General features: G+C 55.6%; 62 protein-coding genes, 4 tRNA genes and 2 rRNA genes (2 of these 68 cut by a window edge). 59 read left to right on the top strand and 9 right to left on the bottom strand.

Annotated elements, in window-relative coordinates:
• From B195_RS02405 to bfr, 51 genes are all read left to right on the top strand, one after another.
• Positions 1–1,944 (top strand): 23S ribosomal RNA (locus B195_RS02405); it begins 955 nt to the left of the window's first position.
• Between the two features lie 155 nt (positions 1,945–2,099).
• Positions 2,100–2,215: ribosomal RNA gene (gene rrf / locus B195_RS02410) — 5S ribosomal RNA — on the top strand.
• Between the two features lie 188 nt (positions 2,216–2,403).
• Positions 2,404–3,351: a bifunctional biotin--[acetyl-CoA-carboxylase] ligase/biotin operon repressor BirA gene (gene birA / locus B195_RS02415; protein WP_003444404.1), complete on the top strand. Its 948-nt coding sequence runs from the start codon at positions 2,404–2,406 to the stop codon at positions 3,349–3,351.
• Positions 3,341–4,084 carry a pantothenate kinase gene (locus B195_RS02420; protein WP_003444403.1) on the top strand — a complete coding sequence of 248 codons (744 nt, stop codon included), beginning with the start codon at positions 3,341–3,343 and terminating at the stop codon, positions 4,082–4,084. The genes birA and B195_RS02420 overlap by 11 nt, the downstream gene beginning before the upstream one ends.
• 7 nt (positions 4,085–4,091) lie before the next feature.
• On the top strand, positions 4,092–4,535 hold the full coding sequence (locus tag B195_RS02425; RefSeq protein ID WP_003444401.1) for a hypothetical protein: 444 nt from the start codon (positions 4,092–4,094) through the stop codon (positions 4,533–4,535).
• Positions 4,536–4,678: 143 nt separating this feature from the next.
• A tRNA-Tyr gene (locus B195_RS02430) sits at positions 4,679–4,763 on the top strand.
• Between the two features lie 25 nt (positions 4,764–4,788).
• Positions 4,789–4,862 (top strand) — tRNA-Gly (locus B195_RS02435).
• Positions 4,863–4,888: 26 nt separating this feature from the next.
• A tRNA-Thr gene (locus B195_RS02440) sits at positions 4,889–4,964 on the top strand.
• A 249-nt stretch (positions 4,965–5,213) separates the two neighbouring features.
• Positions 5,214–5,289, top strand: a tRNA-Trp gene (locus B195_RS02445).
• Between the two features lie 45 nt (positions 5,290–5,334).
• Positions 5,335–5,703, top strand: coding sequence for a preprotein translocase subunit SecE (gene secE, locus B195_RS02450; protein WP_003444399.1), 369 nt, complete (start codon positions 5,335–5,337; stop codon positions 5,701–5,703).
• Positions 5,704–5,712: 9 nt separating this feature from the next.
• Positions 5,713–6,246 (top strand): transcription termination/antitermination protein NusG, encoded by a 534-nt coding sequence (gene nusG / locus B195_RS02455; protein ID WP_003444397.1) that lies wholly within the window; start codon positions 5,713–5,715, stop codon positions 6,244–6,246.
• 116 nt (positions 6,247–6,362) lie between these two features.
• Positions 6,363–6,794, top strand: coding sequence for a 50S ribosomal protein L11 (gene rplK / locus B195_RS02460; protein WP_003444395.1), 432 nt, complete (start codon positions 6,363–6,365; stop codon positions 6,792–6,794).
• Positions 6,794–7,489 carry a 50S ribosomal protein L1 gene (gene rplA / locus B195_RS02465; RefSeq protein WP_003444394.1) on the top strand — a complete coding sequence of 232 codons (696 nt, stop codon included), beginning with the start codon at positions 6,794–6,796 and terminating at the stop codon, positions 7,487–7,489. Before rplK ends, rplA begins: the two co-directional genes overlap by 1 nt.
• 195 nt (positions 7,490–7,684) lie before the next feature.
• A complete protein-coding gene (rplJ, locus tag B195_RS02470; protein WP_003444392.1) occupies positions 7,685–8,185 on the top strand; it encodes a 50S ribosomal protein L10 in 501 nt (166 codons plus the stop codon).
• A gap of 80 nt (positions 8,186–8,265) precedes the next feature.
• Positions 8,266–8,631, top strand: coding sequence for a 50S ribosomal protein L7/L12 (gene rplL / locus B195_RS02475; RefSeq protein ID WP_003444390.1), 366 nt, complete (start codon positions 8,266–8,268; stop codon positions 8,629–8,631).
• A gap of 220 nt (positions 8,632–8,851) precedes the next feature.
• On the top strand, positions 8,852–12,925 hold the full coding sequence (gene rpoB / locus B195_RS02480; RefSeq protein ID WP_003444388.1) for a DNA-directed RNA polymerase subunit beta: 4,074 nt from the start codon (positions 8,852–8,854) through the stop codon (positions 12,923–12,925).
• A 64-nt stretch (positions 12,926–12,989) separates the two neighbouring features.
• On the top strand, positions 12,990–17,189 hold the full coding sequence (gene rpoC / locus B195_RS02485; protein WP_003444386.1) for a DNA-directed RNA polymerase subunit beta': 4,200 nt from the start codon (positions 12,990–12,992) through the stop codon (positions 17,187–17,189).
• 216 nt (positions 17,190–17,405) lie between these two features.
• Positions 17,406–17,777 carry a 30S ribosomal protein S12 gene (rpsL, locus tag B195_RS02490; protein WP_002555494.1) on the top strand — a complete coding sequence of 124 codons (372 nt, stop codon included), beginning with the start codon at positions 17,406–17,408 and terminating at the stop codon, positions 17,775–17,777.
• Positions 17,778–17,900: 123 nt separating this feature from the next.
• Positions 17,901–18,371: a 30S ribosomal protein S7 gene (gene rpsG, locus B195_RS02495; RefSeq protein ID WP_003444383.1), complete on the top strand. Its 471-nt coding sequence runs from the start codon at positions 17,901–17,903 to the stop codon at positions 18,369–18,371.
• Between the two features lie 30 nt (positions 18,372–18,401).
• Positions 18,402–20,507, top strand: a complete 2,106-nt coding sequence (fusA, locus tag B195_RS02500; protein ID WP_003444381.1) for an elongation factor G — start codon at positions 18,402–18,404, stop codon at positions 20,505–20,507.
• A 35-nt stretch (positions 20,508–20,542) separates the two neighbouring features.
• Positions 20,543–21,736 (top strand): elongation factor Tu, encoded by a 1,194-nt coding sequence (gene tuf, locus B195_RS02505; protein ID WP_003444379.1) that lies wholly within the window; start codon positions 20,543–20,545, stop codon positions 21,734–21,736.
• A 143-nt stretch (positions 21,737–21,879) separates the two neighbouring features.
• Positions 21,880–22,191: a 30S ribosomal protein S10 gene (gene rpsJ / locus B195_RS02510; protein WP_003186070.1), complete on the top strand. Its 312-nt coding sequence runs from the start codon at positions 21,880–21,882 to the stop codon at positions 22,189–22,191.
• 81 nt (positions 22,192–22,272) lie between these two features.
• Entirely contained in the window at positions 22,273–22,908 is a 636-nt protein-coding gene (rplC, locus tag B195_RS02515) for a 50S ribosomal protein L3 (protein WP_003444377.1), read from the top strand.
• A gap of 12 nt (positions 22,909–22,920) precedes the next feature.
• The gene (gene rplD / locus B195_RS02520) at positions 22,921–23,523 is read left to right on the top strand and encodes a 50S ribosomal protein L4 (protein WP_003444376.1); all 603 of its coding nucleotides are present in this window, start codon (positions 22,921–22,923) and stop codon (positions 23,521–23,523) included.
• Positions 23,520–23,819: a 50S ribosomal protein L23 gene (gene rplW, locus B195_RS02525; RefSeq protein WP_003444375.1), complete on the top strand. Its 300-nt coding sequence runs from the start codon at positions 23,520–23,522 to the stop codon at positions 23,817–23,819. Before rplD ends, rplW begins: the two co-directional genes overlap by 4 nt.
• A gap of 14 nt (positions 23,820–23,833) precedes the next feature.
• A complete protein-coding gene (gene rplB, locus B195_RS02530) occupies positions 23,834–24,658 on the top strand; it encodes a 50S ribosomal protein L2 (RefSeq protein ID WP_003444374.1) in 825 nt (274 codons plus the stop codon).
• A 16-nt stretch (positions 24,659–24,674) separates the two neighbouring features.
• Positions 24,675–24,950 (top strand): 30S ribosomal protein S19, encoded by a 276-nt coding sequence (gene rpsS, locus B195_RS02535; protein WP_003232420.1) that lies wholly within the window; start codon positions 24,675–24,677, stop codon positions 24,948–24,950.
• A gap of 13 nt (positions 24,951–24,963) precedes the next feature.
• Complete coding sequence (gene rplV / locus B195_RS02540) at positions 24,964–25,296, top strand: 50S ribosomal protein L22 (RefSeq protein ID WP_003444373.1); 333 nt, start codon at positions 24,964–24,966, stop codon at positions 25,294–25,296.
• Positions 25,297–25,309: 13 nt separating this feature from the next.
• The gene (rpsC, locus tag B195_RS02545; RefSeq protein ID WP_003176422.1) at positions 25,310–25,996 is read left to right on the top strand and encodes a 30S ribosomal protein S3; all 687 of its coding nucleotides are present in this window, start codon (positions 25,310–25,312) and stop codon (positions 25,994–25,996) included.
• Between the two features lie 12 nt (positions 25,997–26,008).
• The gene (gene rplP / locus B195_RS02550; RefSeq protein ID WP_003444372.1) at positions 26,009–26,422 is read left to right on the top strand and encodes a 50S ribosomal protein L16; all 414 of its coding nucleotides are present in this window, start codon (positions 26,009–26,011) and stop codon (positions 26,420–26,422) included.
• Positions 26,422–26,613, top strand: coding sequence for a 50S ribosomal protein L29 (gene rpmC / locus B195_RS02555; RefSeq protein ID WP_003444371.1), 192 nt, complete (start codon positions 26,422–26,424; stop codon positions 26,611–26,613). Before rplP ends, rpmC begins: the two co-directional genes overlap by 1 nt.
• A 2-nt stretch (positions 26,614–26,615) precedes the next feature.
• On the top strand, positions 26,616–26,882 hold the full coding sequence (gene rpsQ / locus B195_RS02560; RefSeq protein ID WP_003444370.1) for a 30S ribosomal protein S17: 267 nt from the start codon (positions 26,616–26,618) through the stop codon (positions 26,880–26,882).
• A gap of 23 nt (positions 26,883–26,905) precedes the next feature.
• On the top strand, positions 26,906–27,274 hold the full coding sequence (gene rplN / locus B195_RS02565) for a 50S ribosomal protein L14 (RefSeq protein ID WP_002555479.1): 369 nt from the start codon (positions 26,906–26,908) through the stop codon (positions 27,272–27,274).
• An 11-nt stretch (positions 27,275–27,285) separates the two neighbouring features.
• On the top strand, positions 27,286–27,600 hold the full coding sequence (gene rplX, locus B195_RS02570; RefSeq protein WP_003444369.1) for a 50S ribosomal protein L24: 315 nt from the start codon (positions 27,286–27,288) through the stop codon (positions 27,598–27,600).
• Positions 27,601–27,622: 22 nt separating this feature from the next.
• A complete protein-coding gene (gene rplE / locus B195_RS02575) occupies positions 27,623–28,162 on the top strand; it encodes a 50S ribosomal protein L5 (RefSeq protein WP_003444368.1) in 540 nt (179 codons plus the stop codon).
• A gap of 13 nt (positions 28,163–28,175) precedes the next feature.
• Positions 28,176–28,481, top strand: a complete 306-nt coding sequence (gene rpsN, locus B195_RS02580) for a 30S ribosomal protein S14 (protein ID WP_003444367.1) — start codon at positions 28,176–28,178, stop codon at positions 28,479–28,481.
• Positions 28,482–28,693: 212 nt separating this feature from the next.
• The gene (gene rpsH / locus B195_RS02585; RefSeq protein ID WP_003444366.1) at positions 28,694–29,086 is read left to right on the top strand and encodes a 30S ribosomal protein S8; all 393 of its coding nucleotides are present in this window, start codon (positions 28,694–28,696) and stop codon (positions 29,084–29,086) included.
• Positions 29,087–29,098: 12 nt separating this feature from the next.
• Positions 29,099–29,632 carry a 50S ribosomal protein L6 gene (gene rplF / locus B195_RS02590; RefSeq protein ID WP_003444365.1) on the top strand — a complete coding sequence of 178 codons (534 nt, stop codon included), beginning with the start codon at positions 29,099–29,101 and terminating at the stop codon, positions 29,630–29,632.
• Positions 29,633–29,642: 10 nt separating this feature from the next.
• On the top strand, positions 29,643–29,993 hold the full coding sequence (gene rplR, locus B195_RS02595) for a 50S ribosomal protein L18 (protein ID WP_003444364.1): 351 nt from the start codon (positions 29,643–29,645) through the stop codon (positions 29,991–29,993).
• Positions 29,994–29,996: 3 nt separating this feature from the next.
• Positions 29,997–30,497, top strand: a complete 501-nt coding sequence (gene rpsE, locus B195_RS02600; RefSeq protein WP_003186035.1) for a 30S ribosomal protein S5 — start codon at positions 29,997–29,999, stop codon at positions 30,495–30,497.
• Between the two features lie 2 nt (positions 30,498–30,499).
• Positions 30,500–30,676 carry a 50S ribosomal protein L30 gene (gene rpmD, locus B195_RS02605; RefSeq protein WP_003444363.1) on the top strand — a complete coding sequence of 59 codons (177 nt, stop codon included), beginning with the start codon at positions 30,500–30,502 and terminating at the stop codon, positions 30,674–30,676.
• 3 nt (positions 30,677–30,679) lie between these two features.
• Positions 30,680–31,117 (top strand): 50S ribosomal protein L15, encoded by a 438-nt coding sequence (rplO, locus tag B195_RS02610; RefSeq protein WP_003444362.1) that lies wholly within the window; start codon positions 30,680–30,682, stop codon positions 31,115–31,117.
• Positions 31,118–32,446, top strand: a complete 1,329-nt coding sequence (secY, locus tag B195_RS02615) for a preprotein translocase subunit SecY (RefSeq protein WP_003444361.1) — start codon at positions 31,118–31,120, stop codon at positions 32,444–32,446.
• 28 nt (positions 32,447–32,474) lie between these two features.
• Complete coding sequence (rpmJ, locus tag B195_RS02620) at positions 32,475–32,591, top strand: 50S ribosomal protein L36 (protein ID WP_002555468.1); 117 nt, start codon at positions 32,475–32,477, stop codon at positions 32,589–32,591.
• Between the two features lie 129 nt (positions 32,592–32,720).
• Complete coding sequence (gene rpsM, locus B195_RS02625; RefSeq protein WP_003444360.1) at positions 32,721–33,077, top strand: 30S ribosomal protein S13; 357 nt, start codon at positions 32,721–32,723, stop codon at positions 33,075–33,077.
• A 30-nt stretch (positions 33,078–33,107) separates the two neighbouring features.
• Positions 33,108–33,497: a 30S ribosomal protein S11 gene (gene rpsK, locus B195_RS02630; protein ID WP_002555466.1), complete on the top strand. Its 390-nt coding sequence runs from the start codon at positions 33,108–33,110 to the stop codon at positions 33,495–33,497.
• Between the two features lie 18 nt (positions 33,498–33,515).
• Entirely contained in the window at positions 33,516–34,136 is a 621-nt protein-coding gene (gene rpsD / locus B195_RS02635; RefSeq protein ID WP_003444359.1) for a 30S ribosomal protein S4, read from the top strand.
• A gap of 22 nt (positions 34,137–34,158) precedes the next feature.
• Positions 34,159–35,160: a DNA-directed RNA polymerase subunit alpha gene (gene rpoA / locus B195_RS02640; RefSeq protein ID WP_003176403.1), complete on the top strand. Its 1,002-nt coding sequence runs from the start codon at positions 34,159–34,161 to the stop codon at positions 35,158–35,160.
• Between the two features lie 42 nt (positions 35,161–35,202).
• Positions 35,203–35,589: a 50S ribosomal protein L17 gene (gene rplQ, locus B195_RS02645; RefSeq protein WP_003444357.1), complete on the top strand. Its 387-nt coding sequence runs from the start codon at positions 35,203–35,205 to the stop codon at positions 35,587–35,589.
• Between the two features lie 173 nt (positions 35,590–35,762).
• Entirely contained in the window at positions 35,763–37,211 is a 1,449-nt protein-coding gene (locus tag B195_RS02650; RefSeq protein WP_003444355.1) for a catalase, read from the top strand.
• Positions 37,212–37,366: 155 nt separating this feature from the next.
• Positions 37,367–37,831, top strand: a complete 465-nt coding sequence (bfr, locus tag B195_RS02655) for a bacterioferritin (RefSeq protein ID WP_003444336.1) — start codon at positions 37,367–37,369, stop codon at positions 37,829–37,831.
• A gap of 121 nt (positions 37,832–37,952) precedes the next feature.
• Here bfr and uvrA read toward each other — a convergent pair whose 3' ends face one another.
• On the bottom strand, positions 37,953–40,787 hold the full coding sequence (gene uvrA / locus B195_RS02660) for an excinuclease ABC subunit UvrA (protein WP_003444334.1): 2,835 nt from the start codon (positions 40,785–40,787) through the stop codon (positions 37,953–37,955).
• A 197-nt stretch (positions 40,788–40,984) separates the two neighbouring features.
• Here uvrA and B195_RS02665 point away from each other — a divergent pair, with 197 nt between their 5' ends.
• The 5 genes from B195_RS02665 (at position 40,985) to B195_RS02685 (ending at position 47,280) form a co-directional block, all read left to right on the top strand.
• On the top strand, positions 40,985–42,376 hold the full coding sequence (locus B195_RS02665) for an MFS transporter (protein WP_003444333.1): 1,392 nt from the start codon (positions 40,985–40,987) through the stop codon (positions 42,374–42,376).
• Positions 42,377–42,385: 9 nt separating this feature from the next.
• Positions 42,386–42,922: a single-stranded DNA-binding protein gene (locus B195_RS02670; protein WP_003444330.1), complete on the top strand. Its 537-nt coding sequence runs from the start codon at positions 42,386–42,388 to the stop codon at positions 42,920–42,922.
• Positions 42,923–43,214: 292 nt separating this feature from the next.
• Complete coding sequence (locus tag B195_RS02675) at positions 43,215–45,323, top strand: mechanosensitive ion channel family protein (protein ID WP_003444328.1); 2,109 nt, start codon at positions 43,215–43,217, stop codon at positions 45,321–45,323.
• Positions 45,324–45,473: 150 nt separating this feature from the next.
• Positions 45,474–46,358, top strand: a complete 885-nt coding sequence (locus B195_RS02680) for a sugar nucleotide-binding protein (protein WP_003444326.1) — start codon at positions 45,474–45,476, stop codon at positions 46,356–46,358.
• The gene (locus B195_RS02685; RefSeq protein ID WP_003444324.1) at positions 46,351–47,280 is read left to right on the top strand and encodes an NAD-dependent epimerase/dehydratase family protein; all 930 of its coding nucleotides are present in this window, start codon (positions 46,351–46,353) and stop codon (positions 47,278–47,280) included. Before B195_RS02680 ends, B195_RS02685 begins: the two co-directional genes overlap by 8 nt.
• Positions 47,281–47,340: 60 nt before the next feature.
• Here B195_RS02685 and B195_RS02690 read toward each other — a convergent pair whose 3' ends face one another.
• From B195_RS02690 to B195_RS02710, 5 genes are all read right to left on the bottom strand, one after another.
• Complete coding sequence (locus B195_RS02690) at positions 47,341–48,039, bottom strand: OmpW family protein (protein WP_003444322.1); 699 nt, start codon at positions 48,037–48,039, stop codon at positions 47,341–47,343.
• Between the two features lie 149 nt (positions 48,040–48,188).
• On the bottom strand, positions 48,189–48,707 hold the full coding sequence (locus tag B195_RS02695) for a DUF3299 domain-containing protein (protein ID WP_003444320.1): 519 nt from the start codon (positions 48,705–48,707) through the stop codon (positions 48,189–48,191).
• 16 nt (positions 48,708–48,723) lie between these two features.
• Positions 48,724–49,989: an ABC transporter permease gene (locus B195_RS02700; protein ID WP_003444300.1), complete on the bottom strand. Its 1,266-nt coding sequence runs from the start codon at positions 49,987–49,989 to the stop codon at positions 48,724–48,726.
• Between the two features lies 1 nt (position 49,990).
• Entirely contained in the window at positions 49,991–50,701 is a 711-nt protein-coding gene (locus tag B195_RS02705; RefSeq protein ID WP_003444297.1) for an ABC transporter ATP-binding protein, read from the bottom strand.
• 83 nt (positions 50,702–50,784) lie between these two features.
• Positions 50,785–51,348 (bottom strand): DUF2796 domain-containing protein, encoded by a 564-nt coding sequence (locus B195_RS02710; protein ID WP_003444294.1) that lies wholly within the window; start codon positions 51,346–51,348, stop codon positions 50,785–50,787.
• A 136-nt stretch (positions 51,349–51,484) separates the two neighbouring features.
• Between B195_RS02710 and B195_RS02715 the strand changes: the two genes are divergently transcribed.
• Positions 51,485–51,826, top strand: coding sequence for a hypothetical protein (locus B195_RS02715; protein WP_003444291.1), 342 nt, complete (start codon positions 51,485–51,487; stop codon positions 51,824–51,826).
• 66 nt (positions 51,827–51,892) lie between these two features.
• Here the strand turns inward: B195_RS02715 and B195_RS02720 are convergent, their stop codons facing one another.
• The 3 genes from B195_RS02720 to B195_RS02730 are packed head-to-tail and all read right to left on the bottom strand — an operon-like array spanning position 51,893 to position 53,938.
• Entirely contained in the window at positions 51,893–52,771 is an 879-nt protein-coding gene (locus tag B195_RS02720) for a co-chaperone YbbN (RefSeq protein ID WP_003444289.1), read from the bottom strand.
• 31 nt (positions 52,772–52,802) lie between these two features.
• On the bottom strand, positions 52,803–53,492 hold the full coding sequence (locus B195_RS02725; RefSeq protein WP_003444287.1) for a methyltransferase: 690 nt from the start codon (positions 53,490–53,492) through the stop codon (positions 52,803–52,805).
• Positions 53,489–53,938, bottom strand: coding sequence for a YbaY family lipoprotein (locus B195_RS02730; RefSeq protein ID WP_003444285.1), 450 nt, complete (start codon positions 53,936–53,938; stop codon positions 53,489–53,491). The genes B195_RS02725 and B195_RS02730 overlap by 4 nt, the downstream gene beginning before the upstream one ends.
• Before the next feature lie 138 nt (positions 53,939–54,076).
• Here B195_RS02730 and nrdR point away from each other — a divergent pair, with 138 nt between their 5' ends.
• Together nrdR and ribD are read left to right on the top strand one after the other, a co-directional pair.
• Positions 54,077–54,541, top strand: coding sequence for a transcriptional regulator NrdR (gene nrdR, locus B195_RS02735; RefSeq protein ID WP_003444283.1), 465 nt, complete (start codon positions 54,077–54,079; stop codon positions 54,539–54,541).
• Positions 54,538–55,290, top strand: the 5' portion of a protein-coding gene (gene ribD, locus B195_RS02740) for a bifunctional diaminohydroxyphosphoribosylaminopyrimidine deaminase/5-amino-6-(5-phosphoribosylamino)uracil reductase RibD (RefSeq protein ID WP_029612150.1). 381 nt of this gene lie beyond the right edge of the window; only the first 753 of its 1,134 coding nucleotides appear in the window; the start codon lies at positions 54,538–54,540; the stop codon falls past the right edge of the window. The genes nrdR and ribD overlap by 4 nt, the downstream gene beginning before the upstream one ends.

Below are 55,290 nucleotides of genomic sequence, written 5' to 3' on the forward strand. Positions count from 1 at the left end.
CGTCCGTCGTGAAAAGGGAAACAACCCAGACCGTCAGCTAAGGTCCCAAAGTTATGGTTAAGTGGGAAACGATGTGGGAAGGCTTAGACAGCTAGGAGGTTGGCTTAGAAGCAGCCACCCTTTAAAGAAAGCGTAATAGCTCACTAGTCGAGTCGGCCTGCGCGGAAGATTTAACGGGGCTCAAACCATACACCGAAGCTACGGGTATCATCTTAGGATGATGCGGTAGAGGAGCGTTCTGTAAGCCTGTGAAGGTGAGTTGAGAAGCTTGCTGGAGGTATCAGAAGTGCGAATGCTGACATGAGTAACGATAATGGGTGTGAAAAACACCCACGCCGAAAGACCAAGGTTTCCTGCGCAACGTTAATCGACGCAGGGTTAGTCGGTCCCTAAGGCGAGGCTGAAAAGCGTAGTCGATGGAAAACAGGTTAATATTCCTGTACTTCTGGTTATTGCGATGGAGGGACGGAGAAGGCTAGGCCAGCTTGGCGTTGGTTGTCCAAGTTTAAGGTGGTAGGCTGGAATCTTAGGTAAATCCGGGATTCTAAGGCCGAGAGCTGATGACGAGTTAACTTTTAGTTAACGAAGTGGTTGATGCCATGCTTCCAAGAAAAGCTTCTAAGCTTCAGGTAACCAGGAACCGTACCCCAAACCGACACAGGTGGTTGGGTAGAGAATACCAAGGCGCTTGAGAGAACTCGGGTGAAGGAACTAGGCAAAATGGCACCGTAACTTCGGGAGAAGGTGCGCCGGTGAGGGTGAAGCATTTACTGCGTAAGCCCACGCCGGTCGAAGATACCAGGCCGCTGCGACTGTTTATTAAAAACACAGCACTCTGCAAACACGAAAGTGGACGTATAGGGTGTGACGCCTGCCCGGTGCCGGAAGGTTAATTGATGGGGTTAGCTAACGCGAAGCTCTTGATCGAAGCCCCGGTAAACGGCGGCCGTAACTATAACGGTCCTAAGGTAGCGAAATTCCTTGTCGGGTAAGTTCCGACCTGCACGAATGGCGTAACGATGGCGGCGCTGTCTCCACCCGAGACTCAGTGAAATTGAAATCGCTGTGAAGATGCAGTGTATCCGCGGCTAGACGGAAAGACCCCGTGAACCTTTACTATAGCTTTGCACTGGACTTTGAATTTGCTTGTGTAGGATAGGTGGGAGGCTTTGAAGTGTGGACGCCAGTCTGCATGGAGCCAACCTTGAAATACCACCCTGGCAACTTTGAGGTTCTAACTCAGGTCCGTTATCCGGATCGAGGACAGTGTATGGTGGGTAGTTTGACTGGGGCGGTCTCCTCCTAAAGAGTAACGGAGGAGTACGAAGGTGCGCTCAGACCCGGTCGGAAATCGGTCGTAGAGTATAAAGGCAAAAGCGCGCTTGACTGCGAGACAGACACGTCGAGCAGGTACGAAAGTAGGTCTTAGTGATCCGGTGGTTCTGTATGGAAGGGCCATCGCTCAACGGATAAAAGGTACTCCGGGGATAACAGGCTGATACCGCCCAAGAGTTCATATCGACGGCGGTGTTTGGCACCTCGATGTCGGCTCATCACATCCTGGGGCTGAAGCCGGTCCCAAGGGTATGGCTGTTCGCCATTTAAAGTGGTACGCGAGCTGGGTTTAGAACGTCGTGAGACAGTTCGGTCCCTATCTGCCGTGGACGTTTGAGATTTGAGAGGGGCTGCTCCTAGTACGAGAGGACCGGAGTGGACGAACCTCTGGTGTTCCGGTTGTCACGCCAGTGGCATTGCCGGGTAGCTATGTTCGGGAAAGATAACCGCTGAAAGCATCTAAGCGGGAAACTTGCCTCAAGATGAGATCTCACTGGAACCTTGAGTTCCCTAAAGGGCCGTCGAAGACTACGACGTTGATAGGTTGGGTGTGTAAGCGCTGTGAGGCGTTGAGCTAACCAATACTAATTGCCCGTGAGGCTTGACCATAACACCCAAGCAATTTGCGTTCTTGGTTGCAAGAACAGACAAGTTGCGGTGTGTGAAGACGATACAAACCGAAAGTTTGCACAACACACAAATCTATTACATACCCATTCGCTGGAACGTTGACCGCAAGGTAAAACGCGCTGGCTACCGAATTTCTTGACGACCATAGAGCATTGGAACCACCTGATCCCATCCCGAACTCAGAAGTGAAACGATGCATCGCCGATGGTAGTGTGGGGTTTCCCCATGTGAGAGTAGGTCATCGTCAAGATTAAATTCCAAACCCCCTGTCTGCTCACGCAGACAGGGGGTTTGTTTTTGTGCCGAAAAAAACATCGGTGCAACGCCTGCACAAAGCGTTTCTACAGGTGGATTTTGGCTTGCGACAACTCTCGGGCTTTCTATGCAATAGCGCTGCTCATGGCTATTATGCGTGCCTGATTGTGAGGCGGTACTTGCATGCTGACGTTGTTGAAACTACTCAAAGATGGTCGATTTCATTCAGGGCAGGCGCTGGGAGCTGCGCTCGGCGTCAGCCGTAGTGCTGTGTGGAAACAGCTTCAGCACCTGGAGTCAGAATTGAACTTGTCGATTCACAAGGTTCGTGGTCGTGGCTACCAGCTGGCAGCTCCTCTCGAGCTGCTCGAGCACGAACAAATGGCTGCCGGTCCCTGGCCAGTCTCTATCCATGAATCCCTTGACTCAACGAATGCCGAGTCCTTGCGCGCCATTGATCGCGGTCAGACTGCTCCCTTCGTCATTCTGGCTGAGCGTCAACTTGCTGGACGGGGACGTAGGGGGCGCAAGTGGGTCAGCCCTTTCGCAGAGAATATTTATTACAGTCTGGTTCTGCGGATGGACGGCGGCATGCGCCAGCTAGAAGGCCTCAGCCTGGTGGTCGGCTTGGCAGTTTTGAGTGCTCTTCGAGAAATGGGTATCGAGAGGGCGGGGCTCAAGTGGCCAAATGACGTGTTGGTCGGTAATAAAAAGATCGCCGGAATTTTGCTTGAGCTGGTGGGTGATCCTGCCGATGTCTGTCACCTGGTGATTGGTATTGGTATCAATGCCAATATGCGGATCGCCAGTGAGGTGGATCAGGCATGGACCTCGGTTTTTCTGGAGTCTGGCAAAGCCATAAACCGTAATTCGCTGGTGTCCAGCCTTAATCAGAGTTTGCTCACATACCTTAAGCGCCATGAGTCGTCCGGGTTTGCAGCGATCCAGGCAGAGTGGGAGAGCAATCATTTGTGGCAAGGGCGTGAAGTGTCGTTGATTGCTGGAGTGCATCAGGTGGATGGGACGGTCATGGGCATTGATCAGCAGGGTGCGCTTCGCTTGCGCGTAGAGGGCGAGGAGAAGGTGTTTAGCGGTGGCGAGCTTAGCCTGAGGTTGCGCCATGATTCTTGAACTGGACTGCGGCAACAGCTTTATAAAGTGGCGTGTGCTCGATGGTGGCAGAGTCGCTGGTGGAGGGGTCGTAGATTCCGATATCGGTCTGATAGCTTCGGTGCGAGCTGTTCCTGCATTGAATGTCGTCCAGTGTCGACTGGTCAGCGTGCGTACCGATGAAGAGACCGCCAGCCTGGTAGCTGGCATAGCCTCGGCTTTCGGGGTCGGGGTTGCATGCGCCATGCCGGCCAGGAGCGTTTCGGGTGTGAGCAATGGTTACGAAGATTTTTCCCGCTTGGGGCTGGATCGTTGGCTTGCTCTCGTCGGTGGATATGAGTTGGCAAAGGGTGCGTGTCTGGTCCTGGATTTTGGCACCGCTGTAACGGCAGATTTTGTCGCGCCAGATGGCAGCCATTTAGGTGGCTTTATTTGCCCGGGAATGCCCTTGATGCGCGATCAGCTGCGCACGCACACGCGACGAATCAGATATGACGATTTTTCTGCCGAGCAGGCACTGCTTTTACGGGCTCCTGGTCGTACAACGGCTGAGGCCGTAGAGCGTGGATGCTTGTTGATGATGCGGGGATTTGTCTTGACCCAGTTGGAATTGGCGCGTGATTACTGGGGGCAAGAGTTTGAGGTTTTTCTCACGGGAGGTGACGCTAGCCTGGTGAGCGATATGGTCCCGGGCGCCCGATTGGTGCCGGATCTTGTATTTGTCGGCTTGGCTGTAGCTTGTCCCTTCTCCTGAGGTTCTTATGCGTTGGCTGTTTCTGTTGCTGGTTGTTCTGAATGTTTTCTATTACATATGGCATCAGCAAGAGGCGCCTGTCAGGGCCAAGGAGGTTGTTTCATTGTCGTTGTACAAGGGGAGTCAGCAGGGTATCAGTCTGCTCAGCGAGGCTCGCCCCTCGTTAGCCGTCGCTGAGCCCCAGGCTGCACCTGGGGCGGGTGCGGAGTGTATCTACCTGGGGAATATCTCCAGTGAGGATCAGCTGGACAGGGTCCAGCGCAGGCTCGCCGATATGGATATCCGTACGCAAAGAGCTGATGTCGCTGCGGGGGATTTGGCTGGATATGCTATTCAAATCAATCCCGAGAGCAGCGCCAGGGTCAATGAAATGCTGTTGCAGAACCTTGCTAATGAATTCAATGAGTTAAAACTCAAAAAAATGCACTGTGAGGGCTTGCAGCTACCCTGATCTTTGCATAGAATGGCGCCCGCTCCACAGTGAACGCCAAACAGGCTTTGAAGTGTGAAGTGAGTCAAGTTGCTAACTTCCTGAATTGCTTGAAGAAAGTGCTTGACAGAAGGGTAGAATGATGTAGAATTCTGCCTCGCTTAGGAGGGGTTCCCGAGCGGCCAAAGGGATCAGACTGTAAATCTGACGTCTACGACTTCGAAGGTTCGAATCCTTCCCCCTCCACCATATTTAAGCTCGAATAGCAAGATTTGCGGGTGTAGTTTAGTGGTAGAACCTCAGCCTTCCAAGCTGATGATGCGGGTTCGATTCCCGCCACCCGCTCCAGTCTTGCTGTTTTTGCGATGTGTTTTGCTCTTGTAGCTCAGTTGGTAGAGCACACCCTTGGTAAGGGTGAGGTCAGCGGTTCAAATCCGCTCAAGAGCTCCATATAACAAGGCAGATATGAAAATATCTGCCTTTGTTTTAACAGGTGCATAGCCTGTCCGGAGTGTTTGCCGGTGGTGCCAGGTGTTTTGGGTGTCGCTGCTCTGGTTGGTGTTACTGTTGTGATCAGCTCGCATTCTGCTGTTCGCAGGGTCGAAAGTTTGGTGTTGCCAGGCTTGAGGCAAAAGTAATTGCATTGGTTGTTGAAAAGTCTCTCTCGTGCCTGCATAATTCGCGGCTCGATAATGTTTTAGGTCAGTAGCTCAATTGGCAGAGCGACGGTCTCCAAAACCGTAGGTTGGGGGTTCGATTCCCTCCTGACCTGCCAGATTCGCTCATTGCGTCTGGCTTTCTTTTCACAGGATCCTCTTAGATGACTCCCAAGGCTGAAGTTCAAGGCTCTCGCTTCGATCTCCTCAAGTGGCTTGTAGTGGTTGCTCTTGTGGTGGTTGGCGTTGTTGGGAATCAGTATTATTCTGGTTCGCCGATCCTGTATCGTGTCATTGCACTTCTTGTGATTGCTGCTGTTGCTGCCTATGTGGGCTTGCAGACGGCAAAAGGCAAGTCGTTCTCTGTCTTGGTGAAGGAAGCTCGTACTGAGATTCGTAAAGTCGTATGGCCAACTCGCCAAGAAACTACGCAGACCACGTTGATCGTGGTGGCTGTTGTTCTAGTTATGGCGTTGCTGTTGTGGGGTTTAGATTCCCTGCTCGGCTGGCTCGTTTCCTTGATTGTTGGCTAAGGGTGTCCCGTGGCTAAGCGTTGGTACGTAGTGCATGCTTATTCGGGTTACGAAAAGCATGTTATGCGCTCTTTGATTGAGCGTATTAAGCTGGCAGGCATGGAAGAAGGCTTCGGCGAAATTCTGGTTCCCACTGAAGAAGTGGTTGAAATGCGTAATGGCCAGAAACGCAAAAGCGAACGCAAGTTCTTCCCTGGCTATGTGCTGGTACAAATGGACATGAGCGAAGGGACTTGGCACTTGGTCAAGGATACCCCTCGCGTAATGGGCTTCATTGGTGGTACCGCCGATAAACCGGCGCCAATCACCGATAAAGAGGCAGAAGCAATTCTGCGTCGTGTTGCTGATGGTAGCGACAAGCCCAAGCCGAAAACACTGTTCGAGCCAGGTGAAGTTGTTCGTGTCACCGATGGCCCGTTCGCTGATTTCAATGGCACCGTCGAAGAAGTTAACTACGAAAAGAGTCGCATCCAAGTGGCAGTGCTCATTTTCGGTCGCTCTACTCCGGTAGAGCTAGAGTTTAGCCAGGTCGAAAAGGTCTAGCTGAACACGAATCCCAACCCCATGGCTTAGGCTGTGGGGTTTTGTCGTCACTGGGATAAACGCGCAAGTAACCGGGGAGCCTTTCTAGGCGTCTGAACCCGTAATTGGAGTGCCTCATGGCCAAGAAGATTACCGCTTACATCAAGCTGCAAGTGAAGGCCGCTCAGGCCAACCCAAGCCCACCTGTCGGCCCAGCTTTGGGTCAACACGGTGTGAACATCATGGAATTCTGCAAGGCTTTCAACGCCCGTACTCAGGGTATTGAAGCTGGCCTGCCGACTCCAGTGATCATCACTGTATACAGCGACCGTAGCTTCACATTCGAAACCAAATCGACTCCTGCTTCGGTTCTGCTGAAGAAGGCTGCCGGTTTGACTAGCGGTTCCGCTCGTCCAAACACCGTTAAGGTTGGCACTGTTACCCGTGCTCAGCTGGAAGAAATCGCGAAAACCAAAAACGCGGATCTGACTGCAGCTGATATGGAAGCAGCCGTGCGTACCATCGCCGGTTCTGCTCGTAGCATGGGCCTTAACGTGGAGGGTGTGTAATGGCTAAGCTGACTAAGCGTCAAAAGGCAATCGCCGGTAAAATTGAAGCTGGCAAGTCTTACAACTTTGTAGACGCTGCTGCTTTGCTGGCTGAGCTGTCCACTGTCAAGTTCAGCGAGTCTTTTGACATCGCTGTTAACCTGGGCGTAGACCCACGTAAATCTGACCAGGTTGTTCGTAGCGCTACTGTGCTGCCACACGGCACTGGCAAGACTGTACGTGTAGCTGTGTTCACCCAGGGTCCAGCTGCTGAAGCTGCTTTGGCTGCCGGCGCTGATCGCGTTGGTATGGACGACCTGGCTGCCGAAATGAAAGGCGGCGACCTGAACTATGACGTAGTTATTGCATCCCCGGACGCAATGCGTGTTGTAGGTCAGCTGGGTCAGATCCTTGGTCCACGTGGTCTGATGCCTAACCCTAAGGTTGGTACTGTAACTCCAGACGTAGCTACTGCGGTTAAGAACGCAAAAGCTGGTCAGGTTCGTTATCGCACTGACAAAAACGGTATCATTCACACTTCCGTTGGCAAGATCGGCTTTGATGCCGTCAAGCTGAAGGAAAACGTTGAAGCCCTGATCGCTGATCTGAAGCGTATCAAGCCAGCTTCCTCGAAAGGTATTTACGTTAAGCGCGTTACCCTGAGCACCACTATGGGCCCGGGCCTGGTCATCGACCAGGGTTCTCTGGACGCGTAAGACAAATTGGCGTGGCTTGCCGCGCCAATGAAAGATTGGGGTCCCTGCCTGGCGGGGGCTATCCAAGACCGTAGGCGGCGAAAGCCTTAAACCTCAAGCCTACGCAGATGGTGCTCCCGGTTCCTTACCGAATCAGACACCAAAACGACATCCGGCTCAGGCCAGATGAAACGGTAACAAGCAGGAGTTAAACCCGTGGCAATTAAACTCGAAGACAAGAAGGCCATCGTCGCTGAAGTCAACGAGGCTGCCAAAGTTGCCCTGTCTGCTGTTGTGGCTGATGCCCGCGGCGTGACAGTAGGCGCTATGACCGGACTCCGTAAAGAGGCTCGTGAAGCTGGCGTTTACGTACGTGTTGTACGTAACACCCTGCTCAAGCGCGCTGTTGCTGACACTGAATACAGTGTTCTCAACGACGTGTTCACCGGCCCGACCTTGATCGCATTCTCCAACGAACATCCAGGTGCTGCTGCCCGTTTGTTCAAAGAGTTCGCTAAAGGTCAGGATAAGTTCGAGATCAAGGCAGCTGCGTTCGAGGGCAAGTTCCTCGCAGCTAATCAGATCGACGTACTGGCAAGTCTGCCGACCCGTGACGAAGCAATTTCTCAGCTGATGAGCGTGATTCAAGGCGCTACCAGCAAATTGGCTCGTACTCTGGCGGCACTTCGCGACCAGAAAGAAGCTGCTGCAGCCTAAGGCTGAGCTACTCCTTTCAGCGTTTATTGTTTATTTCGATAGCCGCCTAGGCTGTCACCCCAATACAGGAATTTATAGTCATGTCTCTGACTACTCAAGAAATCATCGACGCAATCGGTTCGAAATCCGTTCTGGAAATCGTTGAGCTGATCAAGGCAATGGAAGAAGCATTCGGCGTTTCCGCTGCTGCTGCTTCTGCTGGTCCTGCTGCTGCCGCTGCTGTTGTTGAAGAGCAAACTGAATTCAACGTCATGCTGCTGGAAGCTGGCGAGAAGAAAGTTAACGTGATCAAGGCTGTTCGCGAGCTGACTGGTCTGGGCTTGAAAGAAGCCAAGGCAGTAGTAGACAGCGCTCCTAGCGTTGTTCTGGAAGCTGTTGCGAAAGACGCAGCTGACAAAGCCAAGGCTGCCTTGGAAGAAGCAGGCGCTAAAGTCGAGCTGAAGTAAGCCTCGACCTTGCGTCTCCAGCCCAAGCGTTAAGCAGAAGGCTGATGGCTGGTGGCTCTTGCCACCGGCCTTTTTCCGTTATTGGCTGCCGACTGGGTCGGCGCCTCTAACGTGCTGTAACCACCCTGTGCGGTGGAGCAAACCAAGGGGTTTGCACGATTTTCTGGCTGCTCCCGTCGGGAGAGGCCAAACAAGCAGGTGACCAAGCTGGGGAACGCTGATGGCTTACTCATATACTGAGAAAAAACGTATCCGCAAGGACTTTAGCAAGTTGCCGGACGTCATGGATGTGCCGTATCTCTTGGCAATCCAGCTGGATTCGTATCGTGAATTCTTGCAGGCGGGAGCGACTAAAGATCAGTTCCGCGACGTGGGCCTGCATGCGGCCTTCAAATCCGTTTTCCCGATCATCAGCTACTCCGGCAATGCTGCGCTGGAGTACGTCGGTTATCGCTTGGGCGAGCCGGCATTTGATGTTAAAGAATGCGTGTTGCGCGGTGTAACTTACGCCGTACCTTTGCGGGTAAAAGTTCGTTTGATCATTTTCGACAAAGAATCGTCGAACAAAGCGATCAAGGACATCAAAGAGCAAGAAGTCTACATGGGTGAAATCCCCCTGATGACTGAAAACGGTACCTTTGTAATCAATGGTACCGAGCGTGTAATCGTTTCCCAGTTGCACCGTTCCCCGGGCGTGTTCTTTGACCACGACCGCGGCAAGACGCACAGCTCCGGTAAACTGCTTTATTCCGCGCGTATCATTCCTTACCGCGGTTCGTGGTTGGACTTCGAGTTCGATCCGAAAGACTGCGTGTTCGTCCGTATTGACCGTCGTCGCAAGCTGCCTGCATCGGTACTGCTGCGCGCGCTGGGTTATACGACTGAGCAGGTGCTGGACGCGTTCTACACCACCAACGTATTCCACGTTCAGGGCGAAAGCATCAGCCTGGAACTGGTACCTCATCGCCTGCGCGGTGAAATTGCGGCCATCGATATTACCGATGACAAAGGCAAGGTGATTGTCGAGCAAGGTCGTCGTATTACTGCTCGTCACATCAACCAGCTGGAAAAAGCCGGTATCAAAGAGCTCGTTATGCCTCTGGACTATGTCCTGGGTCGCACAACGGCCAAGGCTATCGTGCATCCGGCTACCGGCGAAATCATTGCTGAGTGCAACACCGAGCTGACCACCGAGATTCTGGCGAAAGTCGCCAAGAGCCAGGTTGTTCGTATCGAAACGTTGTACACCAACGATATCGACTGCGGTCCGTTCGTCTCCGACACTCTGAAGATCGACTCCACCAGCAACCAATTGGAAGCGCTGGTCGAGATCTATCGCATGATGCGTCCAGGCGAGCCGCCAACCAAAGACGCTGCCGAGACTCTGTTCAACAACCTGTTCTTCAGCCCTGAGCGCTATGACCTGTCTGCGGTCGGCCGGATGAAGTTCAACCGTCGTATCGGTCGTACCGAGATCGAAGGTTCGGGCGTGTTGTGCAAAGAAGACATCGTCGCGGTACTGAAGACTCTGGTCGACATCCGTAACGGTAAAGGCATCGTCGATGACATCGACCACCTGGGTAACCGTCGTGTTCGCTGTGTAGGCGAAATGGCTGAAAACCAGTTCCGCGTTGGCCTGGTGCGTGTTGAACGCGCGGTCAAAGAGCGTCTGTCGATGGCTGAAAGCGAAGGCCTGATGCCGCAAGACCTGATCAACGCCAAGCCAGTGGCTGCGGCGGTGAAAGAGTTCTTCGGTTCCAGCCAGCTCTCGCAGTTCATGGACCAGAACAACCCGCTGTCCGAGATCACCCACAAGCGCCGTGTATCTGCACTGGGCCCGGGCGGTCTGACGCGTGAGCGTGCAGGCTTTGAAGTTCGTGACGTACACCCGACTCACTACGGTCGTGTATGCCCGATTGAAACGCCGGAAGGTCCGAACATCGGTCTGATCAACTCCCTGGCCGCCTATGCGCGCACCAACCAGTACGGCTTCCTTGAGAGCCCGTACCGCGTGGTGAAAGACGCTCTGGTCACCGACGAGATCGTATTCCTGTCCGCCATCGAAGAAGCTGATCACGTGATCGCTCAGGCCTCGGCCACGATGAACGACAAGAAAGTCCTGATCGACGAGCTGGTAGCTGTTCGTCACTTGAACGAATTCACCGTCAAGGCGCCGGAAGACGTCACCCTGATGGACGTTTCGCCGAAGCAGGTTGTGTCGGTTGCAGCGTCGTTGATTCCGTTCCTCGAGCACGATGACGCCAACCGTGCGTTGATGGGTTCGAACATGCAGCGTCAAGCTGTACCTACCCTGCGCGCTGACAAGCCGCTGGTTGGTACCGGCATGGAGCGTAACGTAGCCCGTGACTCCGGCGTTTGCGTCGTGGCTCGTCGTGGTGGCGTGATCGACTCCGTTGATGCAAGCCGTATCGTGGTACGTGTTGCAGATGACGAAGTAGAAACTGGCGAAGCCGGTGTTGACATCTACAACCTGACCAAATACACCCGCTCCAACCAGAACACCTGCATTAACCAGCGTCCGCTGGTTCGCAAGGGTGATCGAGTGCAGCGCAGCGACATCATGGCCGACGGTCCGTCCACCGATATGGGTGAGCTGGCTCTGGGTCAGAACATGCGCATCGCGTTCATGGCCTGGAACGGTTACAACTTCGAAGACTCCATCTGCTTGTCGGAACGGGTTGTTCAAGAAGATCGCTTCACCACGATCCACATCCAGGAACTGACCTGTGTGGCACGTGACACCAAGCTTGGGCCTGAAGAGATCACTGCAGACATCCCGAACGTGGGTGAAGCTGCACTGAACAAACTGGACGAAGCCGGTATCGTTTACGTTGGTGCTGAAGTTGGCGCGGGCGACATTCTGGTAGGCAAGGTCACTCCGAAAGGCGAGACCCAGCTGACTCCGGAAGAGAAGCTGTTGCGTGCAATCTTCGGTGAAAAAGCCAGCGACGTTAAAGACACCTCCCTGCGTGTACCTACCGGTACCAAAGGTACTGTCATCGACGTGCAGGTCTTCACTCGCGACGGCGTTGAGCGTGATGCTCGTGCACTGTCCATCGAGAAGACCCAGCTGGACGAGATCCGCAAGGATCTGAACGAAGAGTTCCGCATCGTTGAAGGCGCCACTTTCGAACGTCTGCGCTCTGCACTGGTCGGCCGTATTGCCGAAGGTGGAGCCGGTCTGAAGAAAGGCCAGGAAATCACCAATGAGGTCCTGGACGGTCTTGAGCATGGTCAGTGGTTCAAACTGCGCATGGCTGAAGATGCTCTGAACGAGCAGCTTGAAAAAGCCCAGGCTTACATCATCGATCGCCGTCGTCTGCTGGACGACAAGTTCGAAGACAAGAAGCGCAAACTGCAGCAGGGCGATGACCTGGCTCCGGGCGTGCTGAAAATCGTCAAGGTTTACCTGGCAATCCGTCGTCGCATCCAGCCGGGTGACAAGATGGCTGGTCGTCACGGTAACAAAGGTGTGGTCTCCGTGATCATGCCGGTTGAAGACATGCCGTACGATGCCAATGGCACCCCGGTGGATGTGGTCCTCAACCCGTTGGGCGTACCTTCGCGTATGAACGTTGGTCAGATTCTCGAAACTCACCTGGGCCTCGCAGCCAAAGGTTTGGGCGAGAAGATCAACCTCATGATTGAAGAGCAGCGCAAGGTTGCTGACCTGCGCAAGTTCCTGCATGAGATCTACAACGAGATTGGCGGTCGTCAAGAAAGCCTGGATGACTTCTCCGACCAGGAAATCCTGGACCTGGCGAAGAACCTTCGTGGCGGTGTGCCGATGGCTACCCCGGTGTTCGACGGTGCCAAGGAAAGCGAAATCAAGGCAATGTTGCGCCTGGCAGATCTGCCGGACAGCGGCCAGATGACGCTGACTGACGGCCGTACCGGCAACCAGTTTGAACGTCCGGTTACTGTTGGCTACATGTACATGCTGAAGCTGAACCACTTGGTAGACGACAAGATGCACGCTCGTTCTACCGGTTCTTACAGCTTGGTTACCCAGCAGCCGCTGGGTGGTAAGGCACAGTTCGGTGGTCAGCGTTTCGGGGAGATGGAGGTTTGGGCGCTGGAAGCTTACGGCGCGGCATACACTCTGCAAGAAATGCTCACAGTGAAGTCGGATGATGTGAACGGTCGTACCAAGATGTACAAAAACATCGTGGACGGCGATCACCGTATGGAGCCGGGCATGCCCGAGTCCTTTAACGTGTTGATCAAAGAAATTCGTTCCCTCGGCATCGATATCGATCTGGAAACCGAATAACACGTGACGTGAATCGAGAGTGGGGCGGTATTGCCCGCTCTCTGCTCCGCCAGGAGGAAAGGCCTTGAAAGACCTACTGAATTTGCTGAAAAACCAGGGTCAAGTCGAAGAGTTCGACGCCATCCGTATTGGATTGGCATCGCCTGAGATGATCCGTTCGTGGTCGTTCGGTGAAGTTAAAAAGCCGGAAACCATCAACTACCGTACGTTCAAGCCTGAGCGTGACGGCCTGTTCTGCGCCAAAATCTTTGGCCCGGTTAAGGATTACGAGTGCCTGTGCGGTAAGTACAAGCGCTTGAAGCACCGCGGTGTGATCTGTGAGAAGTGTGGCGTTGAAGTCGCACTGGCCAAGGTCCGTCGCGAGCGCATGGCTCACATTGAACTGGCATCGCCGGTTGCTCACATCTGGTTCCTGAAATCGCTGCCGTCCCGTATCGGCTTGCTGATGGACATGACCCTGCGTGATATCGAACGCGTTCTCTACTTCGAGAGCTATGTCGTTATCGATCCGGGCATGACCACTCTGGAAAAAGGTCAGCTGCTGAACGATGAGCAGTACTTCGAAGCGCTGGAAGAGTTCGGCGACGACTTTGATGCCCGTATGGGTGCTGAAGCTGTCCGTGAACTGCTGCACGCTATCGATCTGGAGCACGAGATTGGCCGTCTGCGCGAAGAGATTCCGCAAACCAACTCCGAAACCAAAATCAAGAAACTGTCCAAGCGCCTGAAGTTGATGGAAGCCTTCCTGGGCTCCGGCAACCTTCCGGAGTGGATGGTACTGACCGTTCTGCCGGTTCTGCCGCCAGATCTGCGTCCTTTGGTTCCGCTGGATGGTGGTCGTTTCGCGACTTCCGACCTCAACGATCTGTATCGTCGAGTGATCAACCGTAACAACCGCTTGAAGCGCCTGCTTGATCTGTCCGCTCCGGACATCATCGTGCGTAACGAAAAGCGTATGTTGCAAGAAGCGGTCGACGCATTGCTCGACAACGGCCGTCGTGGCCGCGCTATCACCGGTTCCAACAAGCGTCCTCTGAAATCCCTGGCTGACATGATCAAGGGTAAGCAGGGTCGTTTCCGTCAGAACTTGCTCGGTAAGCGTGTTGACTACTCGGGTCGTTCGGTAATTACCGTAGGTCCGACCCTGCGTCTGCACCAGTGCGGTCTGCCGAAAAAAATGGCTCTCGAGCTGTTCAAGCCGTTCATCTTCGGCAAGCTTGAAATGCGCGGTCTCGCGACCACCATCAAAGCCGCCAAGAAAATGGTTGAGCGCGAATTGCCAGAGGTTTGGGACGTTCTCGCAGAAGTCATTCGCGAACACCCGGTTCTCCTCAACCGTGCACCGACCCTTCACCGTCTGGGTATCCAGGCGTTTGAACCGGTACTGATCGAAGGTAAGGCTATCCAGCTGCACCCGTTGGTCTGTGCTGCGTACAACGCCGACTTCGACGGCGACCAAATGGCCGTGCACGTACCGCTGACGCTGGAAGCCCAGCTGGAAGCGCGTGCGTTGATGATGTCGACCAACAACATTCTGTCGCCAGCCAACGGTGAGCCAATCATCGTTCCGTCGCAGGACGTTGTATTGGGTCTGTACTACATGACGCGTGAAGCGATCAACGCCAAAGGCGAAGGTCGTGTGTTCGCGGATCTGCAGGAAGTTGACCGTGTGTTCCGTGCCGGCGAAGCCGCACTGCACGCCAAGGTCAAAGTGCGTATCCACGAAACCGTCAACGACCGTGACGGCGGCAGCGTGAGCAACGTTCGTATTGTCGACACCACTGTCGGCCGTGCCTTGTTGTACCAGGTTGTGCCAAAAGGTCTGTCGTACGATGTCGTCAACCTGCCGATGAAGAAAAAGGCGATCTCCAAGCTGATCAACCAGTGCTACCGCGTGGTTGGTTTGAAAGAGACCGTGATTTTCGCTGACCAGTTGATGTACACCGGTTTTGCTTACTCGACCATTTCCGGCGTTTCCATCGGTGTTAACGACTTCGTTATCCCGGATGAAAAAGCCCGCATCATCGCGGCTGCAACCGATGAAGTGAAAGAGATCGAAAGTCAGTACGCCTCGGGCCTGGTAACACAGGGCGAGAAGTACAACAAAGTAATCGACCTTTGGTCGAAAGCTAACGACGAAGTCTCCAAGGCAATGATGTCGAACCTCTCGAAAGAGAAGGTTATTGACCGTCACGGCGTTGAGGTTGAGCAAGAGTCGTTCAACTCGATGTACATGATGGCCGACTCCGGCGCACGGGGTTCTGCAGCGCAGATCCGTCAGCTGGCCGGTATGCGTGGTCTGATGGCCAAGCCGGATGGCTCCATCATCGAAACGCCGATTACTGCGAACTTCCGTGAAGGTTTGAGCGTACTTCAGTACTTCATCTCTACTCACGGTGCTCGTAAGGGTCTGGCGGATACCGCCTTGAAAACTGCTAACTCCGGTTACTTGACGCGTCGTCTGGTAGACGTTGCGCAGGATCTGGTTGTGACTGAAGTCGACTGCGGGACCGAACACGGTCTGCTGATGACTCCGCACATTGAAGGCGGTGACGTTGTTGAGCCGTTGGGTGAGCGCGTACTGGGTCGAGTAATCGCCCGTGACGTATTCAAGCCGGGTACCGATGAAGTTATCGTTCCTGCAGGCACCTTGGTCGACGAGAAGTGGGTTGAATTCATCGAGCTGAACAGCATCGACGAAGTAATCGTACGCTCGCCAATCAGCTGCGAAACCCGCTTCGGTATCTGTGCCAAGTGCTACGGTCGCGATCTGGCCCGTGGTCACCAGGTGAACATCGGTGAAGCTGTCGGCGTAATCGCTGCCCAGTCGATCGGTGAGCCGGGTACACAGCTGACCATGCGTACGTTCCACATCGGTGGTGCGGCTAGCCGGACCTCTGCTGCTGACAGCGTTCAGGTGAAGAATGGCGGTACTGTCCGTCTGCACAACCTGAAGCACGTTGAGCGGGTAGATGGTTGCCTGGTAGCAGTATCCCGTTCCGGTGAGCTGGCAATCGCTGATGACTACGGTCGTGAGCGCGAGCGCTACAAGCTGCCGTACGGTGCCGTGATTTCGGTTAAAGAAGGTGACAAGGTCGACGCTGGCTCTATCGTAGCCAAGTGGGATCCGCACACTCACCCAATCGTTACCGAAATGAAAGGTACCGTGACCTACGTGGGCATGGAAGAAGGCATCACGATCAAGCGTCAGACTGACGAATTGACCGGTATGACCAACATTGAAGTACTTGATGCCAAAGACCGTCCAGCTGCCGGCAAGGACATCCGTCCAGCCGTCAAGATGGTTGGTGTTGATGGCAAGGATCTGCTGTTGCCAGGTACCGACGTACCGGCTCAGTACTTCCTGCCGGCGAACGCCCTGGTCGGTGTAGCGGATGGTGCGGAAATCGCGATCGGTGACGTTATCGCTCGTATTCCGCAAGAAACTTCGAAAACTCGAGACATCACCGGTGGTCTGCCACGGGTTGCTGACTTGTTCGAAGCCCGTCGTCCGAAAGAAGCCTCGATTCTGGCTGAAGTCAGCGGCACCATCGCGTTCGGTAAAGAGACCAAGGGCAAGCGCCGTCTGGTCATTACTCCGAACGACGGTACTGATCCGTACGAAGAGCTGATTCCAAAGTGGCGTCACCTGAACGTCTTCGAAGGCGAACAAGTGAACCGCGGCGAAGTTATCTCCGACGGTCCGAGCGATCCACACGACATCCTGCGTTTGCTGGGTGTGAGTGCGCTGGCCAAGTACATCGTTAACGAAATTCAAGACGTTTACCGTCTGCAAGGCGTAAAAATCAACGACAAGCACATCGAGACCATTCTGCGTCAGATGCTGCGTAAAGTTGAGATTGCCGAGTCTGGCGATTCCACCTTCATCAAGGGCGACCAGATGGAGTTGACGCATGTACTGGTCGAGAACGAGCGCCTGGGCAACGAAGACAAGTTCGTGTCCAAGTTCACTCGCGTTCTGTTGGGTATCACCAAGGCGTCGTTGTCGACTGAATCGTTCATCTCCGCGGCCTCTTTCCAAGAGACCACCCGCGTACTGACCGAAGCAGCGGTAACCGGCAAGCGCGATTACCTGCGCGGCCTGAAAGAAAACGTGGTCGTGGGTCGTTTGATCCCGGCTGGTACCGGTCTGGCATACCACAGCGAGCGCAAGCGTCGTCGTGAGGCTGACAAACCGTTGCGCGTAAGCGCCAGTGAAGTGGAAGCTGCACTGACCGAAGCACTGAACTCGAGCGGTAACTGAGTTCTGAGCTGATTGAAAGGTAGGCCCCGGTCGTTCCGTTCATCGAATCGAGACATTTTGTCTTGGTTAGATGAGTGGGAAGGTCGGGGCCTTGCCTTGACTGGGGACAAGATCCTCTTTAGACTCTTGTACCCCTAAATTTGGCGGGAATTCGTTCCTGCCATTTTGCTTTTCTTGCAAGACAATAGCGTCGCAAGACAACAGTGGAGCTAGTAGATGGCAACTATCAACCAGCTGGTACGTCAGCCGCGTAAGCGTATCGTCGAGAAATCCGACGTGCCTGCGCTGCAAAACTGCCCGCAACGTCGTGGCGTATGCACCCGTGTGTATACAACTACGCCGAAAAAACCTAACTCGGCACTGCGTAAAGTATGCCGTGTGCGCCTGACCAACGGTTTCGAGGTTTCCTCGTACATCGGTGGTGAAGGTCACAACCTGCAAGAACACAGCGTGGTACTGATTCGTGGCGGTCGTGTAAAAGACTTGCCAGGTGTTCGTTATCACACCGTTCGCGGTTCGTTGGATACTTCCGGTGTTAAAGGTCGTAACCAGGGTCGTTCGAAGTACGGTACCAAGAAGCCGAAGTAGTTTTCGGTCGCTTGTAAATAATGCAGATTTCTTTTTTTCTGAGTCGATAAGAGTAAGGTCGGACGTGCATCCTCTGGGTGTAATGGTTCCGAGCTAACCTGAAGACCGTTTGAGGGCTTATCCATGCCAAGAAGACGCGTAGCAGCCAAGCGCGATGTGCTTGACGATCCAAAATACGGAAGCCAAATCCTGGCCAAGTTCATGAACCACGTGATGGAAAGCGGCAAGAAAGCCGTTGCCGAGCGTATCGTTTATGGCGCGCTGGACAAGGTTAAAGAACGCAAGAACAGCGATCCCCTGGAAATCTTCGAGAAAGCTCTCGACGCCATCGCTCCGCTGGTCGAAGTGAAGTCGCGCCGTGTAGGCGGTGCTACTTACCAGGTTCCGGTCGAAGTTCGCCCGTCCCGTCGTAACGCCCTGGCAATGCGCTGGTTGGTAGACTTCGCCCGCAAGCGCGGCGAGAAGTCTATGGCTCTGCGCTTGGCTGGCGAACTGTTGGATGCTGCTGAAGGCAAGGGCGCAGCAGTTAAGAAGCGTGAAGACGTGCACCGTATGGCTGAAGCTAACAAAGCTTTCTCGCACTACCGCTTCTAATTTCAGCGCTACTCATTTTGCGAGGGCTTTATGGCTCGTACTACACCGATTAACCGCTACCGTAACATTGGTATCGTTGCTCACGTGGATGCTGGTAAAACCACCACCACCGAGCGCGTCCTTTTTTACACTGGCAAAAGTCACAAGATGGGCGAGGTGCATGATGGCGCCGCGACCACAGACTGGATGGTTCAGGAGCAGGAGCGTGGTATTACCATTACTTCTGCTGCTATTACCGCCTTCTGGAAAGGTTCTGCCAAGCAGTACAAAGACGAGCATCGCTTCAACGTAATCGATACCCCGGGCCACGTTGACTTCACTATTGAAGTTGAACGTTCCCTGCGTGTACTCGATGGCGCGGTTGTTGTGTTCTGCGGTACTTCGGGTGTTGAACCTCAGTCGGAAACCGTATGGCGTCAAGCCAACAAATACGGCGTTCCGCGTCTTGTTTACGTAAACAAGATGGACCGTGCCGGTGCTAACTTCCTGCGCGTGATTGAGCAGATCAAGAAGCGTCTTGGTCACACTCCGGTTCCAATCCAGCTGGCTATCGGTTCTGAAGACAACTTCCAGGGTCAGATTGATCTGATCAACATGGAAGCTGTTTACTGGAACGATGCTGACAAAGGTATGGTTCCTGTTCGTAAGCCTATCCCTGCTGAACTGCAGGAACTGGCTGACGAATGGCGCGACAACATGGTTCAGGCTGCTGCCGAAGCCAATGAAGAGCTGATGAACAAGTACCTCGAAGGTGAAGAATTCACCATCGAAGAAATCAAGGCTGCTCTGCGTCAGCGTACTATCGCTGGTGAGATCGTCTTGGCTGTTTGCGGTTCTTCCTTCAAGAACAAGGGTGTTCCCCTGGTTCTCGACGCCGTTATCGACTTCCTGCCTGCACCTACCGATATTCCTGCCATCAAGGGTACTGACCCGGATGACGAGACTATCGAGCTGGAGCGTCATGCAGACGACAGCGAGCCGTTCTCGGCTCTGGCGTTCAAGATCGCTACCGACCCATTCGTGGGTACCTTGACCTTCGTTCGAGTTTACTCGGGCGTGTTGAACTCCGGCGACGGCGTAATCAACTCGGTTAAAGGCAAGAAAGAGCGCGTGGGTCGTATGGTGCAAATGCACGCAAACGCCCGTGAAGAGATCAAGGAAGTACGCGCTGGTGACATCGCGGCCTTGATCGGCATGAAGGACGTCACCACTGGTGAAACCTTGTGCAACGCTGACAAGCCAATCATCCTGGTTCGTATGGACTTCCCGGAGCCGGTTATTTCGGTTGCCGTTGAGCCAAAGACCAAAGATGACCAGGAAAAAATGGGTGTCGCTCTGGGCAAACTTGCTCAGGAAGATCCATCTTTCCGCGTAAAAACTGATGAAGAAACTGGTCAAACGATCATTTCTGGCATGGGCGAGCTGCACTTGGACATCCTGGTTGACCGGATGCGCCGTGAGTTCAACGTCGAAGCCAACATCGGTAAGCCTCAGGTTTCGTATCGTGAGCGCATCACGAAGAGCTGTGAGATCGAAGGCAAGTTCGTTCGTCAGTCCGGCGGTCGTGGCCAGTTTGGTCACTGCTGGATCCGTTTTGCTCCTGCTGACGAAGGTCAGGAAGGTCTGCAATTCGTGAACGAAGTGGTAGGTGGTGTGGTTCCTAAGGAATACATCCCGGCTATCCAGAAGGGTATCGAAGAGCAGATGAAGAACGGTGTTGTTGCCGGCTATCCGCTGATCGGCCTGAAGGCTACCGTGTTTGATGGTTCTTACCACGACGTCGACTCCAACGAGATGGCGTTTAAGGTGGCTGCTTCCATGGCTACCAAGCAACTGGCCTCCAAAGGCGGCGGTGAGTTGCTTGAGCCGATCATGGCGGTAGAGGTTGTTACACCTGAAGACTATATGGGTGACGTGATGGGCGACTTGAATCGTCGTCGCGGCATGATCCAGGGTATGGAAGATACGGTCTCCGGCAAAGTAATTCGTGCTGAAGTTCCGTTGGGTGAAATGTTCGGTTATGCGACCGACGTTCGTTCCATGTCTCAGGGTCGCGCAAGCTACTCTATGGAATTCAAAAAATACGATACAGCTCCGTCGCACATCGTCGAAGCTGTTACTAAAAAACAAGGCTGATTTAGTTCAGTCCTTTAGGCAAGGAGTTAATTGTCGTGGCTAAAGAAAAATTTGATCGTTCCCTACCGCACGTCAACGTTGGCACTATCGGTCACGTTGACCATGGTAAAACCACGCTGACCGCAGCTCTGACTCGTGTTTGCTCCGAGATTTTCGGTTCGGCCATCGTTGACTTCGATAAAATCGACAGCGCGCCAGAAGAAAAAGCTCGTGGTATCACCATCAACACTGCGCACGTTGAATACAACTCGCTGATCCGTCACTACGCTCACGTTGACTGCCCAGGTCACGCTGACTATGTGAAGAACATGATCACTGGTGCTGCCCAGATGGACGGCGCGATCCTGGTTTGTTCGGCCGCTGATGGTCCGATGCCACAAACTCGTGAGCACATCCTGCTGTCCCGTCAGGTTGGCGTTCCGTACATCGTGGTCTTCCTGAACAAGGCTGACCTGGTAGACGACGCTGAGCTGCTGGAACTGGTTGAGATGGAAGTGCGCGATCTGCTGAGCACTTACGACTTCCCGGGCGACGACACTCCGATCATTATCGGTTCTGCTCGTATGGCGCTGGAAGGCAAAGACGACAACGAAATGGGCACCACTGCCGTTCGTAAACTGGTTGAAACTCTGGATACTTACATTCCGGATCCAGTTCGTGTTATCGACAAGCCGTTCCTGATGCCAATCGAAGACGTATTCTCGATTTCGGGTCGCGGTACTGTTGTAACCGGTCGTATCGAGCGCGGTATCGTTCGCGTTCAAGATCCGCTGGAAATCGTTGGTCTGCGTGACACTACTGTTACCACCTGCACCGGCGTTGAAATGTTCCGTAAGCTGCTCGACGAAGGTCGTGCTGGCGAGAACTGCGGCGTGCTGCTGCGCGGCACCAAGCGTGACGACGTAGAGCGTGGCCAGGTTCTGGTTAAGCCGGGTTCGGTTAAGCCACACACTACCTTCGAAGCTGAAGTGTACGTGTTGAGCAAAGAAGAAGGCGGTCGTCACACTCCGTTCTTCAAAGGCTACCGTCCACAGTTCTACTTCCGGACCACTGACGTGACCGGTAACTGCGAACTGCCGGAAGGCGTTGAAATGGTAATGCCAGGCGACAACATCAAAATGGTTGTCACCCTGATCAAAACCATCGCAATGGAAGACGGTCTGCGTTTCGCAATCCGTGAAGGCGGTCGTACCGTTGGCGCTGGCGTTGTAGCCAAAATCATCGCGTAAGTGATGATTGCCTGAAAAAGCCCCCGCTCAGCGGGGGCTTTTTTTATTGAGTTGACACCTACTGGGGTCGTCTATAGAATTGCGCCTCCTTTTAACGGGCGTATTGCGCTCGGTGGGAATAGCAATCTGGAGTCTGAAATCCAATGCAAAATCAGCAAATCCGTATCAGGTTGAAGGCTTTTGACCATCGCCTGATCGACCAATCAACCCAGGAAATCGTGGAAACCGCGAAACGTACTGGTGCTCAAGTGCGTGGTCCAATTCCACTGCCTACCCGTAAAGAGCGGTTCACCGTTCTGGTCTCCCCGCACGTCAACAAAGACGCGCGTGACCAGTACGAGATCCGTACTCATAAGCGCGTACTGGACATCGTCCAGCCAACGGATAAAACCGTTGATGCACTTATGAAGCTTGATCTTGCGGCCGGTGTGGAAGTGCAGATCAGCCTCGGCTAAGACTTGGGTCTTAGTCGTGTAACGCTCTGAAATGGGCGGCCATAGCGGGTGAAAGCCCCGTACACTCATGAGGTTTACAACATGACTATTGGTGTAGTCGGTCGTAAATGCGGTATGACCCGTATTTTCACCGAAGAAGGTGTCTCCATTCCGGTCACGGTCATTGAGATCGAACCGAATCGCGTCACCCAGTTCAAAACTGAAGAAACCGATGGCTATCGTGCAGTGCAAGTCACTGTCGGCGAGCGTCGCGCTTCGCGTGTAACTGCTGCTCAAGCGGGTCACTTCGCTAAAGCAAACGTTGCAGCTGGTCGTACCGTAATGGAATTCCGCCTTGAAGAAGGCGAGTACCAGGCAGGCGATCTGATCAACGCTGAAATCTTCACCGCAGGTCAGATGGTCGATGTGACCGGTCAGTCCAAAGGTAAAGGCTTCCAGGGTACGATCAAGCGTTGGAATTTCCGTGGCCAAGATAACACTCACGGTAACTCCGTTTCCCACCGCGTCCCGGGCTCTATTGGCCAGTGCCAGACTCCTGGTCGTGTATTCAAGGGCAAAAAAATGTCCGGTCATATGGGCGCTGAGCGCGTGACCGTGCAGTCCCTCGAAGTAGTGCGCGTCGACGCTGAACGCAATCTGTTGTTGGTCAAAGGTGCTGTTCCTGGCGCTACTGGCGGCAACCTGGTTGTACGTCCGGCGGCCAAGGCTCGCGGTTAAGGGGAAGCTGACATGCAATTAAACGTAAATGACGCTCAAGCGATCGAAGTTTCCGAACTGACATTTGGCGGCGAGTTCAACGAGACGCTGGTTCACCAAGCAGTCGTGGCCTACATGGCCGGCGGCCGTCAAGGTAGCAAGCAGCAAAAGACCCGTTCCGATGTTCGTGGTGGCGGTAAGCGCCCATGGCGTCAGAAAGGTACTGGCCGTGCTCGTGCCGGTACTATCCGTAGCCCAATCTGGCGTGGCGGCGGTACCACTTTCGCAGCTCGTCCACAGGATCACTCTCAGAAGCTCAACAAGAAGATGTACCGCGCAGCAATGCGTTCCATCCTTGCTGAACTGGTTCGTACTGATCGTCTGATCGTGGTTCAGGACTTCGCAGTTGAAGCACCGAAGACCAAAGATCTGCTGAACAAACTGAATGGCATGGGTCTGACAGACGTCCTGATCGTGTCCGAAGTTGTTGATCAGAACCTGTACCTGGCTGCTCGCAACCTGCCACACGTTGATGTACGTGACGTGCAAGGTTCCGATCCAGTTAGTCTGATCGCATACGACAAGGTGTTGATCACCGTGTCGGCCGTGAAGAAATTCGAGGAGCTGCTGGGATGAACCAGGAACGCGTATTTAAAGTTCTGCTTGGCCCGCACGTTTCCGAGAAGGCTACGGTTCTGGCAGACAAGAAAGGCCAGTTCGTTTTCAAGGTTGCTACTGATGCAACCAAGCTGGAAATCAAGAAGGCCGTCGAAAGCCTGTTCAGCGTGAAAGTTGAGCGTGTTACTACCCTGAATGTTCTGGGTAAAAGCAAGCGCACCGCTCGCGGCGTGGGCAAGCGTAATGACTGGAAGAAGGCAGTAATCTCCCTTCAGCCAGGCCAAGATCTCGATTTCAGCAGCAGTGCTGAGTAAGGAAGGGGTGCATCATGGCAATCGTTAAATGCAAACCGACTTCCCCTGGCCGCCGTCATGTGGTCAAGGTGGTCAACCAGGAGCTGCATAAAGGCGCTCCTCACGCACCGCTGCTCGAGAAGAAATCGAAGACTGGTGGTCGTAACAACAATGGCCGTATTACCACGCGTCACATCGGTGGTGGTCATAAGCAGCATTATCGTTTGGTCGACTTCCGTCGCAACGACAAAGATGGCATTCCAGCCACTGTTGAGCGTATCGAATACGATCCAAACCGTACTGCTCACATTGCTCTTATGTTGTACGCAGACGGCGAGCGCCGCTACATCATCGCCCCTAAAGGCGTGAGTGCCGGTGACCAGCTGATCGCAGGTGCTTTGGCACCGATCAAGCCGGGCAACGCTCTGCAACTGCGCAACATTCCAGTTGGTAGCACCGTACACGGCATCGAATTGAAGCCGGGTAAAGGCGCGCAAATCGCACGTTCCGCTGGTGCTTCGGCTCAGCTGGTCGCTCGTGATGGTGTCTATGTGACCCTGCGTCTGCGCTCTGGTGAAATGCGTAAAGTATTGGCTGAATGCCGTGCAACGCTTGGCGAAGTCTCGAACTCCGAGCACAGCCTGCGTTCCCTGGGTAAAGCTGGTGCCAAACGCTGGCGTGGCGTTCGCCCAACCGTTCGTGGTGTTGCCATGAACCCGGTTGACCACCCACATGGTGGTGGTGAAGGTCGTACCTCTGGTGGTCGTCATCCGGTATCGCCATGGGGCTTCCCGACTAAGGGCGCGAAGACTCGTGGTAATAAGCGTACCGACAAAATGATCGTCCGTCGTCGCAAGTAAATAGAGGGATACGACAGTGCCACGTTCTCTGAAAAAAGGTCCTTTTATTGATCTTCACCTACTGAAGAAGATCGAAGTGGCGGCGGAAAAGAACGATCGCAAACCGGTGAAAACCTGGTCGCGCCGTTCTATGATCCTGCCACAAATGGTCGGTCTGACCATCGCTGTGCATAACGGTCGTCTTCATGTCCCAGTTCTTGTGAACGAAGACATGGTTGGCCATAAACTAGGCGAGTTTGCCGGTACCCGCACTTATCGTGGGCACGTGGCAGACAAGAAAGCCAAGCGTTAAGGGGTAAGGAACGATGGAAGTAGCCGCTAAGTTGTCGGGCGCTCGAATCTCCGCCCAGAAAGCCCGCTTGGTCGCCGACCAGATCCGCGGGAAGAAGGTGGGCGAAGCGCTCAACCTGTTGGCTTTCAGCAACAAGAAAGCCGCCGAGATCATCAAGAAAGTGCTGGAGTCGGCCGTAGCCAACGCCGAGCATAACGAAGGCGCAGACGTTGACGACCTTAAAGTCGCTACCGTTTTCGTCAACGAAGGGCGTTCGCTGAAGCGCATCATGCCGCGTGCCAAAGGCCGCGCTGATCGCATCGTCAAGCGGTCTTGCCATATCACTGTCAAGGTTGCTGACAAGTAACGGAGTCGAAGAGATGGGTCAGAAAGTACATCCCATTGGCATTCGCCTGGGAATCGTCAAGGAGCACACCTCCGTCTGGTACGCAGACGGCCGGACTTATGCGGACTATTTGTTCGCTGATCTGAAGGTGCGTGAATACCTCCAAGACAAACTAAAAAGCGCGTCCGTAAGCCGTATCGATATCCATCGTCCGGCTCAGACTGCACGTATCACCATCCACACTGCTCGTCCTGGTATCGTTATCGGGAAGAAAGGTGAAGATGTTGAGAAACTGCGTCAGGACCTGACCAAGCAAATGGGTGTGCCTGTGCACATCAATATCGAAGAGATCCGCAAGCCGGAACTCGACGGTATGCTGGTTGCGCAGAGCGTAGCTCAGCAGCTGGAGCGTCGTGTAATGTTCCGTCGCGCGATGAAACGCGCTGTACAGAACGCTATGCGCATTGGTGCCAAAGGCATCAAAATCCAAGTGAGCGGTCGTCTCGGCGGTGCTGAAATCGCACGTACTGAATGGTATCGCGAAGGTCGTGTGCCACTGCACACCCTGCGTGCCGACATCGACTATGCCAACTACGAAGCTCACACCACTTACGGTGTGATCGGTGTAAAGGTTTGGATCTTCAAAGGCGAAGTAATTGGTGGTCGCCAAGAAGAACTGAAGCCACAAGCACCAGCGCCTCGTAAAAAAGCTGCTAAGTAAGGGGTACGCCAAATGTTACAACCTAAGCGTACGAAGTTCCGCAAGCAGATGACAGGCCACAACCGTGGCTTGGCATTGCGCGGTAGCAAAGTCAGCTTCGGCGAATATGCGCTGAAGTCTGTTGCTCGTGGTCGTCTCACCGCTCGTCAGATCGAATCAGCGCGTCGTGCACTGACCCGTCACGTTAAGCGTGGCGGTAAGATCTGGATCCGTGTATTCCCGGACAAGCCTGTAACCAAAAAGCCACTCGAAGTTCGGATGGGTAAAGGTAAGGGTAACGTGGAATATTGGGTTGCCCAGATTCAGCCAGGCAAAGTCCTGTATGAAATCGAGGGTGTTACTGAAGAGCTGGCGCGTGAGGCTTTCGCCCTGGCTGCTGCAAAGCTGCCGCTCGCCACCTCCTTTGTTAAACGGACGGTGATGTGATGAAAGCGAATGAACTTCGTGAAAAATCCGCACAGCAGCTGAACGAGCAACTGCTCGGCTTGCTGCGCGACCAGTTCAATCTGCGCATGCAGAAAGCAACTGGCCAGTTGGGGCAGTCGCATCTGCTCTCGCAAGTTAAGCGTGACATCGCTCGCGTGAAGACTGTGCTCAAACAGCAGGCAGGTAAGTAATCATGGCTGAAGCCGAAAAAACTGTCCGTACGCTGACTGGCCGTGTTGTCAGCGACAAGATGGACAAGACCATCACCGTACTGATCGAGCGTCGCGTTAAGCACCCGATCTACGGTAAATATGTTAAGCGTTCGACTAAGCTGCACGCGCACGACGAAACCAATCAGTGCCACATCGGCGACAAGGTCACTATTCGTGAAACTCGTCCGCTGGCCAAGACCAAGTCTTGGGCATTGGTTGATATTCTCGAACGCGCTGTGGAAGTCTAAGGACTAGGGGTCGGAGAAATTATATGATTCAGACTCAATCCATGCTCGATGTGGCCGATAACAGCGGCGCACGCCGCGTTATGTGCATCAAGGTGCTGGGTGGCTCCCATCGTCGTTACGCTGGTATCGGTGACATCATCAAAGTTACCGTGAAGGAAGCAATTCCTCGCGGTAAAGTGAAAAAAGGCCAAGTGATGACTGCTGTTGTAGTCCGCACTCGTCACGGCGTACGTCGTGCTGATGGCTCCATTATCCGCTTTGATGGCAACGCTGCTGTTCTTCTGAACAACAAGCAAGAGCCGATCGGCACCCGTATCTTTGGGCCAGTGACCCGTGAACTTCGTACTGAGAAGTTCATGAAGATCGTCTCGCTCGCCCCAGAAGTGCTGTAAGGAGATCCGACATGCAAAAGATTCGTCGTGACGACGAGATCATCGTGATCGCCGGCAAAGACAAAGGTAAGCGCGGTAAGGTGCTTAAGGTTCTCGCTAACAACCGTTTGGTTATTGGCGGTCTGAACCTGGTTAAGCGTCATACCAAGCCTAACCCTATGTCGGGCGTGCAAGGCGGTATCGTCGAAAAAGAAGCTCCACTGGACGCTTCTAACGTCGCCATCTTCAACGGCGAAACCAACAAGGCTGACCGCGTTGGTTTCAAAGTAGAAGAAGGCAAGAAAATTCGTGTCTTCAAGTCGACCCAAAAAGCGGTTGATGCTTGAACACTGCTAGGTAGATAAGACCATGGCACGACTAAAAGAGATTTACCGGAAGGAAATCGCTCCGAAACTTAAGGAAGAACTTAAGCTTTCGAACGTGATGGAAGTTCCGCGCGTTACCAAAATCACCCTGAACATGGGTTTGGGCGAAGCGATCGGTGATAAGAAAATCATCGAGCACGCTGTAGCTGATTTGGAAAAGATCACGGGTCAAAAATGTGTTGTGACCTACGCTCGCAAGTCCATCGCAGGCTTTAAAGTTCGCGAAGGCTGGCCGATCGGCGTTAAAGTTACTCTGCGCCGTGAGCGTATGTACGAATTCCTGGATCGTCTGCTGTCGATCTCCCTGCCTCGGGTACGCGACTTCCGCGGCCTGAATGCCAAGTCCTTCGATGGTCGTGGTAACTACAGCATGGGCGTGAAAGAGCAGATCATCTTCCCGGAAATCGACTACGACAAGATCGATGCCCTTCGCGGTCTGGACATTACCCTGACCACCACTGCTCGGACAGATGATGAAGGTCGCGCCTTGTTGCGTGCTTTCAAATTCCCGTTCCGCAACTGATTGGAGTAGGAAAATGGCCAAGATGAGCATGAAAAACCGCGAGCTGAAGCGTCAGCTCACGGTTGCCAAGTTCGCCAAGAAGCGTGCAGCACTGAAAGCCATCATCGTGGATCTGAACGCAAGTCCAGAAGCACGTTGGGAAGCTCAGGTAGCTCTGCAGAAGCAGCCACGTGACGCAAGCGCTGCGCGCATGCGTAACCGCTGCCGCCTGACTGGTCGTCCGCATGGTGTTTACCGCAAGTTCGGCCTTGGCCGTAACAAATTGCGTGAAGCAGCAATGCGCGGTGACGTACCAGGTCTGGTTAAAGCCAGCTGGTAAGGCGTACAGGCAAAGTTGTCACTGTCAGGATCGCAAGATCCTGACAGTCGGTGACCTTGAATATGAATCAAGCCCCTATTGGGGCTTGATTCATTTCTGGCGTGTGTCTAGAATGACCGGCTCGCCTGAGCCCGTGCTTTTTAAGCATTGAGTCACTCGGCGACAGATGTAGCCGCGAGGCTAATTATTTTTGTAACAGGAGCGTCTAGCCCATGAGTATGCAGGACCCGTTAGCGGACATGCTAACTCGAATCCGTAATGCCCAGATGGCTGAAAAGTCCGTCGTAAGCATGCCATCTTCCACGTTGAAGGTAGCTGTAGCCAAAGTTCTCAAAGACGAAGGTTACATCGCGGATTATCAGATCAGCAGCGAAATCAAACCACTGCTGTCTATCGAGCTGAAATACTTCGAAGGCCGTTCGGTTATCGAAGAAGTGAAGCGCGTTAGCCGTCCAGGCCTGCGTCAGTACAAGTCCTCCGAAGATCTGCCGAAAGTTCGTGGCGGTCTTGGTGTGTCTATCGTCTCCACCAGCAAAGGTGTGATGACGGATCGTGCTGCGCGCGCTGCCGGTGTCGGCGGCGAAGTTCTTTGCACTGTGTTCTAAGGGGGGATAAGCATGTCACGCGTCGCTAAGAACCCCGTTAAGCTGCCAGCTGGTGTCGAAGTAAAATTCGCCGGCCAACAGCTTTCGGTGAAGGGTGCCAAGGGCACTCTAGAACTGAACATCCATTCGTCCGTTGAGATCGTTGAAGAAGCTGGTGAGCTGCGTTTCGCTGCTCGCAATGGCGATCAACAAACTCGCGCAATGGCTGGTACCACTCGTGCGTTGGTAAACAACATGGTCCAAGGCGTAAGCCAAGGCTTCGAGCGCAAGCTCCAGCTGGTCGGTGTTGGTTACAAAGCGCAAGCAAAAGGCACAGTGCTGAACCTGGCTCTTGGCTTCTCGCACCCAGTGGATTACGAACTGCCGGAAGGCATCACCGCTGAGACTCCTAGCCAAACCGATATCCTGATCCGGGGTATTGATAAGCAGCTGGTAGGTCAGGTGGCCGCTGAGATCCGCGGTTTCCGTCCGCCAGAGCCTTATAAAGGTAAGGGTGTACGTTACGCGGACGAAGTCGTCCGTCGTAAAGAAGCCAAGAAGAAGTAGGGCATAGCAAATGACCGACAAAAAAGTTACTCGCCTGCGTCGCGCTCGCAAAGCACGTCTGAAAATGCACGAACTCGAAGTCGTGCGTCTCTGCGTGTTCCGCTCGTCGCAGCATATATACGCCCAGGTCATCTCGGCCGACGGCAGCAAAGTCCTGGCAAGTGCCTCGACTTTGGACAAAGAACTGCGTGATGCTGCTACTGGCAACATCGACGCGGCCACAAAGGTTGGCCAGCTGGTCGCTACGCGTGCAAAAGCCGCTGGCGTCTCGCAGGTGGCTTTCGACCGCTCTGGCTTCAAGTACCACGGCCGCGTGAAAGCGCTGGCTGAGGCTGCTCGTGAAGCTGGGCTGGAGTTCTAAGTTATGTCAAATAACGACCAAAAGCGCGACGAAGGCTACATTGAGAAGCTGGTTCAAGTTAACCGCGTAGCCAAAACCGTTAAAGGCGGCCGTATCTTCACTTTCACCGCGTTGACCGTGGTTGGTGATGGTAAAGGGCGCGTTGGCTTCGGCCGTGGCAAGTCACGTGAAGTGCCTGCTGCGATCCAGAAGGCAATGGAAGCTGCTCGCCGCAACATGATCCAAGTTGACCTGAACGGCACAACTCTGCAGTACGCAATGAAGTCCGCTCATGGCGCTTCGAAGGTGTACATGCAGCCTGCTTCTGAAGGTACCGGTATCATCGCTGGCGGCGCTATGCGTGCTGTCCTCGAAGTTGCTGGCGTTCAGAACGTTCTGGCCAAGTGCTACGGCTCGACTAACCCGGTAAACGTGGTTCACGCCACTTTCAAGGGTTTGAAGGCTATGCAGTCTCCTGAGTCTATTGCCGCTAAGCGTGGCAAAAGCGTTAAGGAGATCTTCTGATCATGGCTACCGTTAAAGTAACGCTGATCAAAAGCATGACCGGCCGCATCCCTAATCACAAACTGTGCATTAAGGGTCTGGGTCTGCGTCGCATCGGTCACACTGTAGAAGTACTTGATACTCCCGAGAATCGCGGGATGATCAACAAGGCTTACTACATGCTGCGTGTAGAGGGTTAATCGATGAAACTCAATGATCTGAGTCCAGCGCCGGGTTCCCGTCGCGAAAAGCATCGTCCGGGCCGTGGTATCGGTAGCGGTTTGGGTAAGACTGGTGGCCGTGGTCACAAAGGTCAGTCCTCCCGTTCCGGTGGCACAATTGCTCCAGGCTTTGAAGGCGGTCAACAGCCGCTGCATCGCCGTCTGCCTAAGTTCGGTTTCGTTTCCCTGAAAGCCATGGATCGCGCAGAAGTGCGTTTGTCCGAGCTGGCTAAAGTGGAAGGCGACATCGTTACTGTGCAGACCCTGAAAGATGCCAACGTGATCAACGTCAACGTACTGCGTGTGAAAATCATGCTGTCCGGTGAAGTTACTCGCGCTGTCACAATCGGCAAGGGAATCGGCGCCACCAAAGGTGCGCGTTCGGCTATCGAAGCAGCTGGCGGCAAGTTCGAGGAATAAATGGCTAAGCAAGGTGCTCTCTCAGCGCTCAGCAAAGGCGGGTTATCCGAGCTCTGGGCTCGTCTGCGTTTTCTATTCCTGGCGATTATCGTCTACCGAATAGGCGCACACATCCCAGTTCCAGGTATTAACCCGGACCGGTTGGCGGACCTGTTTCGACAGAATGAGGGGACCATTCTTAGCTTGTTCAACATGTTTTCCGGCGGCGCGCTGGAGCGGATGAGTATTTTTGCGCTGGGGATCATGCCGTACATTTCGGCATCGATCATCATGCAGCTTATGTCCGCTGTCAGCCCGCAGCTGGAGCAGTTGAAGAAGGAAGGTGAAGCTGGTCGTCGCAAGATAAGCCAGTACACCCGCTACCTCACTGTCGCTCTTGCTCTTGTTCAGGCTATTGGCATGTCCATAGGTCTGGCAGGGCAAGGCGTAGCGTTCACTGGTGACCTGGGCTTCCATTTCGTTGCAGTAACCACTTTTGTGGCTGGTGCAATGTTCATGATGTGGCTGGGTGAGCAGATTACTGAGCGTGGTGTTGGCAACGGTATCTCGATGTTGATTTTTTCGGGTATCGTCGCCGGTCTTCCGAGAGCAATTGGGCAGTCTTTCGAGTCTGCGCGTCAGGGCGATATCAATATCTTCGCTCTGGTTGCTATCGGTTTGCTGGCAGTAGCGATTATCGGTTTCGTGGTGTTCATTGAGCGTGGTCAGCGTCGTATTGCTGTTCACTACGCCAAGCGTCAGCAGGGCCGCAAGGTGTTTGCTGCGCAGACTAGCCACCTACCGCTGAAAGTGAATATGGCCGGTGTTATTCCGGCTATTTTTGCGAGCAGCATTTTGCTGTTCCCGGCTTCGCTGGGTGCCTGGTTCGGTCAGTCTGAAGGTATGGGCTGGTTGCAGGACATCTCGCAGTCGATCGCTCCTGGTCAGCCGTTGAATATTCTGCTGTTTAGTGCAGGGATTATTTTCTTCTGCTTCTTCTATACGGCGTTGATGTTCAATCCGAAAGACGTAGCGGAAAACCTGAAGAAGTCCGGTGCCTTTATTCCGGGTATCCGTCCAGGTGAGCAGTCGGCGCGCTATATTGATGGCGTTTTGACTCGTTTGACTCTGTTCGGTGCTCTTTATATGACGGCCGTATGTCTGTTGCCCCAGTTCCTGGTGGTTGCGGCAAACGTTCCGTTCTACCTTGGCGGGACCTCGTTGCTGATCGTGGTCGTGGTTGTTATGGACTTCATGTCCCAAGTACAATCGCACCTCGTTTCGCACCAGTACGAATCCCTGATGAAGAAAGCCAACCTGAAGGGCTACGGCAGCGGCATGCTTCGCTGAAGTACCCATAAGGTGAGAGGAGTTGGTGATGAAAGTTCGTGCATCGGTGAAAAAGCTGTGCCGTAACTGCAAGATTATTCGCCGCGAAGGTGTTGTTCGGGTAATTTGCAGCGCGGAACCACGTCACAAACAGCGCCAAGGCTGAGTGTGATCTGTTTGAAGCCCAGCAGCTAGTGCGCTGCTGGGTTGATTATTTGTTATTACAGCGATATTATCTCGCGCCCTATTTCTTGGCTTCCGGGGCGTAGGTAGCTGTCAATTGGAGTCCCACTGAATGGCCCGTATTGCAGGCGTTAACATTCCAGATAACAAGCACACTGTTATCTCGCTGACCTACATCTTTGGTGTTGGTCGCACTACTGCGCAGAAAATTTGCGCAGAGACTGGGGTAAACCCAGCCGCTAAGATCAAAGATCTGAGCGACGAGCAGATTGAGTTGCTGCGTGGCGAAGTGGCAAAGTTCACCACTGAAGGTGACCTGCGTCGTGAAGTCAACATGAAAATCAAACGCTTGATGGATTTGGGCTGCTACCGCGGTCTGCGCCATCGTCGTGGTCTTCCAGTACGCGGTCAGCGTACCAAGACCAACGCGCGTACTCGCAAAGGTCCGCGTAAGCCGATCCGCAAGTAATCGCACCAGCGAATCGACAGGAATTTAGTCATGGCAAAACCTGCTGCTCGTCCTCGTAAAAAAGTCAAAAAGACAGTGGTTGATGGCATCGCCCACATCCACGCGTCTTTCAACAACACAATCGTGACCATCACCGACCGTCAGGGTAACGCGCTTTCTTGGGCTACCTCCGGTGGTTCGGGTTTCCGCGGTTCTCGCAAGTCCACCCCGTTCGCTGCTCAAGTAGCTGCTGAACGTGCTGGTCAAGCTGCGCTGGAATATGGCCTGAAAAACCTTGACGTTAACGTTAAAGGTCCAGGTCCAGGTCGTGAGTCCGCTGTCCGTGCTTTGAACGGCTGTGGCTATAAGATCGCCAGCATCACCGACGTGACGCCAATCCCGCACAACGGGTGCCGTCCGCCGAAGAAGCGCCGCGTGTAATCCAGGAGACTGTAAAGAATGGCTCGTTACATTGGTCCAAAATGCAAACTGGCACGTCGTGAAGGCACCGATCTCTTCTTGAAGAGTGGTGTGCGCGCTATCGAATCGAAGTGCAATATTGAAGCTGCTCCAGGCATCCACGGCCAACGCCGCGGTCGCCAATCCGACTACGGCACCCAACTGCGTGAAAAGCAGAAGGTCCGTCGTATCTACGGCGTTCTCGAGCGTCAGTTCAGCGGCTACTACAAACAAGCTGCTGGCAAGAAAGGTGCAACTGGCGAAAACCTGTTGCAACTGCTCGAATGCCGCCTGGATAACGTCGTATACCGTATGGGTTTCGGTTCTACTCGTGCCGAATCCCGTCAGTTGGTATCGCACAAGTCGATCAGCGTAAACGGTCAGACCGTTAACGTTCCGTCCTACCAGGTACGTGCTGGTGACGTGGTCGCTATCCGCGAGAAAGCAAAGAACCAGCTTCGCATTGTCCAAGCTCTCGATCTGTGTGCCCAACGTGGCCGCGTAGAATGGGTAGAAGTAGACACTGAGAAGAAGTCGGGCGTTTTCAAGAACGTTCCTGCTCGCAGTGATCTGTCCGCCGACATCAACGAAAGCCTGATTGTCGAGCTCTACTCCAAGTAAGGGCTAGAAAATAGGTGCATCCATGCAGATTTCGGTAAATGAGTTCCTGACACCTCGCCATATTGATGTGCAAGTTGTCAGTCCAACCCGCGCTAAAATCACACTCGAGCCTCTCGAGCGTGGTTTTGGCCACACCCTGGGCAACGCGCTGCGACGCATCCTGTTGTCCTCAATGCCAGGCTGTGCAGTAGTCGAGGCCGAGATTGATGGTGTGCTCCACGAGTACAGCGCCATCGAAGGTGTACAGGAAGACGTAATTGAAATCCTGTTGAACCTTAAAGGTCTGGCTATCAAGCTGCACGGCCGTGACGAAGTTACGCTGACCTTGTCGAAGAAGGGTTCGGGGGTGGTTACCGCTGCCGATATTCAGCTGGATCATGATGTCGAGATCGTTAATCCCGATCACGTAATCGCCAACCTGGCGTCTAACGGCGCCTTGAACATGAAGCTCACTGTAGCTCGTGGTCGTGGTTATGAACCAGCAGACTCGCGTCAGAGCGATGAAGACGAAAGCCGCAGCATTGGTCGCTTGCAGCTTGACTCTTCGTTCAGCCCGGTTCGCCGTATCGCATACGTGGTGGAAAACGCCCGTGTCGAGCAGCGTACTAACCTGGACAAGCTGGTTATTGATCTGGAGACCAACGGTACACTGGATCCTGAAGAGGCTATTCGTCGTGCTGCAACCATCCTGCAACAGCAGTTGGCTGCATTCGTCGACCTCAAAGGTGACAGCGAACCAGTGGTTATCGAACAGGAAGACGAGATCGATCCGATCCTGCTTCGTCCGGTTGACGATCTGGAACTGACCGTGCGTTCGGCCAACTGCCTTAAGGCGGAGAACATTTACTACATCGGTGACCTGATTCAGCGCACCGAAGTAGAACTGTTGAAGACTCCGAACCTGGGCAAGAAATCCTTGACTGAAATCAAGGACGTTCTGGCCTCCCGTGGTCTGTCCCTCGGCATGCGCCTCGACAACTGGCCGCCTGCAAGTCTTAAGAAGGACGACAAGGCGACTGCCTGATCGTCGTAATCACCGAACGTTGTGTTTGGTAAGGAATGAACCATGCGTCATCGTAAAAGTGGTCGTCACCTGAGCCGCACTAGCTCCCACCGCAAGGCTATGTTTCAAAACATGGCAGTGTCGTTGTTTGAGCACGAGCTGATCAAAACGACTCTGCCGAAAGCCAAAGAATTGCGTCGCGTTGCTGAGCCGCTGATTACTCTGGCCAAGAATGATTGTCTGGCTAACCGCCGTCTGGCATTCGACCGTACGCGTTCGAAAGCCATCGTTGGTAAGCTGTTCAACGATCTGGGCAAGCGTTATGCAACTCGTGAGGGTGGCTACCTGCGCATCCTCAAGTGCGGTTTCCGTGCTGGCGACAACGCGCCTATGGCGTACGTCGAGTTGGTTGATCGTCCAGTTGGCGGTGAAGCTGTATCCGCTGAGTAAGACGTCAGTCTCTACAAAGAACCGGGCCTAGTGCCCGGTTTTTTGTGTCTGATTAATTATTATTTTCTATTGATCGCGATCAATTAATGAATTTGCCCGCGTAGAGTTCATGGTCAATACTCCTCCTCAGCCGATTAGCCGGCAGTACAAAGACTTACTGAGGAAGCAAAAGCATGAGCCAGACCAAAACGCTTACGACCGCCAGCGGCGCTCCAGTTGCTGACAACCAGAATTCTCGTTCTGCTGGCCCCCGTGGCCCATTGTTGCTCGATGATTTTCATCTGATCGAAAAGCTTGCTCACTTCAACCGTGAAAACATTCCGGAGCGTCGTGTCCACGCCAAGGGTTCGGGTGCACATGGCACCTTCACGCTGACCCGTGACATGGCTCAACTCAGCAGCGCCAAGCTGTTTGATACCGTAGGCAAGCAAACCCCGACCTTTCTGCGTTTCTCTACCGTAGGCGGCGAGCGCGGCTCGGCAGACACTGCCCGTGATCCACGTGGTTTTGCCCTCAAGTTCTATACCGAAGAAGGCAACTGGGACATCGTGGGTAACAACACCCCGGTATTCTTCATTCGTGATCCGTTGAAGTTTCCTGACTTTATCCACACCCAAAAACGCCTTCCGCAGAGCAATCTGAAAAGTGCACAGATGATGTGGGACTTCTGGTCGCATTCCCCTGAATCCCTGCACCAGGTCACCATCCTGTTTTCCGATCGTGGCATCCCGGATGGCTATCGCCACATGCACGGGTTCGGCAGCCACACCTACAGCCTGATCAATGCGGCCGGTGAGCGTCACTGGGTCAAATGGCACTATAAAACCATGCAAGGCATCAAGAACCTGCCGCCAGCGGAAGCCGAGCGTCTTGCAGGCAGTGATCCGGACTACGCGCAGCGTGATCTGTTTGATGCCATCGAGCGGGGCGACTTCCCGAAATGGCGCGTATGCATGCAAGTCATGACTGAAGCCCAGGCTGCGGCCCACTACGAAAACCCGTTTGACGTGACCAAAACCTGGTCGCAGAAAGAGTTCCCGCTGATTGAAATTGGCGAGCTGGAGTTGAATCGCAATCCGCTTAACTACTTTGCCGAGGTGGAGCAGGCTGCATTTGGTCCAAGCAACATGGTTCCGGGTGTCGGTCTGTCGCCAGATCGCATGCTGCAAGGCCGTGTGTTCGCTTACGCGGATGCCCATCGTTACCGTATAGGCACCAACCACCAGCACTTGCCGATCAACGCTGCGCGGGTGCCTGTGCATAACTACCAGCGCGATGGCTCGATGGCTTTTGGCAACAACGGTGGCGCTGCACCCAACTATGAACCCAACAGCTATGCCGATGCACCCAAGCAGGCGCCGCAGTATGCAGAGCCGCCTTTGGCCCTGAGTGGCGCGGCCGATCGTTACGATCATCGGGTTGACAGCGATTACTACAGCCATGCCGGTGCGCTGTTCCGTCTGATGAATGACCAGCAGAAAACCCTGCTGATAAACAATATTGCAGGCGCCATGGACGGGGTTACGCCAGATGTTGTGCAGCGTCAGCTGCAGCATTTCTACAACGCCGATCAGGCTTACGGTGACGGTGTTGCCAAAGCACTGGGTGTAAAGGCTAAGTAAGTCTAAGTGAGAAGCAGAACCGCCCTCAATTGGGCGGTTTTTGCGTTATTTAGCTCTGTTTTCTCTACAAATGCAGGATTTTATAGCGATTGAGTCGTGACCTCCCGGTCAGCTTGGTTCAAACTACAGTCTTTCAAGCAGGGAGATGTGCGGCGATGCAAGGGCACCCGGACGTAATCGATTATCTCAACACGTTGCTCACCGGCGAGCTGGCTGCACGTGACCAATACTTTGTCCATTCCCGTATGTACGAGGACTGGGGCTTTGCCAAGCTGTACGAGCGTATCAACCACGAAATGGAAGAAGAGGCACAACACGCTGATGCGTTGATGCGCCGGATTCTGATGCTCGAAGGCACTCCGCGCATGCGCCCGGATGATCTGGATGTCGGTACCACAGTGCCTGAGATGTTTGCTGCCGACTTGCGTCTTGAGTACAAGGTTCGCGCAGCGCTCTGCAAGGGCATCGCTCTGTGCGAGCAGCACAAGGATTACGTGAGCCGCGACATGTTGCGCATTCAGCTGGCAGACACTGAAGAAGATCACACCTACTGGCTGGAAAAGCAGTTGGGCCTGATCAAGGCCATCGGCCTGCAGAACTACCTGCAATCGCAGTTCTGACCGACCTCGATCTGTAGGCGCGCACTTGCCCGCGAGCCGTTAAAAGATTGCGAGCAGAAGTCTGACCCATGAAAAAGCCCCTGCCACTTCACAATGGCAGGGGCTTTTTCATGCCCGGGATTTAATCCCTGTCGCGGATCAGCAGCGGCTTCAAATAGAAGCCTGTATGGGATTGCGCCATCTCAGCCACGTCTTCCGGTGTGCCGACCGCTATGATCTGCCCACCTTTGGAGCCGCCTTCTGGCCCAAGATCCACCAGCCAGTCAGCAGTCTTGATGACGTCCAGGTTGTGTTCGATCACCACCACCGTATTGCCGTGGTCTCGTAGTCGATGCAGCACATCCAGCAATTGCTGGATGTCAGCAAAGTGCAGGCCTGTTGTAGGTTCATCGAGGATATACAGGGTCTTGCCGGTATCGCGCTTGGACAGCTCGCGGGACAGTTTGACCCGTTGCGCCTCGCCGCCTGACAGCGTCGTGGCGGACTGCCCCAGCTTGATGTACGACAGACCTACATCCATCAGTGTCTGCAGCTTGCGCGCCAGCGCAGGCACCGCGTCGAAGAACACACGGGCTTCTTCGATCGTCATCTCCAGCACTTCGTGAATGCTCTTGCCCTTGTATTTGATTTCAAGGGTTTCACGGTTGTAGCGCTTGCTCTTGCACACGTCACAAGGAACATAGATGTCGGGCAGAAAGTGCATTTCCACCTTGATCAGGCCATCGCCCTGACATGCCTCGCAGCGTCCGCCCTTCACGTTGAAGGAGAAACGCCCTGGCCCGTAGCCCCGGGAGCGGGATTCCGGTACGCCGGAAAACAACTCGCGGATAGGCGTGAACAGCCCGGTGTACGTTGCCGGGTTGGAACGAGGGGTACGACCGATCGGGCTCTGGTCGATATCGACCACCTTGTCCAGATGCTCAAGGCCTTTGATGCTGTCGTGCGCCGCGGCCTCCAGGGTGGTCGCGCCATTCAGGGCGGTAGCACTGAGCGGGTAGAGCGTGTTGTTGATCAGCGTCGACTTGCCCGAACCCGAAACCCCGGTCACACAGGTCAGCAGCCCCAGAGGGATTTCCAGATCCACGTTGCGCAAGTTGTTGCCGCGGGCGCCCTTGAGCGACAGCGTCATCTTCTTGTTGCGCGGCGTACGTTTGGCCGGCACGGGAATTTTCACACGGCCCGACAGGTACTTACCGGTCAGCGAATCCGGATGCGCCATCACCTCGGCAGGCGTGCCTTGGGCAACGATGTGTCCGCCATGCACCCCGGCGCCCGGGCCGATATCAACCACATAGTCCGCCAGACGAATCGCATCCTCGTCATGCTCCACCACAATCACTGTGTTGCCGATGTCGCGCAGATGCTTGAGGGTGCCGAGCAGGCGATCGTTATCGCGCTGATGCAGACCGATGGAGGGCTCGTCGAGGATGTACAGCACTCCGACCAGACCTGCGCCGATCTGACTGGCCAGACGGATACGTTGCGCCTCACCGCCAGACAGGGTGTCAGCACTGCGATCCAGCGACAGATAGTCCAGGCCCACGTTCACCAAAAACTGCAGGCGTTCGCGAATTTCCTTGAGGATCTTGTCGGCGATTTCCCCGCGGCGCCCGGTCAGGCTCAGGGTGCTGAAATACTCGGTTGCATCCCCGATCGGCATATTGGTCACGGCCGGCAGGGTTTTCTCGCCGACCCAGACGTGACGGGCTTCGCGACGCAGGCGGGTACCGCGGCAATCCGGGCAAGACTGAGTGCTCAGGAACTTGGCCAGCTCTTCGCGCACAGTGGCCGATTCGGTTTCGCGATAGCGGCGCTCCAGGTTGGGCACGATGCCTTCAAACGGGTGCGAGCGCTTGACGATATCGCCCCGATCATTCAGATAGCGGAAATCAACGTTATGGGTGCCGCTGCCATACAAAATGACTTTTTGCTTGTCGGCCGGGAGTTCACCGAAGGGCACTTCCAGACTGAAGTCGTAATGCTTGGCCAGCGCCCCGAGCATCTGGAAGTAATAAACGTTACGCCGGTCCCAGCCGCGTATGGCGCCTTCGGCCAGCGTCAGCTCGCCATTGACCAGGCGTTTGATATCGAAAAACTGCTTGACCCCCAAACCGTCACAGGTCGGACACGCCCCGGCAGGGTTGTTGAAGGAAAACAGTTTGGGCTCAAGTTCGCTGATGGCATGGCCGCAGATCGGGCAGGCGAAGCGCGCGGAGAAGATCATCTCTTCGCCCGGCTCGTCGTCCATAGGTGCAACCAGAGCAATGCCGTCGGCCAGCTTCAGCGCGGTCTCGAATGACTCGGCCAGGCGCTGTTGCAGGTCAGGGCGAACCTTGAAGCGGTCAACCACTACATCAATAGTGTGCTTCTTCTGCTTGTCGAGCTTGGGCAGCTCGTCCAGTTCGCAGAGTCTGCCATTGACCCGGGCCCGCACGAAACCTTGAGCGCGCAGCTCTTCAAAAACCGAAAGGTGTTCACCTTTGCGCTCGCGAATCACGGGGGCCAGGAGCATCAGTTTGCTGCCTTCCGGCTGCGCCAGTACCAGGTCGACCATTTGGCTGACGGTTTGGGCTTCAAGCGGGATGTCGTGATCGGGGCAGCGGGGGATGCCTACGCGGGCATACAGCAGGCGCAGGTAATCATAAATTTCGGTGATGGTGCCGACAGTGGAACGCGGGTTATGGGATGTTGATTTCTGCTCGATGGATATCGCCGGTGACAGACCTTCGATGGTATCGACGTCAGGCTTTTCCATCATCGACAAGAACTGCCGGGCATAGGCCGACAGCGACTCGACATAACGGCGTTGGCCTTCAGCGTACAGCGTATCAAACGCCAGGGATGATTTGCCGGAGCCAGACAGTCCGGTGATGACGATCAGCTTGTCCCTGGGCAGGGTCAGGTCGATGTTCTTCAGGTTGTGGGTTCGTGCCCCACGTATCAGGATCTTGTCCACTGCGGCCTCGCTTGGCGGGCATAACGTAAACGAATGAGTATACGGATCTGTACGAAAGCTGTGCAGGCTCTTAATGGCATGTTGGTATTAATGAGCCTTTATAACTTTTACGTGACAAAGCGTCGCGCCTCTCTCGTGTGTGTGCTGTTACTCGATGGGACTGGTAGAATCGCCGCCGGTTCACATGAGGTTATTCCATGCACGATCCCCACAGCGACCGCATGAGTGGTAGCGAGACCCGGGCAGCAAGCGGTCTGGCCCTTGTGTTCGCCTTCCGTATGCTTGGCATGTTTATGGTGTTGCCGGTTCTGGCGACCTATGGGATGGACCTCGCCGGTGCGACGCCAGCCCTGATCGGCCTGGCCATAGGCGCATACGGCCTGACTCAGGCAATTTTTCAGATTCCTTTCGGGGTTATTTCTGACCGTATTGGTCGGCGTCCGGTTATTTACCTTGGGTTGATCGTCTTCGCCCTCGGTAGTGTGCTGGCAGCCAACTCGGACTCGATCTGGGGCGTCATTGCCGGTCGGATCCTGCAGGGTGCAGGCGCAATCTCTGCCGCCGTAATGGCGTTGCTTTCAGACCTCACTCGCGAACAGCACCGCACCAAAGCCATGGCCATGATCGGCATGACCATTGGCTTGTCGTTTGCGGTGGCGATGGTCGTAGGCCCGTTGTTAACCCGGGCCTTCGGGTTGTCGGGCCTGTTCCTGGCCACCGGCGGCATGGCGCTGGTCGGGATCGTCATCGTCATGTTCATGGTGCCGCGCTCAACCGGTACCTTGCAGCACCGCGAGTCGGGGGTCGCCAGGCAGGCATTGCTGCCGACCTTGCGGCACCCTGACCTGCTGCGTCTGGACCTGGGGATTTTCGTACTGCACGCCATGCTGATGTCGAGTTTCATCGCATTGCCGCTGGCGCTGGTCGAAAAAGCCGGCCTGCCCAAAGAGCAACATTGGTGGGTGTACCTGACTGCCTTGCTGATTTCTTTCTTCGCCATGATTCCGTTCATCATCTACGGCGAAAAGAAACGCAAAATGAAACGAGTTTTACTCGGCGCCGTCGTGACGTTGATGCTCACTGAGCTATTCTTCTGGAAGTTCGGCGACAGCTTGCGAGCGTTGGTGATAGGTACCGTGGTGTTTTTCACCGCGTTCAACCTGCTCGAAGCTTCATTGCCTTCGTTGATCAGCAAGGTATCTCCGGCGGGTGGCAAGGGTACGGCGATGGGGGTTTATTCCACCAGCCAGTTCCTCGGTTCGGCACTGGGCGGCATACTCGGCGGCTGGTTATTTCAGCATGGCGGTTTGTCGGTTGTGTTCCTTGGATGCGCAGGTCTGGCTGCACTCTGGCTGGTCTTTGCTGTTACCATGCGTGAACCGCCTTATGTGACAAGCTTGCGCTTGCCGCTATCGCCTGAAGCGCTTCGCGAAGCAGGTCTGGCCGAGCGTTTAAAGGCTGTTACAGGCGTTACAGATGCAGTGGTGGTAGCACAAGAGGCTGCCATTTATATCAAATTGGACACCGAACTATTGGATCGCGCGACACTCGAGCAGTTGGTTAACCCAGCGCCGACGTGCGAAGCCTAGGAGAACGTTATGGCCCGTGGGGTTAACAAAGTTATATTGGTCGGCACGTGCGGCCAGGATCCCGAAGTTCGCTACTTGCCTAACGGTAATGCCGTGACCAACCTGAGTCTGGCAACCAGCGAACAGTGGACCGACAAGCAAACCGGCCAGAAAGTCGAAAAGACTGAATGGCACCGTGTATCGATGTTCGGCAAGGTTGCCGAGATCGCTGGCGAATACCTGCGCAAGGGTTCGCAGGTGTACATCGAAGGCAAGCTGCAAACCCGTGAGTGGGAAAAAGACGGTATCAAGCGTTACACCACCGAAATCGTGGTCGACATGCAAGGCACCATGCAACTGCTGGGCGGCCGTCCGCAGGGCGACCAACAAAACCAGGGCGGTGGTAACAACTACCAGCCACAGCAGTCTGCACCGCGTCAGCAGGCTCAACGCCCTGCGCCGCAGCAGCAACAGCCTCAACAGCAGCAGTCGCGCCCAGCGCCGCAGCAGCAGGCACCTCAACCTGCACCGGACTTCGACAGCTTTGATGACGATATCCCGTTCTAGCGACTAGCCTTCGGGCGACATACTCAGAACCAACAAAGGCCCGTCGCTGGTTCAGCAACGGGCCTTTTGTTTGGGGCCGGAAATGGCTGCGCCGCGCAGGGCGCTGACAACACTCAGATCCGTCCTGCAAAAAATGGCAACCGGGCTGATCCGGGCAGTCCAGGTCAAAAGCCTGCGTGTTACGCCAGGCGCCTGGCGCTTCATTGACTACGCTGTACTGATCTCAAGTACCGGCGGGCCAATTGGCCAACGTCAGCGGTTCCGTCAAAGATGTCCAGGAGGACTCCCGGGTTTGTTCAATTTCAAAGCAGCGATTGTGCTTCTCATCCTGTTGCTCTCAGGCAACGGCATTCTCCAGGCAGCCCCCACGCTGGCCTCGGTTATCAAGGCAGAAGAGACGGATGGCAAGCCCCCGGTGCTGGTCGATGGCGGCTTGCTGGGTGCCTTGGGCGAGGGTATGGACCAGATCCAGGAACGGCTCGGCCTGAGCGCTCGTCTGCTGGGCTCCTGGAGTTTGCGCTCAGAGCTTGCGGTGGATGAAGTCGGTGAACTGGTCGAACAGGCATCGGCTCATCCCTCATGGGGCGCCTTGGGGGACTTCGTCCTGTTGCCAGCCATCTGGTTCGGGGCTTTTTTCGGGCTGATGCTGGCGGGGCGCTTGCTGGTGCGATACCTGGATATGACGCGTGCGATCAACACCAGGCCGCGCATACAGGCACTTGTCGGTTATGTGGTGCAGTACCTTTTGCCTGCAGTGATAAGTCTGGTGCTGACCTTGTATGCCAGTCGTTATCTGCAAGACACCATTGGCCGTTCACTGGGGATGACCCTGACCTATGCGGGCAGTGCCGGGGTGTTCAGTGTGGCGCTGGTGCTGGCACTCAGTGCGATGTTTGAAGTCGGACACAAGCGGATTGCAGTTCAGATCATTCGCAAGTATTCGCGCCGGCCACTGTTCCTGATCGGCTTTTTTGCCGCGCTGAGTGACGGGATGAACAGCCCGCAAATTGCGCTGCAAATTGGCGATAACATTGCGAGCTGTCTGTCGGTTTTTGCCGGGTTGCTGGCGTGCATCATTTTTGCCTTTCTGGCCATACGGTTGCGTCGCCCCGTGGCGCACCTGATTCGGGACCGTGCACTGGCGCAGCGTCTTGGTCAGCCTGCACTGCAGGAGTCGTTGCGTATTTTTTCGGCGTTGTGGTACTGGCCGATACTGCTGATGCTGGTGGTCACGGCGCTCAATTTGCTGGGAATTGGCGAGGGCAGTGAGCGTGCCATGCGCGGTGCGCTGCTGACTTCAGGGCTGATCATCGGCGCGGTTTTTTTAAGTACGATTTTGCACCACTCATTTCGTACGCCGACCCGCCGTACAAGCATCTATCGAGAGCGTTTACTGAATGTGCTTTATGCATTGCTGCGTATTGCTCTGGCTGTGACCTTTATCGAGCTCCTGTCCCAGATCTGGGGGTTCTCCCTGCTGGCATTCGCCTCGGACAGCAACACCGGCAAGGTCATCAGCGATTCGCTGGGGCGCATCCTGCTGATCCTGCTGGTGACATGGCTGGCCTGGGTGGTGCTCGATACCGCCATCCAGCAAACGCTGGAACCTACAGTGACCCGACATGGCACCCGCGAACCGAGCACCCGCGTCAAAACCATCCTGCCGCTGATGCGCAATGCAATAAAAGTAATTCTGGTGGTGGTCTGCACCATCACCACCATGGCCAACCTGGGTGTCAACGTCGCGCCTTTCCTCGCTGGTGCCGGGGTCATCGGGCTGGCAATCGGCTTTGGTTCCCAGCAGCTGGTACAAGACGTCATTACGGGGCTGTTCATTATTATTGAGGACACCATCTCGGTCGGCGACTGGGTGGTGGTCGACTCCAACCATGCGGGTACCGTTGAGGGGCTGACCATTCGCACCTTGCGCCTGAGGGACTCGCGTGGCTTCGTGCATTCGGTGCCCTTTGGTCAGATCAAGGCGGTGATCAACCATTCCCGGCAGTTTGCGTACGCATTTTTCTCGGTTCAGTTCACCTACGACACCGACACCGATCAGGCCATCGACATGATCCGCCAGGCCGGAAGCCAGATCAGTGACGATCCTTTGCTCAGTCTCAGCCTGCAGGGCTCGCTGACGGTATTCGGGGTCGACAGTATGAATCTCGATGGCGTAACCATTACCGCTCAGTTCAGAACCATGTCCGGCGCCCAGAGCTCCGTCAGTCGGGCTTTCAATGACCGGCTCAAAAAGCTTGTGGATAAGTGTGACGATGTCCACTTTGCGCAACATTATCCACAGGGATTCCTGATGCCCGTACGCGATACCGGCGAACCGGCACCGGCTGCCGGGCAGCCGCCTTCCAGGTTGCTGCTCACTGACATGCCGCCGCAGCTGTAGTGAGCCCGTTGACCCGCAGGGGTGCAGTTTGTCAGTGACGGCGGGGCCATAAACCCGCAAAATACGGAGGTCTTGATCATGGCCAGCAGCTTTCACCGTTGGTTTTCTGGTATACATCACCGTTCTGAATAGACTGAGTCTGCACACTCTATGCGAATGCGCCTTATGTTATTGGGCGGCGGAAATGCTCTCGGGCAGGCGCTGATTCGTCAGGGTGCCGAGGAAGACATTAATTTCCTCGCCCCGCGTCCGCCGCAAGACGGCTGGGACGCTGCGAGCCTTACGCAGCTGCTGGATGACACCCGCCCGGATGCGGTCATCAACCTCGCGTATTACTTCGACTGGTTTCAGGCGCCGACAGTCAGCGAGTCCCGACTTGCTGGCCAGGAGCGCTCTGTCGAACGTTTGGCCGAGTTGTGCCAGCACCACAACATCATTTTGCTGCAACCTTCCAGCTATCGGGTTTTCGACGGTTCGCGGGCGACGGCCTACAGCGAAAAGGACGAACCCGTTCCGCTGGGGTTACGCGGTCAGGCACTGTGGCGAATCGAGCAAAGTGTGCGGGCCATCTGCCCGCAGCACGTGCTGCTGCGTTTTGGCTGGCTGCTGGATGACAGCCCGGAAGGTCTGCTCGGGCGGTTTCTGACCCAGGCTGAAAAGCCGGGAGAATTGTTGCTGGCCGATGATCGCCGGGGCAATCCGACACCGGTAGATGACGCCGCACGGGTGATTATCTCAGTGCTCAAGCAGCTGGATTGCGCCGCGCCGCTGTGGGGTACTTATCACTACGCGGGGCACGAGGCGACCACGCCGCTGGCGCTGGGGCAAGCGATCCTGAGCGAAGCGCGCACCCTGCATCCACTGGCTGTCGAAGCACCTGTACCGCAGGCGCATGCGGCATGCCCGGACGCCGCGGAAGAGCCCCAGCATGCTGTGCTGGCCTGCAAGAAAATCTTACACACCTTCGGGATCAAGCCTCGCGCCTGGCGTGCGGCACTCCCGACATTACTGGACAGACTTTATCGTCATGGCTGATTCACCCGTTTTAGTGACCGGCGGCGCCGGATTTATCGGTTCCAATCTGGTTGATGCCTTGTTGGCCAAGGGGCATGCCGTACGCATTCTCGACGACATGTCCACCGGCAAGCGCTGCAATCTGCCAATGGACAACCCCAAGGTCGAGCTGATCGAAGGCGACGTGGCGGATGCTGCCCTGGTTGCCAGGGTCATGGCCGGTTGCAGTGCCGTGGTTCACCTGGCGGCAGTTGCCTCGGTGCAAGCCTCGGTGGACGACCCGGTACGTACCCATCAAAGCAATTTCATCGGCACCCTTAACGTGTGCGAAGCCATGCGTGAATCCGGGGTCAAACGGGTTGTTTTTGCCTCCAGCGCTGCTGTGTATGGCAATAACGGTGAAGGTGAGTCGATTGTCGAAGACACCCCCAAGGCGCCACTGACGCCTTATGCGTCCGACAAACTGGCCAGTGAATACTATCTGGACTTTTACCGTCGCCAACACGGGCTGGAACCGGCGATTTTCCGTCTGTTTAACGTCTTTGGCCCGCGCCAGGACCCGTCATCGCCGTACTCCGGGGTGATCAGCATCTTCAGCGAACGCGCGGTAAAGGGCCTGCCCATCACCATTTTCGGCGATGGCGAGCAAACCCGTGACTTCATCTATGTCGGTGACCTGGTGAACATCCTGGTTCAGGCTGTCGAAGCCCGGCAGGTTGAAGAAGGCGCGGTCAACGTCGGCCTGAACAAAGCCACCACCCTCAAGCAAATGCTCGAGGCGCTGGGCGACGTGGTCGGTGGACTGCCGCCCATCAGCTACAGTGCGGCCCGCTCCGGCGATATCCGCCATTCACGGGCAGACAACAGCCGCTTGCTGCAACGCTTCAAGCTTGGCGAAACCACACCCATGAGTGTTGGTCTGGCGCGTTTGCTCGGACGCTGACAAGCCCCTGGCTACAAAAAAAGGCGCCTCCAGGGCGCCTTTTTTGATGTTGTTTGTCGCTTAAAACTTGTAACCCAGACCTACCATGTAAACGAACGGATCCACGTCTACATTGACCTTGGCGCGGGTGCCAGGCGCTACTGCGTTGTTTTCCACCGTGGCGCGGGTATCGATATCGATATAGCGTGCCTGGGCGTTGATCATGATGTTATCGGTCAGCATGTAGTCAGCACCGACCTGGAATGCCATGCCCCACGAGTTCTTTGCCTTGAAGTTGTCAAAGCCTGCCGCGCTGGCGCTGCTGCCAACGTGCTCGTCATAGATCCAAGTGTAGTTGATACCGGCACCCACGTAAGGCTGGAACGCCGACTTGGAGTCCAGCGGGTAGTACACAACACTCAGGGTTGGCGGCAAGTGCTTGAGGCTGCCCAGCTTGCCGTTTGCCGCAGACAAGGCGGTGCCTTTAAGTTTCACGTCATGCTCAAACGGCGTGGCTGCCAGCAGTTCAATACCGACATGGTCGGTGATCATGTAGGCGAAGTTGAGGCCCAATTGCGTGTCGCTGCTCATGGTCGCCTTGCCACCCAGATCCGCGCCCGCCAGCGGGCCCTGATCAACCTTGACGCTGGAGCTGTCGGCCTTCGGGTTTACCGTGATCGCACCGGCACGCAGAATGATGTCACCTTCAGTGTGGGCGTGGGCAAGCGGGGCGACGACGGCGAGCGCAAGCGCGGCTGCGCTGAGCAAAGACTTGTGCATGGGAGCTCCATTGGGATATTTGAAATTTATATAACCAATGGTAAAGAGCGCCATGCCGCGCTCAGTTGACCCAGCTCAATGAACGGTGAGTTTGTGAAAATTTCGTGAGCTGGCCCGTGCTCATCGTCCCTGCAGGAGCGATGGGGGGGTTACTCCGGCAGTTCGTACACAACGATTTTTTGCGCATCCATCTGGTAGCCCGCATCTGCCAGTTCACTGGTACTGGATTTGACCTGCATCGCGCCTTCGATCCAGTACGGCTGGTACAGCTCATCGACTTGCACCCCGACCTTGCTGGTGACATGCACGATCTGGTTCGACGGCGGAGGCGGCACGTGGATACAGGCGCCGAAGTAGGGCACCAGCAAAAATTCGGTGGTGCGGCCTTCTTCATTGACTTCAAGGGGCACGATATAGCCCGGCAAGCGAATCAACTGACCGTCCAGCGTCGTCACCACCGGCGCATTGGGCAAGTCCTGCCTGGCTGCCGGGGCGGCCTCCATGTCGCCCATCTGTGACAGGTCGTGCAGCGGTGCCATGTCTGGCACTTCAGCCGGCGCGTCGGGCGGAATCATCTCCGACCACGTCAACTCTTTCGGCTCTGCTGCCCACAAAGGAGTAGTGATCAGCACAAGCAGTGCCAGCAGCACGCGTGGCAACACGGACATTGTTATAACCCCGGGTTCATAAACGAATGGACAGACCATCGGCCAGCGATTGTCGGTAGGCGCGCCATGCCGGCACGCAGCCCATCAGCAGGGCGGCCGCAAGAATACCGCCAAGCAGCGCCCATTCATATTCGCTTGGCCAGGCCAGCGGTAAATACAGCCCGTAGTTCGATTGCACATAACCCTGGGCCACGGCGATACACAGGTACAGCAACCCCACGCCGGCCACTACACCGGCCAATGCCAGGGCAAGGGCCTCGAAGACCAGCAAGGTTGCGATATGCCATGGCCGGGCACCGACCGAACGCAGAATGGCCATCTCGCGCCGACGTTCATTGAGGCTGGTCAAAATCGCAGTGAGCATGCCGATCAAGCCGGTCAGCACCACAAACAGCGACACCACGAACAATGCTTTTTCAGCGGTGCTCATCAGGCTCCAGAGTTCCTGCAGCGCCACCCCGGGCAAAATCGCCATCATCGGTTCACCGCGGAAATCATTGATTTCACGCTGCAAGGCAAAGGTCGAGATCTTGCTGTTCAGACCCAGCATAAAGGCGGTGATGGCCTGCGGGGTGAGGTCCATGTTGCGCGCCTGATCGGCACTTACCCGCCCGGCGCCACGGGCCGGAACACCGTTATGCCAATCGACATGTATCGCTTCCATACCGCCCAGGCTGATATGCAGGGTACGGTCAACCGGGGTGCCGGTGCGTTTGAGAATTCCGACCACGGTGAACGGTTTGTCATCATGCTTGACCAGACTGACCGCGGCCACGCCGTGGGCCAGCACCAGCTGGTCACCCAGTTTGTAGTGCAGTGCATCCGCCACTTCGGCGCCCAGCACCACCTCAAAAGGGTCGGTGGCAAACGCCCGGCCGGCAGCCAGTTCCAGGTTCTGCCGACGGCCGTATTGATAGTGCTCGAAATACGCCTCGCTGGTGCCCATCACCCGATAACCGCGATGGGAGTCGCCCAGTGACATGGGAATCGCCCATTTCACTTTCGGGTTGTTGGCGAAGTGCTCAAAGCTGTCCCAGCGAATATTGTTGGTGGCATTGCCAATGCGAAATACCGAGTACAGCAGCAGATTGACCGAGCCGGAGCGGGCGCCCACGATCAGGTCAGTGCCGCTGATGGTGCTGGCAAAGCTGGCGCGGGCTTCGGTGCGTACCCGCTCGACCGCCAGCAACAGGCACACCGACAGGGCGATGGCGAAGGCGGTCAGGATCGCGGTGAAGCGACGGTTAGCCAGGCTGGCCAGGGCTAGTCGAAACAGATACATCTCAGACCTCTGCCGACGTGGCGGCACGATTGAGTTCGGACAACGACAGATTTCGGTCGAAGAGGGGGGCCAGACTTTGATCGTGGCTTACAAACAGCAGGCTGGCGCCCGCCTCGCGGCATTCAGCAAACAGCAACTGGATAAACGCTTCGCGGGCGTCAGCGTCGAGGGCCGAGGTCGGCTCGTCGGCAATTACCAGCTCGGGCTGGCCGATCAGGGCGCGGGCAGCGGCGACCCGTTGCTGCTGGCCAATCGACAGGGAGTCTGCACGTCGCTCCAGCAAAGCCGGGTCTTTGAGACCCAGGTGCGCCAGCAGGGTTTGCGCGGCGTTATCCACACTGCCGTGGCGTTGCACGGCGCGGCTGGCGCGCAGTCTGGAAAAGTGGCAAGGCAGTTCAACGTTCTCGCGTACCGATAAAAACGGCAGCAAATTGAATTGCTGAAAGATATAACCGGTGTGATCGACCCGAAAGCGATCGCGGGCGCCCGAGCCGAGTTCGCCCAGTTCTTGGCCGAGCAGGCGGATCGTGCCGCTATCGGCTTTTTGCACGCCGCCGAGCAGGCCCAGCAACGTGGTTTTACCGCTGCCGCTGGGGCCCTTGAGGAACAGGGTTTCGCCCGGCTCAAGGCGAAATTCCGGAATATCCAGCAACACGGGCTGCCCCGGCCAACTGAAACTCAGGTCATTGAGTTCGATAAGTGCTTGGGTCATGGGGAAGAGAAAACGCCTGTATGGGGTGCCAATAGCGGGGCGGTATCTGCAGGAGCGAGCTCGCTCCTGCAGGTTCAAACCGGTCAGAACTTGACGGTGGGGGCTTGAGGTGTGGCTTCTACACCTTGCTGACCACTTGCGCCAATCAGTTGTACCTTGATTTTATGGGTGCCCGGGAACGTCTTGAAGAATGTGCTCAGATCCAGCGTCTTCAGCGCCTCGGGTTTGCTGCAGGTAAAGGCATAGTGGGCTTCGATATCGCTGTGATGGTGCTCGCCTTTTGCCACGCCGGCAGCCTCTTCAGGGGCGGCTTCAAATAGTGGGCTCTGCAGGTCCTGGGCTTCAACGCTGCACTCGGCAGCTTTGGGCAGGTTGAACAACACCAGCGGATTGCCCAGCTGGGCCTGGGCTGCCGCGACTTTGGCTTTGTCAGCGTCGGTAGTGGCAAGGTGCTCAAATCCGACCAGGTTCATTGACGGGCCATCCAGGTCAAGTTCCAGAGTCTGGCCATCGAGAGCCACATCGAGGCTGCCTGCGCCATGCTCGTGGGCTCCCAGGCTGGCGTGTTCATGGTCGTGATCATCTGCAGCATGGGCCATGGCCAGCGGCAACAGGGCAAACGGTATAGCAAGAAGCAAACGGCGCATAGCGTGACTCCAGCAGAAGGGGGAGGACCAGTTTGTTATGTGATCTTATAACAATATTTGCGAGAGTTTGCCCGTGTGCTTGGCGTTACGCAATACGCATGGGAGCATGGTTTGATGAAACTTGAGGAGTAGAGCGATGGTGCGCATTCGCGGAACAATCGGCGACTGGCCGGTGGATTTGACGGTGGAACTGGATGCCGGCGACTGGGCTGCACTGGGTGCACAGTTGCAGGTCAGTGACGCGCCTGTCAGCCAGCCCCCTGCCAGACCGGTGAATCAGGACGATGCCGTGTGGGAAACGACTAAAGACTTGTTGCGCAAGGCCGGGCAGATCAGCGGGCCTGAGCTGCTCGGGCAGCTGCAAGCCCTGACCGGCAGCACCGGCGCGGGCAAGCGGCTGCTGGTACGCCTGCGTCATTGCCCCGAGGTGAAAGTGGTGAGCGGCACAGACTCACCGATTTACAGCTGGATCGAATAGCAAAGATGACGCAAGACCCGCAGGCGCGAGTTGCTCGTGAGCAAACTCGCTCCTGCAGCCCGATGCCTAGTACAGCGCAGCAAACAATTTGCGGCGGTAGGTGGTCACCAGCGGATGATCATTGCCCAACAAGTCGAAGACCTGCAGCAAGGTCTTGTGGGTGATGCCTTCGTTGTAGCTGCGGTTGCGGGTGAACAGCTTCAGCAACCCGTCCAGAGCACCTTCATATTGCTGGCGCGCCAATTGCTGGATCGCCAGTTGGTAAGCGGCTTCGTCGTCCTGCGGGTTTTGTGCAACGCGGGTTTTCAAATCCGCCACATCCGGCAAATCCGCGGCCTGACCCAGGAACGTCAGTTGCGCCTTGGCCCCGGCCAGTTCGGCTTTGTGCTCGTCACTTTTAACCGCGTCCAGCACGGCTTGTGCTTCGGTGAGTTCACCGCGTTCGGCGAGGCAGCGGGCATACAGAATCAGTGCGCCGGCGTTGCTGTTGTCATCGGTGAGGATGTTTTTCAGCAGGGCTTCGGCGTCAGCAAAGCGGCTTTCGGAAAACAGTGCCCGGGCTTGCAGCATCGGGTCTTCGGCCTCTGGCTCGGGCATCACGACATGGGGCGCGAGCATCGCGCGGATCGCCGATTCGGGTTGCGCTTCCTGGAAGCCATCCACCACTTTGCCGTCTTTAAACAGCACTACTGTGGGCAGGGTTTGAATGCCGATACGGCCCACGATGTCCTGCTCGACTTCGCAATTGACCTTGGCCAGTAACAACTCGCCCTGATAGTCCACCGCGATCTGTTCCAGAATCGGCAGCATCACCTTGCACGGTGCACACCAGTCGGCCCAGAAATCCACCAGAACGGGCTGCTCAAAAGAGGCCTGGACAACCAGTCTGTCGAAGTCCGCGGAGGTTACGTCGAAGCTATGGGAAGAAGGCGTAGGCTGATTCATTAGGTGTCTCGAAACAGGTAAATGAGGGCAACTATAAAGGCTGTACGGGCAGGCCGAAAGCCATAGGCTCGCGTTGCGCGTGATACAGGCTCACGTTACGAAATTCATGGGGTTCGGCCAGATCGGGCAAGGTCAATGCCTTGAGGCTGTCCAGCTGGCGGTACAGCGGATGCTTGAAGTCGCGCACCCGGGAATCGGCGACCAGGACCTGTTGGCCACGGGTTAAAAACTGATCCAGCAGTGGCAGGTTTTCGCGGTCGTAAAGCACGTCCGCCACCAGGATCAGGTCGAAGCGGTCGGCTTCGGCGAAAAAGTCGCTGGAATAATGGAGCTGCACATCATTGAGCTCGGCATTCGCCCTGCAGGCAGCCAGCGCCAGCGGGTCAAGATCGCAAGCCAGCACCTCGAGCGCCCCGGCCCTGGCCGCTGCAATTGCTGCCACTCCGGAACCTGCGCCAAAATCCAGCACGCGCTTGCCTTGCACCCAGTGCGGCTGCTCGGCCAGATAACGTGCCAGAGCCAGACCGCTGGCCCAGCAAAACGCCCAGTACGGTGGCTCGTAAAGGATGCGCCGGGTCTCGTCGGCCGTGAAGCAACGATCCATCCGTTGCGGGTCAAGCAGCCATAACTTGAGTGTCGTGTCCGGCAAATCCGTAATGATCAGCCGGGCATCGCCCACCAACTCGCTCAATGACTGTTGCAGATGCAGCGGTGTATTCATGGTGCCTGGACAAAGGCCAGGGTGCCCATGGCCTGGGTCGCAGGCTGGCTGATGATTTTTGAAGGTAGATGCAGGATCAATTGCCCGGACTGGCTGGCGCGTCCGCGCAGTTCAACCCGCGCTCCGGCGGGGAAGGCTTCGGGGTTAAAACGCAGCTTGAACGGCAGCGGCTGGCTATTGCCGATGATCTTGCTGCTGGCCATCAGGCCTTGGGGGCGTCCACGTTCGTCAATGATCAGCATCGCCAGTTCAACCTCGGCCCCTGCGGGTACGCCGGTCAACACGCCGCTGAGTTCACGCTGATAGGCCGGCAGTGGTCCGAGGTCTTTTGGAGCATCAGTTTTCGGCTGTGCCAGCACCTGAGTCTGCACCGGTTTTGGCGGTTCGCTGCTACAGGCGCCCAGGAAACCGGCGAGGCACAACAAAAAAAGCGTTCGTAGCGACATGGAAGGCTCCAGCGGCAGGTCTGTCGATGTATCAGATGGGTGAAACATAGTAGGCGGACTGTATACCGTAAAGGCTATGGCTTGTCTTGCCAGTGGGATGCGCTACCATGGCACTCCCCATTTTTTGTTGCCGCCACCATGCACTGTCCTTTCTGCGGTGCCAACGACACTAAAGTCATCGACTCGCGTCTGGTCGCCGAGGGCGACCAGGTGCGCCGCCGGCGTGAATGCCTGGCCTGTGGTGAGCGTTTCACCACCTTTGAAACAGCCGAGTTGGTGTTACCGCGCCTTATCAAGCAAGACGGCAGTCGTCAGCCTTTCGACGAAGAAAAACTGCGTGCCGGCATGCAGCGGGCGCTGGAAAAGCGCCCGGTCAGCGTCGAGCGACTCGAAGCCGCGCTGGCCCATATCAAGAGCAAGCTGCGCGCCACCGGTGAACGCGAAGTCAAATCGCTGGTTGTCGGTGAGCTGGTCATGGGCGAGCTGCAAAAGCTCGATGAAGTGGCCTATATCCGTTTTGCCTCTGTCTATCGACGCTTCCAGGATCTCAACGAGTTCCGCGAAGAAATCGACCGACTCGCCCGTGAGCCCTCCAAAGAATGACTGTGACTACGCAACAATCAATTTTAGACGCCCATTACATGGCGCGTGCCATCGAACTGGCGCGTAACGGCCTGTATACGACCCATCCCAACCCGCGAGTCGGTTGCGTGATAGTGCGTGACGGACAGATTGTCGGCGAAGGCTGGCACGTGCGCACGGGTGAACCCCACGCCGAAGTCCACGCCTTGCGTGCGGCGGGCGAGCTGGCCCGTGGCGCCACGGCTTACGTCACGCTGGAACCGTGCAGCCACCATGGCCACACTCCGCCCTGTGCCGACGGCTTGCGCCATGCCGGCGTGGCGCGGGTGGTGGCGGCCATGCAGGACCCCAACCCGGAAGTTGCCGGCCGCGGCCTCAAGCGTCTGGCTGACGCCGGGATTGAAGTGTGCAGCGGCGTGCTCGAAAGTGAAGCGCGGGCGCTGAACCCGGGCTTCCTCAAACGTATGGAGCACGGCCTGCCGTTTGTGCGGGTCAAGCTGGCGATGAGTCTTGATGGCCGCACGGCCATGGCCAATGGCGAAAGCCAATGGATCACCGGCCCTGCGGCACGCTCTGCGGTGCAGCGGCTGCGGGCGCAGGCCAGTGTGGTGCTGACCGGTGCCGACACGGTTCTGGCCGATGGCGCGCGCCTGACCGTGCGCGGTCCGGAGCTGGGCCTGAGCCCCGAGCTCACGGCGCTGGCATTGAGCCGTCCTCCGCTGCGGGTATTGATTGACGGGCGTTTGCGGGTGCCGCTGGATGCGCCGTTT

The sequence above is a fragment of the Pseudomonas sp. Lz4W genome (genome assembly GCF_000346225.2).
GTDB lineage: Bacteria > Pseudomonadota > Gammaproteobacteria > Pseudomonadales > Pseudomonadaceae > Aquipseudomonas > Aquipseudomonas paraversuta.

Excerpts from the sequence above, each read along its gene's own strand:
- birA (WP_003444404.1), top strand. The coding sequence starts at position 2,404 with ATGCTGACGTTGTTGAAACTACTCAAAGATGGTCGATTTCATTCAGGG.
- B195_RS02420 (WP_003444403.1), top strand. The coding sequence starts at position 3,341 with ATGATTCTTGAACTGGACTGCGGCAACAGCTTTATAAAGTGGCGTGTG.
- B195_RS02425 (WP_003444401.1), top strand. The coding sequence starts at position 4,092 with ATGCGTTGGCTGTTTCTGTTGCTGGTTGTTCTGAATGTTTTCTATTAC.
- secE (WP_003444399.1), top strand. The coding sequence starts at position 5,335 with ATGACTCCCAAGGCTGAAGTTCAAGGCTCTCGCTTCGATCTCCTCAAG.
- rplK (WP_003444395.1), top strand. The coding sequence starts at position 6,363 with ATGGCCAAGAAGATTACCGCTTACATCAAGCTGCAAGTGAAGGCCGCT.
- rplA (WP_003444394.1), top strand. The coding sequence starts at position 6,794 with ATGGCTAAGCTGACTAAGCGTCAAAAGGCAATCGCCGGTAAAATTGAA.
- rplL (WP_003444390.1), top strand. The coding sequence starts at position 8,266 with ATGTCTCTGACTACTCAAGAAATCATCGACGCAATCGGTTCGAAATCC.
- rpoB (WP_003444388.1), top strand. The coding sequence starts at position 8,852 with ATGGCTTACTCATATACTGAGAAAAAACGTATCCGCAAGGACTTTAGC.
- rpsL (WP_002555494.1), top strand. The coding sequence starts at position 17,406 with ATGGCAACTATCAACCAGCTGGTACGTCAGCCGCGTAAGCGTATCGTC.
- rpsG (WP_003444383.1), top strand. The coding sequence starts at position 17,901 with ATGCCAAGAAGACGCGTAGCAGCCAAGCGCGATGTGCTTGACGATCCA.
- fusA (WP_003444381.1), top strand. The coding sequence starts at position 18,402 with ATGGCTCGTACTACACCGATTAACCGCTACCGTAACATTGGTATCGTT.
- rpsJ (WP_003186070.1), top strand. The coding sequence starts at position 21,880 with ATGCAAAATCAGCAAATCCGTATCAGGTTGAAGGCTTTTGACCATCGC.
- rplC (WP_003444377.1), top strand. The coding sequence starts at position 22,273 with ATGACTATTGGTGTAGTCGGTCGTAAATGCGGTATGACCCGTATTTTC.
- rplD (WP_003444376.1), top strand. The coding sequence starts at position 22,921 with ATGCAATTAAACGTAAATGACGCTCAAGCGATCGAAGTTTCCGAACTG.
- rplW (WP_003444375.1), top strand. The coding sequence starts at position 23,520 with ATGAACCAGGAACGCGTATTTAAAGTTCTGCTTGGCCCGCACGTTTCC.
- rplB (WP_003444374.1), top strand. The coding sequence starts at position 23,834 with ATGGCAATCGTTAAATGCAAACCGACTTCCCCTGGCCGCCGTCATGTG.
- rplV (WP_003444373.1), top strand. The coding sequence starts at position 24,964 with ATGGAAGTAGCCGCTAAGTTGTCGGGCGCTCGAATCTCCGCCCAGAAA.
- rpsC (WP_003176422.1), top strand. The coding sequence starts at position 25,310 with ATGGGTCAGAAAGTACATCCCATTGGCATTCGCCTGGGAATCGTCAAG.
- rplP (WP_003444372.1), top strand. The coding sequence starts at position 26,009 with ATGTTACAACCTAAGCGTACGAAGTTCCGCAAGCAGATGACAGGCCAC.
- rpmC (WP_003444371.1), top strand. The coding sequence starts at position 26,422 with ATGAAAGCGAATGAACTTCGTGAAAAATCCGCACAGCAGCTGAACGAG.
- rpsQ (WP_003444370.1), top strand. The coding sequence starts at position 26,616 with ATGGCTGAAGCCGAAAAAACTGTCCGTACGCTGACTGGCCGTGTTGTC.
- rplN (WP_002555479.1), top strand. The coding sequence starts at position 26,906 with ATGATTCAGACTCAATCCATGCTCGATGTGGCCGATAACAGCGGCGCA.
- rplX (WP_003444369.1), top strand. The coding sequence starts at position 27,286 with ATGCAAAAGATTCGTCGTGACGACGAGATCATCGTGATCGCCGGCAAA.
- rplE (WP_003444368.1), top strand. The coding sequence starts at position 27,623 with ATGGCACGACTAAAAGAGATTTACCGGAAGGAAATCGCTCCGAAACTT.
- rpsN (WP_003444367.1), top strand. The coding sequence starts at position 28,176 with ATGGCCAAGATGAGCATGAAAAACCGCGAGCTGAAGCGTCAGCTCACG.
- rpsH (WP_003444366.1), top strand. The coding sequence starts at position 28,694 with ATGAGTATGCAGGACCCGTTAGCGGACATGCTAACTCGAATCCGTAAT.
- rplF (WP_003444365.1), top strand. The coding sequence starts at position 29,099 with ATGTCACGCGTCGCTAAGAACCCCGTTAAGCTGCCAGCTGGTGTCGAA.
- rplR (WP_003444364.1), top strand. The coding sequence starts at position 29,643 with ATGACCGACAAAAAAGTTACTCGCCTGCGTCGCGCTCGCAAAGCACGT.
- rpsE (WP_003186035.1), top strand. The coding sequence starts at position 29,997 with ATGTCAAATAACGACCAAAAGCGCGACGAAGGCTACATTGAGAAGCTG.
- rpmD (WP_003444363.1), top strand. The coding sequence starts at position 30,500 with ATGGCTACCGTTAAAGTAACGCTGATCAAAAGCATGACCGGCCGCATC.
- rplO (WP_003444362.1), top strand. The coding sequence starts at position 30,680 with ATGAAACTCAATGATCTGAGTCCAGCGCCGGGTTCCCGTCGCGAAAAG.
- secY (WP_003444361.1), top strand. The coding sequence starts at position 31,118 with ATGGCTAAGCAAGGTGCTCTCTCAGCGCTCAGCAAAGGCGGGTTATCC.
- rpmJ (WP_002555468.1), top strand. The coding sequence starts at position 32,475 with ATGAAAGTTCGTGCATCGGTGAAAAAGCTGTGCCGTAACTGCAAGATT.
- rpsM (WP_003444360.1), top strand. The coding sequence starts at position 32,721 with ATGGCCCGTATTGCAGGCGTTAACATTCCAGATAACAAGCACACTGTT.
- rpsK (WP_002555466.1), top strand. The coding sequence starts at position 33,108 with ATGGCAAAACCTGCTGCTCGTCCTCGTAAAAAAGTCAAAAAGACAGTG.
- rpsD (WP_003444359.1), top strand. The coding sequence starts at position 33,516 with ATGGCTCGTTACATTGGTCCAAAATGCAAACTGGCACGTCGTGAAGGC.
- rpoA (WP_003176403.1), top strand. The coding sequence starts at position 34,159 with ATGCAGATTTCGGTAAATGAGTTCCTGACACCTCGCCATATTGATGTG.
- rplQ (WP_003444357.1), top strand. The coding sequence starts at position 35,203 with ATGCGTCATCGTAAAAGTGGTCGTCACCTGAGCCGCACTAGCTCCCAC.
- B195_RS02650 (WP_003444355.1), top strand. The coding sequence starts at position 35,763 with ATGAGCCAGACCAAAACGCTTACGACCGCCAGCGGCGCTCCAGTTGCT.
- bfr (WP_003444336.1), top strand. The coding sequence starts at position 37,367 with ATGCAAGGGCACCCGGACGTAATCGATTATCTCAACACGTTGCTCACC.
- B195_RS02665 (WP_003444333.1), top strand. The coding sequence starts at position 40,985 with ATGCACGATCCCCACAGCGACCGCATGAGTGGTAGCGAGACCCGGGCA.
- B195_RS02670 (WP_003444330.1), top strand. The coding sequence starts at position 42,386 with ATGGCCCGTGGGGTTAACAAAGTTATATTGGTCGGCACGTGCGGCCAG.
- B195_RS02680 (WP_003444326.1), top strand. The coding sequence starts at position 45,474 with ATGCGAATGCGCCTTATGTTATTGGGCGGCGGAAATGCTCTCGGGCAG.
- B195_RS02685 (WP_003444324.1), top strand. The coding sequence starts at position 46,351 with ATGGCTGATTCACCCGTTTTAGTGACCGGCGGCGCCGGATTTATCGGT.
- B195_RS02690 (WP_003444322.1), bottom strand. The coding sequence starts at position 48,039 with ATGCACAAGTCTTTGCTCAGCGCAGCCGCGCTTGCGCTCGCCGTCGTC.
- B195_RS02695 (WP_003444320.1), bottom strand. The coding sequence starts at position 48,707 with ATGTCCGTGTTGCCACGCGTGCTGCTGGCACTGCTTGTGCTGATCACT.
- B195_RS02700 (WP_003444300.1), bottom strand. The coding sequence starts at position 49,989 with ATGTATCTGTTTCGACTAGCCCTGGCCAGCCTGGCTAACCGTCGCTTC.
- B195_RS02705 (WP_003444297.1), bottom strand. The coding sequence starts at position 50,701 with ATGACCCAAGCACTTATCGAACTCAATGACCTGAGTTTCAGTTGGCCG.
- B195_RS02710 (WP_003444294.1), bottom strand. The coding sequence starts at position 51,348 with ATGCGCCGTTTGCTTCTTGCTATACCGTTTGCCCTGTTGCCGCTGGCC.
- B195_RS02715 (WP_003444291.1), top strand. The coding sequence starts at position 51,485 with ATGGTGCGCATTCGCGGAACAATCGGCGACTGGCCGGTGGATTTGACG.
- B195_RS02720 (WP_003444289.1), bottom strand. The coding sequence starts at position 52,771 with ATGAATCAGCCTACGCCTTCTTCCCATAGCTTCGACGTAACCTCCGCG.
- B195_RS02725 (WP_003444287.1), bottom strand. The coding sequence starts at position 53,492 with ATGAATACACCGCTGCATCTGCAACAGTCATTGAGCGAGTTGGTGGGC.
- B195_RS02730 (WP_003444285.1), bottom strand. The coding sequence starts at position 53,938 with ATGTCGCTACGAACGCTTTTTTTGTTGTGCCTCGCCGGTTTCCTGGGC.
- nrdR (WP_003444283.1), top strand. The coding sequence starts at position 54,077 with ATGCACTGTCCTTTCTGCGGTGCCAACGACACTAAAGTCATCGACTCG.